Raw genomic sequence first — 57,671 nt, forward strand, 5'->3', positions numbered from 1 at the left:
TGAAAGCATTGCCCGCAAATGGGAAGCTGAGCCACTTTGGAAAGCTATTCCTGCCGTAAAAGCAAACCATGTTTACAGCGTTGACGCTGACATGTGGGCTCGCGGTCGTGGCTTAGAAGCGAGCAAAATTATGGCAAAACAAATTGAAGGTTTCGTGAAACAAAAATAATGATGAAGTCCACTTTCCGTTGGGGACTTCCCCTTATCATTCTGGCTTTCCTATTATGGGGAAGCCTGTTTTTGTATTATCCCATCGAAATTCGACCGCTTGCAGCGTTACAAGCGTTCCTCCCCGATGGCGATGAAATTGCCAAAATTACGGTAACCGATTTACGCCTACCGCGCGCATTAGTTGGCATGATTTTAGGTGCCAATCTTGCGGTGGCGGGGGCGTTGTTACAAACCATTACGCGCAACCCGCTTGCTTCACCTACGCTACTCAGCGTGAACTCTGGAGCTAGTCTTGCCATGGTAACCGCCAGTGCGTTTAGCCCCTTGATTCTTTCTGGTTATAGCATTGCCTTAGTGGCTAGTATCGGCGGCGGTCTGAGTTGGTTTGTGGTGATGCTGATCAGCAACGGATGGAAAGATAATAGTGGAGATCGTAGCCGAGTGATTTTAGCGGGGATTGCCGTATCACTACTTTGTGCCGCGCTCACGAAATTGGTGCTCATTATCGCGGAAGATCATGCCTTCGGTATTATGAGCTGGCTAGCTGGCGGCATTGCACATGCCCGTTGGAATGAATTATTGACGTTATTTCCGTTCTTTATTTTGACCGCACTTTTCTGCCTGCTTTTTGCCAGTCGTTTGAATTTACTCAATTTAAGTGATGAATCCGCTCGTTCGCTAGGTATCAATCTCTTCCGTTTACGTTGGTACGCTAACATCATGGCGTTATTGATTGTGGGCTCCAGCGTAAGTGTTGCCGGCCCTGTTGCGTTTATTGGCTTACTCGTGCCACATCTTGCCCGCTATTGGATTGGTTATGACTTGCGAAAATCACTCCCTATGGCGATGTTACTCGGCGCAATTTTAATGCTCTCTGCAGATACCATTGCCCGAGCGGTCAACTTCCCTAGCGAAGTGCCTGCTGGTGCGGTGCTTGCCTTAATCGGTGCCCCAGTCTTTGTATTATTTGCCAGAGGAAGACACTAATGCGAGCTTCTCATGTATCTTTTCGCGCTATCGGCTTTTATGTCGTCACGCTCAGTCTGATGGTACTACTCTTTGGATTGAGTATTCGACTTGGCACTTATACGCTTTCTTTTGAGGAAATTTGGGCGGCCTTTCAGCCTGACGATAAAAACTATTTTACCTTGATGGAATATCGCCTACCTCGTGCGGTATTAGCGATTTTATTAGGCGGAGCCTTAGCGATTTCCGGTGTGTTAGTGCAAAGCGTAGTACGCAATCCACTTGCCTCTCCCGATATTTTAGGGATTAACAATGCGGCAGGGTTAGTTGCTGTTTCGGTATTGATGTTCTTACCAAACTTAGCATTTTACTGGATGCCAATTTTTGCCTTTTTAGGTGGAGTGCTCTCTTTTGTCATTTTATGGATCGTGTGCGGTTTTAACTTCCGCCCTATCAAAATGGCAATCATTGGGGTCGCATTTTCCGCATTATGGGCAGCGATTAGCCATTATCTAATGCTTACTAATCCGGTCGAGATCAACACGGCAATGTTATGGCTCACAGGAAGCCTGTGGGGGCGCAGCTGGTCTTATTTGAATGTGGTATTACCATGGCTAGTGGTATTGCTGCCTTTACCATTTATTTTCTGTCGCGATCTCGACACCCTTGGTTTAGGTGAAAACAAAGCCTCCACCTTGGGCGTGACCGTAAATAAAGTGCAAATCAGCGTTTTAGTGCTAGCAGTCGCCCTTTCTACTACAGCCGTGGCAATTTGTGGTCCGATTGCCTTTTTAGGCTTAGTTGCTCCGCATCTCGCCCGTCGTTTAGTCGGCGGCAGACATCGCACCCTATTACCGGCAGCCTTAATTATTGGCGCCCTCTTATTACAACTTTCGGATATTTTGGCGCGGGTGATTGCCCCACCAACTGAACTACCAGCGGGTATTCTGACCGCGATTATCGGTGCGCCATATTTCTTCTACTTATTGATGAGAACTAAATAATGAGCATTGAAATCAATAATTTATCTTTAGGTTATCAAGATAAACTCGTAGTTAAAAATCTGTCACTAAAATTCCCGAAAAATAAAGTGATTGCGTTAATCGGCCCAAATGGTTGCTGTAAGTCCACCACATTAAAAGCGGTGGCTCGATTGCTTAAGCCAAAGCAAGGCTCAATCACCCATAAAGGCAAGAACATTTGGCAAAAAAGCCCTAAAGAATATGCCCAAGAATTGGCTTTTCTCCCGCAGCAACACTTGGTACCAGAAGGCATTAAAGTGCGCGAATTGATCACTTACGGGCGTTCGCCTTACTTAAACCTCTGGGGTAAACTCAGTCAAAAAGATGAAGAATTGGTGACTTGGGCGATGGCGCAAACCCAAACTGCAGAACTCGCTGAACAGCTGGTTTCCGATTTATCTGGTGGTCAACAACAACGGGTATTTTTAGCCATGACTCTTGCGCAAGATGCCGAATTAGTGCTACTCGATGAGCCTACCACTTATCTTGATTTAAACCGCCAAGCAGAACTCATGGGCATGATGCGACAAATGCAACAAAACGGTAAAACCGTGATTACGGTATTGCATGATCTCAACCAAGCCTGCCGCTATTGCGATTACTTAATCGTCATGAAAAAAGGTGCCGTAATGGCACAAGGCACACCTGATGAAGTGATGACCGAAGAGTTGCTGAAGGATGTGTTTGATTTGGATGTCATCATTCATCGTGATCCTATCAGCAACACACCGATGTTTATTTTGAAATAACTTTCAATCACTTCTCTAAATATCAAATAGGCGATTTATTTTACTAGAACGCCTATTTTTTATCCCCCCTCCATTTATACACAATTAATATTTTCCATCGCCTGCAAAGAGGTCGGACCTCTTTGCAAAACTTACACTTCTTTACACTGTCTGAAATAACGAAGCACTAGATAATTATTATTAAATATAGTGGAACTAAAAAATGAAATCTCTATCCCATGTCTTTAAGGCTGTGCTATTAGTAGGTGTCAGTACCTCAGTAGTACAGGTTGCCTATGCCCAAAATTCCTCTATTGATACCGAACGAGAAAATATCATCATTTTCTCTCGTCAAGGAGATACCCAATTAAATCAAGCTATTCCAAAACTTGAGGCCTTATTTAAGAGGACGCACGATGTGAAAGTGCGCGATGATTTAATTACACTCTATCTGAGGACGAATCAATCCGCTAAAGCACTTTCACTTTGCGAAAGCTGCGCACCCGCGCAATTTTCCCAAAATGAACTCGAAAATTTAGGCAAAGCCGCTCGAAATGAAAAACAATACGATCGTGCCATTGCATTCTATTCCCAATTGCAAAAGCAATACCCTGATAATCCAAATGGCTGGCTTGGTGGCGCATTAGCTTTCACAGAAACCAAAAACTACAATGCGGCAAAAAATGCACTGAGTGTTTATAAAAAACGTTTTGGACAAGATAACGCCTATCTTGATGCAGAAAGTTATTTACTTGATTTCACCGAACCCGACATGGCTAAACTTGGCCGTTGGCAACGTCAGTTAGAACAAAATCCGAAAAATATCACCTTAATGAGAGAGTTGTATCGTTTAGCATCGAAATACAACCTTCAACCATTACAAGAGAAACTACAAAAAGCCTATCCTGATCAATTCAATCAAAAAGACATGATGTGGTTTGAGCATGGTAAAACGATTACCTCTTCAAAAAATGCGACAACGCCTACACAACAAGAAAAATCATTTGAAGAATTGACCGCACTTTTGGCCAAAATTAATCCTGAGCATCCTCTGTATCAACAAGCATTGCAAGATCGTTTTGTGATGGGTGTTCGCTTGAATAAATTTGATGAAATAGAAGACGATTTCAATACATTACAGGCTCAATCTAATGTACCTGCGTATTTAGAAGAAGCCTTTGGTGATTATTGGGCAGCAAAAGGCTCACCACACAAAGCATTAGCAATTTATCAATCAATTGAACAACAAGCCTTAAACAATAAACTCGCTGTGAGCGATGGCTTACTTCATAAACTCTCTCTGACCGCAAGCGATGCAGGCAAATTTGAATTGGCGCAACAATATTTAGAGCGTATGAATTCAAATATTTATATCAATGACTATACCCGAACATCAAAAATTCTGAATCCAGGCTACGATTCTCGCTATTTTGGTTTAGCTCGTTTAGCGTTATGGCGTGGTAACAGCAAATTAGCTCAGCAACTTATTGATGATCGTCTATTTAACAAAACGCCTGGTGATCCATGGGTTATGTTGCAAAAAGCGGAACTTGAGCGAAATCGTGGCAACTATGATGATGCCAAATTATGGGCGGAAAAAGCCGGTTATTTTTTGAGTAAAAATGATCAGCAAGAAGCTCATAATAACCTGGCTGAAACTGCCTTAAGTCAAAATGATTTACCAACAGTTTCAAAAACGATTGATGCAATGAATGAAGAACAACGTCAGTCAGCACAATCCCTTATTAAGCATTATGAACAAGCGCGTTCTGGCAAAATTGTAGGGAGTGTCGGCTTACAGCATCGCACCTCACCAATCAGTTATAGCAATGAAAGTAGCCAAGATTATGCGATTTACACACCTAAAACAGCAAATGGGCACGATCTCTACGTTCATTACTTAGAAACTCGCTCCCCTTATGACAAAGAAAGTCTTATTTCTCGCCGAATTGGTGTAGGAACAGAGCTCAATTTCTATCCACTCCAAGTGAAAATGGAAGGCGGGAAAGGCATTAAGCTTAATGATAAAGCCTATTTCTCTACAGAGGCAAATTATACCCTCAACCAACATTGGTCATTTAATTTAGGCGCCAATATTAATGGTAGTGGCACCCCAGTTAAAGCCATCAATAAAGGGGTGTATACCAAAGATATTGGTTTCTCTACCACGTATTCCTATTCCGATATTTTCCAAGCTGGGCTAGGTGGTAGCGTCATGAAATTTGATGACGGCAACTTAAGAAAAGAAGCCAATTTCTGGTTGAATCTCAATACATTCAAACATGACCGTTGGGCGCTAACCAACAATTTCAGAGTCGATTACAGCAAAAATAAAACCATTGATTCTGCTGAATATTACAACCCATCAAAAGCGACAAGCTTGGAATTCGGTGCGGATTTAAGTTACTACCAACCACTTAATTATGGCTTAGTCTTAAATCATCACCTGAAAGCCAGTGTGGGTGCTTATAAACAGGCAGAACTCAGTCGAGAAAAAATGTGGTCGATTAGTTACGGACACCAATGGCGTGTTGGTAAAAAATTTGGCGTGTCTTATGAAATTGGTCGTAAAAAGAATATTTACGACGGCAGTGCTGAATTCAACAATTTCGGAAATTTAAACTTCTCTATTTATTATTAAATACTTAAGCGGTATAACTTTATGAGATCTCTAAAACATTTTGCAAAAATCATTATTTGCACGCTTTCCCTTTTTTCGGTTTTTGCCTTTGCGCAAGATCGTTATGGCGTATTAGCTTATCACTCTGTTGTAGATGAAAGTGCGGCTGAAAATCAAAAACATTATTTTCCTCAAACGATTTCAGCCCAAACCTTAATTAAACATTTTAATTGGCTAAAAGAAAACGGATACAACGTGATCAGTTGGCAGCAAGTTATCGATGCTGAAAATGGTAAAGGCACATTACCTGATAATGCGGTATTGCTAAGCTTCGATGATGGCTATGAAACCATGTATAACGTGGTCTTTCCTCTATTAAAGGCCTATAACTACCCTGCTGTTTTTGCGCCAGTGACAGGCTGGTTAGATACGCCGGCAGATCAAAAAATCGCTTATGCCGATAAAATGTTAGATCGTTCCGTTTTTGCCACTTGGTCGCAAGTCAAAGAAATGGAACAAAGTGGGCTCGTTGAAGTAGCCTCACATACTCATAATCTTCATAGCGGTATAAATGCCAACCCATCTGGTGGTCAATTACCCTCAGTGATTGCACCTGAATATAAAAACGGAAAATATGAAACTGAAGATGCCTACAAAAACAGATTGAAATCTGATTTCACTCGTTCTGTTCAAACGTTAGTCAATCATATCGGTAAGAAACCACGTGTCATGGTGTGGCCTTATGGACAATTTAATGATGTTGCTGTGCAACTTGCACGACAAGCAGGAATGCCACACTATTTCTCATTAGGTGAAAAAATCATCAATAAAGTGGGCGATAAACATATTGGACGCTTATTACTTAATGCAGAAACCGATCTAAATACCGTTAAAAACTATCTTGATGGCATTGATGAAAGCAAACAAATTCAACGTGTGCTACATGTTGATTTAGACTATGTCTACGATGCAAATAAAGCTCAACAAGCCAAAAACCTTGATAAATTAATCGAGCGTATCTATCGCTATGGTGTGACGACAGTTTATCTTCAAGCTTTCTCCGATCCTGATGGAGATGGTGTAGCGGATGCCTTGTATTTCCCTAATAAATATCTTCCTGTTCGCGATGATATTTTTGGTCGAATTGCATGGCAATTACAAACACGCGCAGGCGTACAAGTTTATGCTTGGATGCCTGTACTCGCCTTTGATTTACGTAAAAATGTAAAAGAGGCGGAATATGTCATTGATAGCCGCACGGGCAAACCTTCAACAAAGGCCTATTTACGTCTTTCACCTTATAACAAACAGAATGTTGAAATCATTAAATCCATTTATAACGATTTGTCATTCTACGCAAAATTTAATGGCATTTTATTCCATGATGACGCGTTCCTAACCGATTTTGAAGGTGCAGAAGGTAATCACGCTGAAGGTATGGTTAGCCCACAAGCAAAACAAAAAACACAAGATTTAATCCAATTAACCCATCAACTCACCGATGCGTTAAAACCTTATTTCTTGCGTGGTTCATATTCTCTTAAAACGGCTCGTAATCTTTATGCATCAGTGATCACGAATCCAAATGCTGAAGAATGGTTGGCACAAAACTTAAAAACACTCACTGACAATTACGATACCACTGCCATTATGGCGATGCCATACATGGAAAATGAACAGCCTATTTCACAAAAAGAAGCCTATCAATGGTTTGCTTCTCTCATTGAAAATGTGAAAGCCCAAGCGCCATTAGATAAAGTCTTATTTGAATTCCAAGCGGTGAATTGGCGAACTCAAAAACCAATTCCTGAATCCGAATTGATTGATTGGATGATGCTATTACAAAAAAATCATATTTATAGCTATGGCTACTATCCGGATAACTTTTTAACAAACCAACCGGATATGAACAAAATGAGACCGTATTTTTCCGTAAATACGAATGCAGGGAAAAAATAAGGATTGATCATGAACCAACAATTCTTAGAAGCAGTGAGTATCTTCGTATTCATGTATCCTGCCGGGATGGCAATATATTGGGTGACTGCAAGTCTGTGTTATTACCTGTTTATGGAAGGAAAACTCGGGCAACCAACTTTCCAACAAATGCCCAAAGAACGCGTTCCTATGGTCAGCATTATGGTGCCTTGTTATAACGAAGGCGACAACTTAGATGAAGCCATTCCTTACTTGCTTCAACTCAGATATCCAAACTATGAACTCATCTTTATCAATGATGGGAGTAAAGATAACACAGGTGAAATTATTGAACGTTGGGCAAAAGCTGACGAACGCATCGTGGCGCTTCACCAAGAAAACCAAGGTAAAGCCAGCGCATTAAATCATGGCTTGTTAGTTGCTAAAGGTGAATATGTGGCCTGTATTGATGGCGATGCCGTATTGGATTTCGATGCGCTCGATTACATGGTGCAATCCCTCGAATTAAACCGTGCTTATGGCGCCGTTACAGGAAACCCACGCGTACGTAACCGCAGTACTATCCTAGGTCGCTTACAAGTGTCTGAATTTAGCTCCATTATTGGTTTAATCAAACGCGCTCAAAGCCTAATGGGAACGATCTTCACGGTATCTGGAGTATGCTGCCTATTTAGAAAAGATGTAATGGAAGAAATTGGTGGCTGGAGTACCAATATGATCACCGAAGATATTGATGTCAGTTGGAAAATCCAAACAGCCGGTTACAACATTATGTATGAGCCTCGTGCCTTATGTTGGGTATTAATGCCTGAACGTCTTTATGGCTTATACAAACAGCGTTTACGCTGGGCACAAGGTGGCGCCGAAACCATTCTCAAATATTTTCCTCAGGTCTGGCGTTGGAGAAACCGCCGTCTATGGCCAATGTATGCCGAATATTTTGTTACCGCAACTTGGGCAATCTTATTGGTTGCACTGGTTGCGCTTGCACTATACCGCAAGATTACTTTGGGTATAGGCATTCAAAACATGGAGTTGTTTGAAACAAATATCTCGATCATGTTTTTTTCCTTCTTCTTACAGTGTCTCTTAAGCTTATACATAGATTCACGTTATGAAAAAGGATTGATCCAATATGGAATTTCCTGCATTTGGTATCCCTATGTTTATTGGTTACTCAATACGGTAACGTTACTCGTTGGAATCCCAAAAGCGATTTTTAGAAACAAGTCCAAGCTAGCTGTCTGGACAAGCCCTGACAGAGGAGTTTAAATAATGGCAACCGCCACTTTACAACAATTGATGGTTATTAATAAAGGTAGCAGCCTTCCCTTGCTGATTAAAGCCAAAAGCTTTGTACTAGATCTAGTTACCTGGGCTTTATGGGCTTATATCATCACTTTTGTCGCGAGATATGCGGAACGCATCTTCACTAAACCGATTCTGGAAAGTTTCTTTTTCGTTGATGTGGTCAGCATCATGTTTTCTGTCTCTGCGGTATTGGTTATATTGGCTTATATTTGGTCTATTCTCACCGTAGCAAAAGAATAACTCGCAAAAAACTTAATATAAAAAACCGCACTTTGGTTTACAAATCAAAGTGCGGTTATTTTTAGAAATGTTTAATTAGATACGATATTCTCTAATTAAGCTTTTGGACCTGCTGCGATAAGTGCTTTACCTTCTGCATTGGTCGCATATTTTTCGAAGTTTTTCACGAAACGTCCTGCAAGGTCTTTCGCTTTCGCTTCCCATTGTGCTTTATCTGCATAAGTATCACGTGGGTCTAAGATCGCAGAATCTACGCCAGGTAATGCTTTTGGAATCGCTAAATCAAAGATTGGTAACTCGCCCATTTCTGCTTTTTCAATAGAACCATCTAAGATGGCATCGATAATACCACGAGTATCTTTGATTGAGATACGTTTACCTGTACCGTTCCAACCAGTATTAACTAAGTAAGCTTCTGCACCAGCAGCTTGCATACGTTTAACTAACACTTGAGCATATTGTGTTGGGTGAAGAGTTAAGAACGCCGCACCGAAACATGCCGAGAAGGTTGGAGTTGGTTCAGTAATACCACGCTCTGTACCCGCTAATTTAGCGGTGAAACCAGATAAGAAGTAGTATTTGGTTTGCTCTGGTGTCAATTTAGACACAGGAGGTAATACACCGAATGCATCCGCAGTTAAGAAAATTACTTTCGTTGCGTGACCAGCACGAGATACTGGTTTAACAATATTATCAATGTGATAAATTGGGTAAGACACACGAGTATTTTCAGTTTTAGAACCATCATCGAAATCAACTGAACCATCAGCACGAACCACGACGTTTTCTAATAATGCATCACGACGGATTGCACGATAGATATCTGGCTCATTTTCTTCAGAAAGATGGATAGTTTTCGCGTAGCAACCACCTTCGAAGTTGAAGATACCTACATCATCCCAACCGTGCTCATCGTCACCGATTAATTCACGTTTTGGATCGGTGGAAAGGGTGGTTTTACCTGTACCTGATAAACCGAAGAAGATTGCTACATCACCGTCTTTACCTACGTTAGCAGAACAGTGCATTGCACCTACACCTTTAAGTGGTAGGAAGTAATTCATCATTGAGAACATACCTTTCTTCATTTCGCCGCCGTACCAAGTACCACCGATTAATTGGATACGCTCAGTTAAGTTGAATGCAACGAAGTTTTCAGAGTTCAAACCTTGTTCCTTCCAGTTCGGGTTGGTGCATTTAGAACCATTCATTACCACGAAATCAGGTTTAAAGGTTTTTAATTGTTCTTCTGTCGGACGAATGAACATATTTTTCACAAAGTGTGCTTGCCATGCTACTTCAGTCACAATACGTACTGCGATACGGTCTTGTTCACTTGCGCCACAGAAACCATCAACCACGAATAAACGTTTGCCAGAAAGTTGTTTAGTCACAAGACCTTTCAAGCTTGACCAAGTTTCTTGAGTCATTGGTTTGTTATCGTTTTTCGCCACATCAGAAGTCCACCACACAGTATCTTTTGTGGTATCATCTAAAACGATGTATTTGTCTTTCGGTGAACGACCGGTAAAGATCCCTGTATCAACAGCCACCGCACCCGTTGTGGTAAGTGTACCTTTTTCAAAGCCTTCTAAGCCTGGTTTTGTTTCTTCTTCAAAAAGTTGTTCATAACTTGGGTTATAAACCACTTCTTTAACATCATGAATACCAACGGCTTCAAGTTCTTTAATTACGTTTTTAACATCAGTCATAGTTCACCTCTTGATTAAAGTTTAAAAATTTTTCCTACGTTTATTGTATGGGAATTGTCAAAAAAAAAATGTTAACTAGATCTCATTTTTGAACATTCATCTGAAAATTCTACCCCTTTTTAGGTGGTTTAAGAGGCTAAGATACAACAAGGTTGATTTACCCATCATATTTTCGATATAGTGAGAACTATTATCAACTCAAGACTCAATAACTATGTTCTCATTTTTGCGTTTACTCTTTTTATTTTGTCTGCTGATATTTACGCAAATCACGCAAGCAGAACCCGACTTTAAGATTCCACCTATTCAAGAAAGCATGAAAAAAATGTACCAAATTCAACAAAAAGATTTTACTTTTGAAGGCAAGAATTATCGTTTGTTTATTGCTATTCCACCGAAAACGTCGAAAAAACTGACCGCACTTTATACGCTAGATGGTAACGCTCAATTTCCAATAGCAGTGAATGCTGTCAATCCTAACAAACCTCTCCCCCTTATTGTCGGTATTGGTTATGTATCTGATAAAGCTTACGTCATTGAGGAACGAATGAGAGATTACACTTTTCCAGTAGAAGGCGCTGAATTTGCCAAAGGAGGGAAAGCTGCTGATTTTCTACGTTTTATTCAAGAAGATGTAAAACCTTACATTGAGCAGCATTTCAATATTAATAAGGAAAAACAATATTTCTTTGGCCATTCTTTTGGTGGGTTGTTTGGATTATACGTGCTCTTCCATCAACCAGATTTATTTCAATATTACACCTTGGCAAGCCCTTCTCTTTGGTGGGGAAATGGCTCATTTTTACCTCAAAATGAGCGATGGATTAGCCAAAAACCATCACATATCCTGATTACATTAGGCTCTTACGAAGAACATCCTGAACAGGATCCGAATATGACTGAAGAACAATTACAGCGTATTAATCAACGGAAACAAATGCGAACAATCAATGCGCATCAATTGGCGAAAATATTGGAAAAACAAGGCAATTCCGTAGAGTTTATTTCCATTCCCAATAAAAATCATGGTGGCTCGATTCCTGATGCTATCAAACATTGCTTGGAACAAGTTCAACAATAAAAGCGCATAAAAAAATCCCCGTTATCATGAACGGGGATTTTTCTTATTGGGCTTGTTTGAGTTTATCAATCGCTTCTTTATTGAAGAAGTAATGTGTGCCACAACATTCACACTGCATATCAATGCTGCCTTTATGCTCCTCTAAGATTTCCTCAATTTCAGCTTCTGGAATCAGTAATAATGCTGCCCCTGAACGCTCCGGTGAGCAGCCACAGAAGAAAGAAACAGCTTGTGGTTCAAACACTTCCACTACTTCTTCATGATATAAACGATAAAGCAATTCTTCTGCGGACAATCCAAATAATTCCTCATCTTTTACGGTTGCCGCTAACGTAGTTAAATGCTCAAAATCCTCCGGCGTACCTTGACCATCGGGCATAATCTGTAGCAACATTCCAGCTGCAACGGCTTTACCGTCATATTCACCTGTGCGAATAATAAGTTGGGTTTGTAATTGTTCTGAACGAACAAAATAGTCTTCTAAACATTCCGTAATGGTTGGTTTATCTAAACCAATAACGCCTTGATAACGTTCACCTTCAGTTGGAGCAATCGTAATCACTAATACGCCTTTACCGATCATATCATGCAAGCTCATGCCGTCTTGAATATCACCTTGCACACGAGCTAATGCACGAATTTGTTGCTGATCATTACCATTTACTAAGGCTAATTTTAATGGACCATCACCTTGAATTTGGACCGTAATATTACCGTTAAATTTTAATGTTGCAGTCAATAAATTCGTTGCCACCATCATCTCACCTAATAAGTTTTGTACCGCTTTTGGATAATGGTGGGTATTCAATGTATCAGTAAAAGTTTGGTTTAATCGCACCCATTCACCACGCACTGCACGGTTTTGGAAAAGGTAGCGGTAAAGTTTGTCATTGTCTTGAGTGTAATTCATTATTTGTTCCTATTTATTCTTTGAGTAAAAAGTGCGGTCAATTTTGTGAATAAATCTTAAACGTTCAAAAAAGATGTCATTTTGTTACCGCACTTTGCGCCTGAGCAGTATTATGGGGGTGAAAATCAAAATTACAAGCCAAAAAGAAAAGCGGATAGCTTTCACTATCCGCTCGCTTTATAAAATTAAACTGATAAATTACCAGTATGCACGTAAACCGATAACAGTTTTGAAATCACGGCTACGATCTACCGCACTATTTTCGTATTTAGTACGAGTTGCTTGCCATTCTAAGAATGGTTTCACTTTTAAAGAACCTTGATTGTATACATAGTATTCAGTACCCACCATGAATTGACGAGTTCTGTCTGTATCACCAAATTGTTTATCTGTTTTATATGCGTACATTGCATATACGTTCCAATCTTCGTTTAACCCTTGACGAACAACTGCACGCACTTCATTTTTAGTACGTTTGTCACCTTGGTTTTTAGTTACTTGACGCTCTAAATCTAAACCATAAGTGGTATGAACGAAGTTATAGGCTAAACCTAATCCATAAGCATTACGGTAGTATGATGTATTGTTAGCATTTTCAGAAATTTCACGAGTAAAACCTGCTGCTACGGTCACATTTTGAATGCTATCAATTGCATGGTTAAAGATAAGACCTGTACCCCAAGCATTTTTACGTTTATTTGTCAAATCAAGGTTTTTAATGCTACGTTTGCTTGAACCACCATAGTACGCACCAAATTTAACTTTGTTATCACCATAGTTACCGTTGTACACGTATTGAGTTACACGACGTGCAGAACCATCTAATAAGCCATCAGACAAACTGTAAGTATTTGCTAAGTCAGTTTGTTTTACTTCATCAGTAATAGTTACCATATTACCGTAAGTTAATTCACCGAATTGTTTGTGGCCAAAACCAGCATAAAGTTGGTGAGTGTAAACATGGTCAAAATCATGTTGTGAAGGTGCTTCACCACGCATACGCCATTCAGCACGGCCTAAAGCGTAGAAATCGCCACCTAAGCTTTGTTTTAATTTGAAACCAAAACGTGAGCCGTTGTTATCAACTGCGTGGTTGATGTGCTCTTTAGTTACATCACCGTTTACATAGTTAGTTTTGTTAGAGGTACTTTCCCATTTAACACGTAAAGAACCATAGAAATCAACATCCGTACCAGTTTGGTCAACATGGAAGTTATAAGCTTGTGCAGAACTTGCTGCTAATGCAGCTACAGATAAAGCAAGAAGTGTTTTTTTCATAACGCTTTCCTTATGATTTAATGAAGTTAATAAAAAATTAAACTTTTTTAGTCTATACACCAGAACCAGAATGTGTCAATCTTAAATTTTTCCAACTATCAGAAAATAGGCAATTTTTTGACTAAAATCAATTCAGATAAATATATTTTTGATTATTTTATCGCCTATTTAATTAATAAATTTAGCATTGGAAACACTTGATCTGACTTAATATTTTCCATTGAACTGGCCGTTAAATAATGCTGATTTCTACCATAACAACCAATTAAGGTCGGATCAGTTGCGCCATATAGCGTAATATTCGGTTTATCCAATGCTGCCGTTAAATGTGCAAGCCCTGTATCCACCGATACCACCGCTTTTGCATTGGCAATTTGACGGGCTAATTCATTTAATGAAAGCTTAGGCAAAACGACTACATGAGATAAACCTACTGCTAATCGCTCTGCTCTTGCCTTTTCTTTTTCGTTTCCCCAAGGTAAACGAACTTGAACAGAAAGTACGGTCAGTTTTTCGATTAAATTTCGCCATTCATGTTCTGGCCAATGCTTTTCATCTCTTGTCGTAGAATGAAAAAAGATCACGTAAGGATCGATAGAATCTGCGGAAATAAAATGACGTGCAATGTCATAATCCCCTTTCTCTTTCGGTAATGGATAAGATAAGGCTTGTGCAAAAAGTTGACGAATACGTTCTACCGCATGTTGTTGATAAGAAATCGCGTATTTTTTATCGTAGAACAAGGAAGCTATCGGCTCACGGATACTCTTGCGATCATAGCCATGTTTGACGCCATTGGCTAAGCGTGTCGCAAAAAAAGCGCTCTTAAAAAGCCCTTGTGCATCAATCACGGCATCATATTGATTTGTTTGTAATAAAGTGCGGTAAGATTTCCATTCGGTCTTTGTTTGAGCTGAAAAAGGTGATTTTCGCCAACGTCTTAAGGCAAGTGGAATAATTTGATTCACTGCAGAATGCCAACGTGGAATTTCGGCAAAATTCTCTTCCACCACCCAATCAATAGAGAGATTAGGAATAGCACGCTGTGCATCAGTCAATGCCGGCAAAGTATGAATCACATCGCCCATAGAGGAAGTCTTAATCACACATACTTTCATTTAATTAACCTTCTTCCCCAGTGCATAATCCCAAGCCCAGATACGGCTAAAATGCCTCCAATAATTAAGGAGGAATCCACTTGTTCATTCAACCAAACGGCTGAGAATAAAATGCCTAAAATCGGCACAAGAATAATATAAGCTGAGGCATTACCTGCACCTAAGTATTTCACACCATCAAAATACCATGCGTAGGCTAATACCGTTGCACCAAATGCAAGACCGAGTAAACTTATCCACTCACCTTGCGATAAATTCAGTACTGTCAGCCAATCATCCGAGCTTTCCACGCATAGAGCACTAATAAACAACAATAAAAAACCAAAAATGGAAGATAATGTGGTTGCGGTAAGCGAATCAATGCCTGCGAGTACTTTTCTCGCCAATAAGGTATAAACGACCCAACAAATTAGCGCTCCAATTAATAATATTTGCCCAAAGCCAAAGGAATCCATCATCTGTAAAAAATTTCCTTTTGTGAGAGCTAATAACGACCCACTCATAGCAATAATCATTCCGAGTATTACCCAGCGATTCCATTTTTCTTTAAATAAAAAAATTGCCAAAAGTGTAGTAAACACTGGGTTTGTTGCCACAATAACGGCGGCTTGTCCCGCAGGAAGATATTTCAGACCCCAGATAAAAAATGTGGAATAGGCAAAAACACCAAAGAAAGCAGTGACAAACAAACCTATCCACTGATTCGTTCTTAGTTGTTTCGCATATTTGAAGCGATTTGCCGCATATAACCAAATCATGAGCGGAATAATCGCTAACAAAAATCGTAAACTTGAAGCCACAAACGTCGGCATAGCTTGGGCAACCACTCGCCCCCAAGGCCAAGAAGCGCCCCATAAAATGGCCATTCCGATTAATTGTAAGTGTATGCGTAGAGGGTTCATTTTGCTAATAATGCCTCTAATTTTTCTAATGCTATTTCTGGTGTAATATCAATTAAACTTTGATGATACCCTTCCGAACTATCTGTACTTTTACGCACCTTAATTAAATCGCCTTCAATTAAACGAATAATCACGGCTTTATCAGATAATGGTGGCGTATAAGTTGGGCTCGTTGGGCCATAAAGTGCAACTAATGGGCGGTCTGTCGCGGCGGCAATATGCATTAAGCCGCTGTCATTGCTCACCACTGCTGTGCAGTTAGCGATTAAATCCACGGCTTGATTCAAGTTAGTTTGTCCTGCCAAATTCAAACAGAATGGTTGTAATTCAACTGGCAAGGCATTACGAATTTGCTCCCCTGCTTCCACATCTTTTGGTGAACCAAATAATTCTACCGCATAGCCTTTTTCAATCAGCATTTCGGCCAATTTGGCATAATGATAATGCGGCCAACGTTTAGCTGGACCAAATTCTGCCCCTGGACAAAAACCAATAATCGGACGTTCGCCTAAAAGTGCGGTCTGTTTTTCAAAGTTTTTTAAGGTTTCTGCTTGTTGAGTGGAATCAACGGTTAAATAAGGTTTTAGAACAGGAATATCAGCTGCTTTCGGTACTGCATTTTGCTCAAAAGCTAACGCGACATAACGCTGCACCATCATCGGGTAATCACGTTTGTTATTGCGTAAATCGTTAAGCAAGAAATAACGGCTCTCCCCTTTCCAACCACGACGCACAGCAATTTTTGCAAAAGCGGGAATGAAAGCAGACTTCAAGGAGTTTGGTAACACAATCGCCATATCATATTGATTGCGTAATGCCTTACCTAAACGATAACGTTCACACAAGGCAAACTTGCCGTGTCCGAGCGGCATTTCAATGGCATGGCGCACTTCTGGCATACGGGCTAAAAGCGGTTTGCACCAATTCGGTGCCATCACATCAATTTGGCAATGGGGATATTGCAGTTTGAGTTGTTGATACAAACTGTGCGACATCATCATATCGCCGACCCAAGACGGGCCGATAATTAAAATATTCATGCTTGACCTTATAACAAAAGTGCGGCTAAAAATAAGATTAATTTTAACCGCACTTTATTCATTTTCTAGTATTGAACAACATTATTTGTTCAATATTTTTATTTATTTAACCACGCCATATACTCAGCCACACCTTCCGCTACGGTTTTAAATGGTTTGTCGTAGCCGGTTGCACGAAGTTTCTCAAGATTAGCTTGAGTATATTCTTGATAGCGAGATTTCAAATGCTCTGGGAATGGAATGGTTTCCACTGCGCCTTTGCCGTGGAATTTAATTACAGCTTTTGCTACCTCTGCAAAAGACTCTGCATTGCCGGTACCACAGTTGAAGATACCCGAAATGCCATTTTGCCAGCACCAAATGTTGACTTGCGCCACATCACCTACATAAACGAAATCACGGCGGAAGTGTTCACTGCCTGCAAATAATTTTGGATTTTCGCCTTTCAGGATTTGGTTATTTAAGTGGAATGCCACACTCGCCATTGAGCCTTTGTGTCCTTCACGCGGACCATAAACGTTAAAATAACGGAAACCACATACCGGTGATTGCGCTTCAGGTAAAATCGCACGCACATATTGGTCGAATAAGAATTTAGAATAACCGTACACATTTAATGGGCCTTCAAATTCACGCTCTTCACGGAATTCAGTTTTGTCGCCATAAGTTGCCGCACTTGATGCATACAAGAACGGAATTTGACGATCTAAGCAGTAATGCAATAACTCTTTTGAATATTCGTAGTTATTATGCATAATGTATTTGCCGTCCCATTCAGTGGTCGCTGAGCAAGCCCCTTCATGGAATACCGCATCGATATCACCTAAATCATCGCCTGCAATAATGGATGCAATGAAGTCTTCTTTATCGCAGTAATCTGCGATATCAAGATCCACTAAGTTAATGAATTTAGTCCCATCTTTTAAGTTATCCACCACTAAAATATCTTTGCGTCCCATATCGTTTAATGCTTTAACGATATTACTGCCGATAAAACCGGCGCCACCTGTTACGATAATCATAATTCTGTCCTCTTTAAAATAAGTCTGTGTATTGTAATAGATTTTGTACCGCTTAGCCAAAAAACTCTGTGAAAAACAACCGCACTTTTAAGCCCCAGTAACTCGTCCAGCCCGTTGTGGCCAAATCCATTTTTCCTTTATTTAAAATAATAATTGTTGGTGTCACATTCACCTGCCATTGATCCGCAATCTTGCCTTGAGGATCATTCACCGTCGTAAACTGATAGTGATGCGTTTGTAAATAATCCTCCACGTCCTTATTTGTCCCCGAACGCAGTGCGATAGAGACGACAGGATAGCCTTCTTCTGAAAGTGAATTAATTGCTGGTGAAGTATAACGACAATAACCACACCAACTTCCCCAGAAATAAATGATTGTCGGCTTAGTTTGATCTAATTGAGGCAAAAAGAAGGCATCCCCCTGTAAATCATAAAGTGCCGTCGCATTGATTTCAGGTGGAATATTGGGTTTACGAATAAAATCGAGAATACTGCTTACGACAATCAACATCAGTAGTAGCGAAATCGCATTTTTTAATAATGTTTTAAGTTTCACAATAAAATTTCATGATCTAGGATAAATGGATTGTAATCGATCAGAAAAGTGCGGTCAAAATTGCAGAGATTTTGTTATAAATACATTATCTAAACTTGGCATCACATAAAAAATGCTCCTATTATAAAAATAGGAGCATTATTTAATAACTATAAATTTTCAATTCCTGTAGTTACACTAAATGCTTTTGTTTCTTTAGGTTTTAGCATAATTAAACTTCCTGCTTTTTTAGCTGCTAAAAAACCTTCTGGCCTACAAGTTGCTGGTAATACAAATGCACCTACTTGTTGATCCTCATTAAACAAAATCCATCGTGTTGCATAATTAAAGTCTTTAGATGAGAATTTTGTTATATAACTATGCCCACTAGGTGATTTCATTTTATATTCTAAATTCTCTTGATATTTACTGAGATTATCCATAAAGAATACTATTTCAGGATCATACATCACATCATTATCTAATTTATCAAGATGGTATTCCCCTTTTTTAATTTTATCATTAAACTCAAGCCACTTTTCTGTTGGGCTAACGTGAGCTGGTATAGTTTCTCTCAAAACAATAGCCTCATCAGGAATATTCTGAGTTAACTCCGCTCCATGCTCATAACAATAATTCATGTGGCACATGTATTGCAATGGCATATCAACACTAGATAAATTAGTTACACTCATTTGAATATCAAATAAAGTACTATTTGAATAAAGTGTTACAGCTGGTCTTGCTGAATAATGATTTCCAAACCCTTTCACATATTCAACTTCTCCCGTAAGGGTTATTGAATTATTATCAATGATTAACCAGGCATTATTAATAATTGAACAGGGCATCTCTCCATGTAAAACATGATCATCTTCAGGGCTTGGACAGCCATTTCTGATTAACCCCGAATGAAAAGCAAAACATCCGTAAGTATCAACAATACTATTACCAAATTTCGGCTCAGAAAACATATTCTTCATTTTTAATGAATGTTTACCAAATTCAGCATCCCAAATAATTTGACCATAAAAAGGCAATACAATAATAAATCCTTTTTTATTACAAATTTTTATTGCTTCAATTCCTGACTCATACTTAAAGCCAAACACTGTAAAATCATTATTACTAAGCAATACTTTTTCATCTCTAGAAAATAACTCTTTGAATAAAAATAACTTCGTTTCCATTATTCCTCTCCTTTTTCTAATTTCATTTTATCCCAGAAGTAATATCCAACATAGATAAAGCAAAGCGTTGGTACAACAAAGGCCAATTGTAAAGATCCTAAAGTATCAGAAACATATCCATGAATAGCAGGGACAACCGCAGCTCCAATAATTGACATTACTACAACAGCTCCGGCTACTTCCCGATGTTCTTGTTTAACAGTTCCTAATACAGATGTATAAATTGTAGCCCAACATGGTCCAAACAATACACTTGCAAAAATTGCAGCATAAACAGCTGAAAAGTCATGAACAAAAGAAGTATAAGAGAGAGTAAATACACCAAGAATAGAATACACAAACAATACTGCATCTGATTTAAACTTAGTCATTAAAAAATTTGCTACAAATTTTCCGATGAAAAAACCAATAAAACTATATATCATGAAATTTGAAGCATCCCTCTCATTAATATTACTTAAATTTAAAGCTAAACGTATTGTAAACGACCATACTGCAACCTGCATGCCCACATATAAAAATTGAGCAATAATTCCTTTCTTAAATTGTTTATTCTTTGATAAATATTTCAATGTATCAATGAATTTCACATTAGTAGCTAAAACTTCATTTTCAGCTTTGCATCTAGGGAATTTTGTCAATAAGAACAACAAAGTAACAGCAATTAATACAAAAATAAGATATTTATAAGGTTGTAATGTATGCTCAAGCAATGATAATTTAAATTCATGAGCTTGATCTGGGGACATCGTAAGCAATTGTTCTTTCAAGCTAGCACCTTCTTGGAAGATTAAATATTTACCCAGTAAAATGCCAGAAATAGCACCAATCGGATAAAATGTTTGACTAATATTCAGTCTTAATGTCGCATAATCTCGATGGCCGAGCATAGAACTATAAGTATTTGCTGATGTTTCAAGGAAACTTAAACCGATAGCAATAGAAAATATAGCAGCTAAAAACATAGTATAAGTAGCCATGTGAGAAGCTGGATAAAACATTGAACAGCCTATAATATACAAGGTTAAACCAATCAAAATAGCAACTTTATAACTTGTTTTCTTTATTACTAGAGAAGCTGGAATTGCAATTAAGAAATATCCACCATAAAAGGCACTTTGAACTAATGCACTTGCAAAGTCACTTAATGTAAATACACTCTTAAATTGAGTAATAAGAATATCGTTTAAGCTCGCGGCAGCCCCCCACAATGGGAATAGGCAAGATAATAATATGAACTGAAATATAGGTGTTCGATTCAAATATCCATCAGGCATTTGCTGTATTCCTTTCATAACATACTCCTTATAATTTACCCAAAAAACACTCAAATTCTTTTTTATCTGGATATGATATTTGAGTTCCTTGACCAGTCACACTATAAGCTGAAAATGCAGAGGCCATGTTCAAAGATGCTAAAATATCATGCGTTTTAACAAGATAGTGTGCAAAACATCCTATAAATGCATCTCCAGCTCCACTAGTATCAATAGCATTAACCTTATGAGGAGCAATATGATGAATTACATTTCCATCTAGCCATATCGCACCTTTTTCCCCCAAAGTAACAACAAGATTTTTCAATCCTTTTGAAATCAATGAATTAGCTGCTATCAGAATCTCATCAATATTAGAAACTGGTAACCCTGTAAGAATTTCTAATTCAGTCTCATTAGGCATAAAAAAATCACACTTACACACATAATTAATATCTAAATTTGGATCAGCAGGAGCTGGATTTAATATTACAGGTATATTATTTTTAACTGCAAAATCAATTGAGTAATAAACAACAGATAATGGAACTTCTAATTGCAAAATAATAAGCTTACATTTTTTAAGTTCATTTTCTGCGTCATCTATATCTTTTGTTGATAAGTGACTATTTGCACCTTTAATAATAAGAATGCTATTTTGGGATGACTTATCTACAAATATCGGTGCGACACCACTGGAAACACCTTTTGCTACTGTTACATAATCAGTATTTATAGCATTCAGATGAAAGTTTTTTAGTGTGTTCTCAGCGAACAAGTCATCTCCAACTTTTGTTAACATCATCACATCCGATCCTAACTTAGCAGCAGCTACTGCTTGATTAGCACCTTTACCTCCACATCCTATCTTGAAGCTAGGAGCTTCGATTGTCTCACCCAACTTAGGCATCCGATCTATATATGTAATCAGATCAACCATATTTGAACCAATAACTGCAATATCCATACGACCTCCATTTCAATTGTTAATAAAGTAACATTTTATTTAAACCACAGTATAATCCCCAAAAAATGTTAAAAAAGTGACAAAGATCACAGTTCTAGAAAAAATTTTTATGATATTATTAGAAGCAATAAAACTATAACCACATATCACCATGGACAGAAAAAACAATTCAAGAATAAAAAGCTTAGAATTTATACTCAGAACAATGAGCTCTATAAAATTAAGAGATGCCGCCAATATACTAAGTGTATCTGAAATGACTTTAAGAAGAGATTTAAGTACTGAAGGATGCCCTTTAATTCTACTAGGTGGTCACATAGTCAAAGCCCCTCAAAACCATCATGAGGCTAACTATCTGATTTTTGAACAAGAAAATAAGAATTTAAAGGAGAAAATGACTATAGGTAAAGCGGCAGCAGAACTTGTTGAAAATGGGGATGTTATTTTTTTTGATTGTGGTTCAACAATCCCTTTTATTGCATCACAAATAAAATCAGATATAAAATTCACTGCACTTTGTTGTTCTCTAAATACATTTACAATTTTGCAAGAAAAAAGTAATTGTGAAGTAATACTAGCAGGTGGATCATACTCTAGTCATAACTCCTTTTTCACTCCAATTAATAACTCAGAAATAGAATCAATACTTACAACTAAAGCCTTTATTTCTGCGGCAGGTGTGAGCGATGAATATGGTGTTAGCTGCTTTGATTATAATGAAGCAAAAGTAAAAAAAATGGCAATGAAAAAAAGTAAAAAGAATATATTGGTATTTGATCATATGAAAATAGGACTAGTAAGAAAAGCATATATCAATGATTTAAATCAATTCGACTTATTAATATGTGATCAAGAATTACCTAAAAATTTCATAATGAAGAATAATCATCAATAATAACCGATGACTAAGTTAAGGAGAAAAAATATGGATAGTAAACAATTAGCACAATATATTGATCACACCGCGCTCACCGCAGAAAAAACAGAACAAGATATTCTTAAACTATGTGATGAAGCGATTCAGTACGGTTTTTATTCAGTCTGCATTAATTCAGGTTATATTCCTTTAGCCAAAGAAAAACTGGCAGGATCAAACGTCAAAATTTGTACGGTTGTTGGTTTCCCACTTGGTGCCAACTTATCCTCAGTCAAAGCGTTTGAAACCCAAGAAGCCATCAAAGCTGGTGCAGGTGAAATTGATATGGTAATTAATGTCGGCTTAATAAAATCAAATAAATGGGATGCCGTAAAAGACGACATTCAAGCTGTATTAACCGCTTGTCATGGTGTACCGCTTAAAGTGATTTTGGAAACATGCTTACTCACCAAAGAAGAAATCGTAAAAGCCTGTGAAATCTGTAAAGCGTTGGGTGTGGCATTCGTTAAAACCTCAACGGGTTTCAATAAAGGTGGAGCAACCGTAGAAAATGTGGCATTAATGAAGAAAACGGTAGGCAACATTGGCGTGAAAGCCTCTGGCGGTATTCGTGATACTCAAACCGCACTAGCGATGATTAAAGCGGGAGCTACTCGAATTGGCGCAAGCGCAGGCATTGCAATTGTAACGGGTGTTTCTGGTAATACCTCAAGCAATTACTAATCAATAATAAAAAAGGAGATTGAAGTGTATGCTTCAATCTCCTTTTTAATCATCAAAGACTCAATTAAGCATTAATTTGTCCTTTCAAGAAATCTAACAACTGATCTTTTGCAATCATTTGTTTTTCACCGGTACGACGATTTTTGTATTCAATTTCGCCGTTTGCGAGATTTTTCTCGCCAATCACCACCATATGTGGCACACCGATAAGTTCCATATCTGCAAACATCACACCTGGGCGTTCTTTACGATCATCAAAGATCACTTCTACACCTTGTGCTTGTAAAGTGCGGCACAATTCTTCGGCATATTCTTGAACGCTTTCAGATTTATGCATATTCATAGGCACGACAGCTACGGTGAATGGCGCAATTTCATCTGTTGGCCATACAATACCGCGATCATCAAAATGTTGTTCAATCGCCGCAGCCACCACACGCGTTACACCAATACCGTAACATCCCATGGTTACGACCATTGGACGACCATCTTCACCTTGAACAGTCGCATTCATCGCTTCTGAGTATTTTTTACCTAATTGGAAAATGTGGCCTACTTCGATACCACGTTTAATCAATAAGGTACCTTTACCATCTGGGCTTGGATCACCTTCAACCACGTTACGAATATCCGCCACTTTTGGTAAAGCTACATCACGTTCCCAGTTGATATTGAAGTAATGTTTACCATCAATGTTTGCACCTGCACTGAAATCAGACACTAATGCTACTGAACGGTCAATAATCACTGGAATATTGAGATTAACAGGGCCTAATGAACCAACACCTGCACCAATTTTTGCTTTGATAACAGCTTCGTCTGCAAACTCAAATGGTGAAGCCACTTCAGGTAATTTTTCCGCTTTAATTTCATTTAATTCATGGTCACCACGAATGACTAATGCCACTAACGGTTGTTCTTCGCTTGCCCCTTTTACGATTAAGGTTTTAACCGTTTTCTCAATAGGCAAATTGAATTGTTCCACCAACTCAGCAATCGTTTTTGCATTTGGCGTATCAACTAATTCCATGGCTTTTGTTGGCGCTGCGCGCTCACCAATTGCCACCGCTTCCGCTAATTCAATGTTTGCAGCGTAGTCAGATTCAGTAGAGAAAATCACATCATCTTCGCCACTGTTTGCTAGCACTTGGAATTCATGTGATGCACTACCACCGATAGAACCGGTATCCGCTTGTACCGCACGGAAGTCTAAACCTAAGCGATTGAAAATATTGCTATAAGTTTGGTACATCACATCATAAGTTTGTTGCAAGCTCGCATGATCCGCATGGAAAGAATACGCATCTTTCATGATAAATTCACGCGAACGCATGACACCGAAACGAGGACGCACTTCATCACGGAATTTGGTTTGAATTTGGTATAAGTTAATCGGAAGTTGTTTGTATGATGACACTTCACGACGAACTAAATCCGTAATCACTTCTTCATGTGTTGGACCTAATACAAAGTTACGGTTTCCTCGATCCACAAAACGTAGTAATTCTGGGCCATATTGTTCCCAACGACCTGACTCTTCCCATAATTCTGCTGGTTGCACGACTGGCATTTTGATTTCAAGTGCGCCACTTTTATCCATTTCTTCACGAATGATTTTTTCTACTTTACGAAGCACACGCCAGCCAGTTGGCATCCAGTTATAAAGACCTGAAGCAAGAGGACGAATCATCCCCGCACGAAGCATTAATTGATGGCTCACAATGGCCGCTTCAGCTGGGGTTTCTTTTAATGTTGAGAATAAATATTGACTTGTACGCATTGAATTAACCTTAGATTCTAAGCATTGAGAAAAAATTGGTGAGAGTATAACAAAAAGTGCGGTCATTTTTAACCGCACTTTTTTCAGAGAAAAGATTATCTTCTCGGTAAGTATCTAACTGGATCGACAGATTTACCTTTATAACGGATCTCGAAGTGAAGTTTCACAGCATTGGTTCCTGTGCTACCTATTTTCGCAATTTCTTGACCCGCTTTCACTTCTTGTTGATCGCTCACAAGGATTTTGTCGTTGTGTGCATAAGCACTTAAGAAATCATCATTATGTTTGATGATGATTAAGTTTCCGTAGCCACGTAATGCGTTACCCGCATAAACAACACGACCGCTCGCTGCAGCTTTAACCGCTTGTCCACGAGAACCACTGATATCAATCCCTTTGTTACCACCATCAGAGTTAGAGAAACCTTGGATCACGTTGCCTTGTGTTGGCCATTGCCATGCCACATTCGATGCCACTGGTGCTACAACGTTTGCATTAACTGGAGTATTGTTTGTGGTTTCCACTTGAGTTGTCGTTGTCACCGGTGTGCTAGGTGTATTGTTGGTAAACGCTGGTGTTGATGCGCCACCTGTTGCCACACCTGATTTAATTGGACCAATTACCGTACCATCAGAACCAATTTGAGTACCGTTTGCACCTGGTGTATAAGTCACTTCTGGTTCAGCAGGGACTGCCGGTGCAGCTGGTGCGGTAGTTTTCACTGGTACAGTCGTGGTAACCGTTTTAGTTGAACAATTTGAAATTTTTAACGTTTGGCCCACACTTAAGCTATAAGGCTCTTTCATATTATTCATGCTTGCCAAATCTTTCACGTCCATACCCGTCAAGTAAGCGATTAGGAACATGGTATCGCCTTTGTTTACTTTATAGGTATTTCCTTTGTATGAACCTTTTTGAATTTGGCTGTAATCCGGTGCATTAGTATTTGGATTACGCGGCACGTTGATTGCGCCAGAGCTGGTGCAATCAGAAACCGTTTTAGTTACCGTTTTAGTTTGCGGTTGAACTGGTGCCGGAGCAGGCGTTGGTTTAGGTTGTGCTGCAGCAGGTTGTTGAACCGGTTGATAAGTCGGTTGGAAACTTGGTTGTGGTGTTTGAGTTCCCGTTGGCACGCTATTGCCCATGGTATTTGGCATCGTATTTTGTTGAATTTCTGGCTGCCATGTACCGCTCGAATTATTATCAACAGGTTGCATTACCCCCGGAGAAAGTGTGCCATCTACATTTTCAATTGGCGCAGGGCTATTTGAACTACAAGCCGTTAAAATAGCGATACTCACAGGGAGCAATAAAAACGATTTTTTCATTTATTCTTCCTTTAACATTAAATTTATTTCATTTGATTTGGCATCGAATTTTTTTCAATTTCCGGCATAAAGCTACCACCGGCAACAGCTCCCGTTCCTTCTACGGGTTGCATAATACCATTAGGTAATGCATCGGGATCTTGTTTTTGTGGTTCTCCTGTACAAGCTGAGATCAGCAATGCACTCGAAATAATTAAGAGTAATTTATTCATAAAAAAGGTCATCCTGTTATTTTAAAATAAGATAAGCAATCACAGCCAGAGCAACGACACTCCAACCAATGATTTCAATGGATTTACGTAATTTCGCGGCGAATTTTTCTCCGCCCCATGCAGCGAGTTTTGCCACTAAAATAAAACGAGCAAAACGCGACACAAATGCAGTAATCACAAAGGGGATAAACGCCATTTGCATCACGCCCGCGCAAATGGTGAAAACTTTGTAAGGAATCGGGCTAAAACCAGCGACAAATACCACTAAAATGCCCCATTCTTTAAACCACGCCATAGCCTGTTCCCAAGCAGCTTGGTAGCCCCATTGTTGAATATAACCTTGAACCCAATCAAAGGCATAATAGCCGATAGCATAACCAATCATTCCCCCCACTACAGAAGCGACCGCTGTATAAAGCGCAAAACGAAACGCACTTTTCGGTTTTGACATTGACATTGGAATCAACATCACATCGGGTGGAATTGGAAAGAAAATGGCCTCAATAAAACTCACAAAGGATAGCCAAAACACGGCAAAGCGATGTTTTGACCATTGCATCGTTTTATCGTACATCGCACCAAAAATATTCATTCACTTATCCTTTATTGCTTCAATGGGGAAAATTCGTTTCAAAATGGCACATTATTCACTTTCCAGCCAATCTTGTAAAGCAGCAATTGACTGATGAGCCGTAAGATCAGCTTGAATTGGTGTAATGGAAACATAACCATTTTTTACTGCATGGAAATCGGTGCCTTCACCATCATATTCAGGCAAGCCTGACGGACCAATCCAATAGATATTTTCGCCTCGAGGATCTTCTTGTTTAATCACTTCGGCCGCAGATGTGCGATAGCCTAAATGACAGACTTTAATGCCTTTAAGTTCTTCGTAAGGTAAATCTGGTACATTGATATTGATCACTTCGCGTTTATTCAATAATTGAGGATGTAATTTGGGAATCAAATCACACACCACGCGAGCCGCTGTTTCATAATGCAGACGACCATCTAAAGATACCGCAATAGCTGGTAACCCTAAATGACGCCCTTCCAATGCAGCCGCCAAGGTGCCTGAATATAAGGTATCATCACCCATGTTACAACCTGCATTAATACCAGATACTACGAGATCGACTTGTCCAGATAAAAAACCGTTTAATGCCAAATGCACACAATCAGCCGGCGTGCCATTTACGCAATAATCACCACTATCTAAATGACGCGGGCGAAGTGGCTCAACAAGCGTTAATGAGCTTGATGCCGCGCTACGATTACGATCGGGTGCAACAATTACCACATCGGCAATTTTTCGTAATTCTTTTGCTAAAACTTGAATCCCTTCGGCGTGAAAACCGTCATCATTGCTGACTAAAATTCGCATTATTCTTCTTCCTTAATATTCACTAACTCTCGCACCAATGCAGTGGCATAACTCCCTGCTGGCAAATAAAATGAGAGCTTCAATCCCTCTTCAACAAACGTCCAATGGAAATCTTTTGCCTGCATTAATAAAGGGCGGCGAGCGGCTTTCATTCGTTCTTGTTTCATTAATTCTTGGAAAACCTGATGTTCTAAAACCACCTGATTTTCGACCGCACTTGCAGATAAATTTTCTTCGCCAATTAAAGGCGCGGTCAGCAAAATATCTTGTTCGTTCAAACGTTGCTGTAAAACCGCTAAATCTTCATTTTCATCAGCCTTAAACCAACTATGCGATCCGTTTAATTGCACAATATCGTCTCTTAGAACCTGATCTGCCACATTTTGTTCAATTCGTTCTGCTACAACTAAATTAAAAATTTCGCTACGAGCCGCTGAAAGGTAAAAACTGCGTTTTTTACGATCTTTAACCTTAATCTCCCCTTTCGCCCAACGAATCGCTTGAGTCAGATTATGGCCATCACGCCCAAAACGTTGTTCGGTAAAGTAGTTAGGGAAACCGTATTTCGCCACAAAATTTAAGCGCTCATTTAATTCATCACTTTCTTTTGCGCCACGCAATAAAATCTCAAAAGCATTTCCTTGAAGACTGCCCGTGCGAATTTTACGATTGTGGCGAGTCACTTCTAAAATCTCGACACCTTCCAATTGAAATTGGCTAAAATCTGGCGTTTCTTTACCTGGCATTTGCAAACAAAACCATTGTTCTGTAATACCATGGCGATCTTTCAAACCGGCATACCCCATATTTCGATCAGAGATACCCGCAAACTTCGCGAGTTTTTCGCCCACAAACAACGTATTACAATCTGTTTTACGGATTTTTACCGCCACAAATTCGCCTTCGCCTGACATTTCATAGCCCAGATCTTCTTTCACAATAAAATCAGCGAACTCTTGCTTTAAAAGTGCGGTTGTTTTTGGCGGTGTTTTTAAGGTGAAATAAGGGAGATGTTTGACCATTTTTTTCGTTCTAAAATAAGAAAGCCCAACTTTTTTCGCTGCAATAAATAGCGTGATCAGCTGGGCATGTTAAGCACAATTTATTCGCGCAGAATTTTAACCTTTCCGCCCCTTCAAGGCAAACTGAAATGAGAATAAATTTTTAGCGACATTTTCATCTTTATCCCCTACAATGACCGCACTTTTTCTGACAAAAGGAATGCCTTATGACGAACTTTAACGAACTTCAAGAAGAAACCCGTGAAATCATTACGGACTTATTAAATGATGGCAGCGATCCGGATGCCCTTTATATTATCGAACATCACATCGCCCATTATGATTTTGATACCTTAGAAAAAATTGCCGTGGATGCTTTCAAAGCGGGCTATGAAGTGTCAGAAGCAGAAGAATTTGAAGATGAAAATGGCAAGGTCATTTTCTGTTTTGACATCATCAGTGAAGTGGAATTAAAACCTGAAATTATCGATGCACAACAAAAAGAAATTTTACCATTAGTCGAAAAATATAAAGGCATTTATGATGGCTGGGGCACGTATTTTGAAGATCCAAATGCCGAGGACGATGAATACGGTGATGACGGCGAATTTTTTGACGATGAAGATGTCGAAGACGACAACGAACGTTTACATTAATAATAACAAAGGGCGTGTTAAACCGCCCTTAATTTTTATCTTACCCAAATAGGAATGAAACAATGAAACTCAAAGCGCTTTCTTTAGCATTACTTGCCTTGCCTATCGCTTCTTTTGCTGCAGACCCCATATCTCATCAACCAACGGATATCAGCTTTAGTGTTGAAGCAGAAAAAGAAGTAGAACGTGATTTATTGCAAGTCTCCCTTTTTTACCAAGCGGAAGGCAATGATTTATCCGCGCTCAATAAAACCATGGCGGAAAAAATGAATAAAGCCATTGAGTTGGCAAAAGCACAAAGTGCGGTTGAAATTAAGGACAATTCTCGTAATACCTGGATTCGCTATGACAATAAAGGCAAACAGCAAGGTTGGATTGCGCGTGCAGAATTAACTTTGGAAAGTAAAGATTCTCAAGCGTTATCAACCTTAGTACATGAATTAGATGGCGTATTAGCCATTGATCGCGTAAGTGCGTCTGTTTCACGTGAGAAATTAAATAGCTTAGAAAAAGAATTAACCAAAGAAGCTTTAGCGAAAGTTAAAGATAAAGCCCTATTAATTCAAGAATCTTTGCAGATGAAAGGTTATCACACACAAAGCCTTGACGTGTCTTCTGCCAATGATTCAGCGAATGATTTCCGCCCTTATGCCGCAGGGGCAATGATGGCAAAAAGTTTCTCTTACTCGGATGAAAAAGATGAAACTTACACTCAAAGTGGCAAAGAGAAAATTAAAGTCAGTGTGAATGCGCGAATTGCATTGCTTAAAGAATAATTTTCTATACAATGAACGACGATTTTTTTAATAAGGAAAACAATATGAAAGTAGCAAAAAATACGGTTGTGAGTATTGCTTACCAAGTACGTACTCAAGACGGTGTATTAGTTGATGAAGCACCAGCAAATCAACCATTAGAATATTTACAAGGCCACAATAACTTAATCATTGGGCTTGAAAATGCCTTAGAAGGTAAAGAAGTTGGCGACAAATTTGAAGTGCGTGTTCAACCTGAAGAAGGCTACGGCGAATACAATGAAAACATGGTTCAACGTGTACCAAAAGAAGTATTCCAAGGCGTTGATGAAGTAGTGGTTGGTATGCGTTTCTTAGCAGATACAGATATCGGCCCTGTTCCAGTTGTGATCACGGAAGTGGATGGCGATGAAGTAGTGGTTGATGGTAACCATATGTTAGCGGGTCAAGAACTACACTTCACTGTTGAAGTTGTTGGTACTCGTGAAGCAACATTAGAAGAAATTGCTCACGGTCACGTGCATGGTGAACACGATCATCACCATCATCACGATGATGAAGGTGGCCACGGCTGCGGTTGTGGCGGTCATGGTCATCATCACCATGATCACGATCATGGACACGGCGGTTGCTGTGGCGGTGGTCATAAACACGATCATGATCACGGACACGGTCATGGCGGCTGTGGTTGCGGTGGTCACTAATCTTAATCTAGAAATAAAACTAGAGACAAAAAAAGTGCGGTTAAAAATAACCGCACTTTTTCTTTATCTAAACTTTCATTACAGAATAAATCGACTTAAATCTTCATTCTCAATCACTTCGCCTAAAGCATCAATCACATAAGCGGCATCGATATTCACGGTTTGACCATCCATTTCACTCGCATCAAATGAGATTTTATCCATTAAACGTTCCATAACGGTATGTAAACGTCTTGCACCGATATTCTCCGTTTTCTCATTCACACGGAAAGCGGCTTCGGCAATTTTCTTGATTGCATCTTGTGTAAACTCAATGCTCACGCCTTCTGTCGCCATAAGCGCTTTATATTGCTCTGTTAAAGACGCATTTGGCTCAGTTAGAATACGCTCAAAGTCTTCTGCCGTTAATGCAGACAATTCAACACGAATCGGCAAACGACCTTGCAATTCAGGGATTAAATCTGATGGACGCGCCACTTGGAATGCCCCTGAAGCAATAAAGAGAATATGATCAGTTTTCACCATACCGTGTTTAGTATTAACCGTCGAACCTTCCACTAATGGCAATAAGTCTCGTTGCACGCCTTCACGAGAGACATCGGCACCACTGTATTCGCCTTTTTTACAGATCTTATCGATCTCATCAATAAACACGATACCGTTTTGCTCAACTGCATCGATAGCTTTTTGTTTCAATTCCTCTGGATTGATCAATTTGGCTGCTTCATCATCAATTAAGGTTTTTAACGCATCCTTAATTTTCATTTTGCGTTTTTTGGTTTTATCCGAACCTAAACTTTGGAACATGGATTGCAACTGATTGGTCATTTCTTCCATACCTGGAGGCGCCATGATTTCTACGCCCATTGACACGCCCGCAGACACATCAATTTCGATTTCTTTATCGTCTAATTGACCTTCACGTAATTTTTTACGGAACGCTTGGCGAGTACTGCTATTAGTATCGTGGTTTTCCACTTCACCCCATTGATTTTTTGGTGGTGGTAGTAATGCATCTAAAATACGATCTTCCGCCGCATCTTCTGCTTTCGCACGATTTTTCGCAATTTCTTGTTGGCGAACTAATTTCATCGCACTGTCCGTTAAATCACGGATAATGGAATCTACTTCTTTCCCCACATAGCCCACTTCGGTGAACTTGGTTGCTTCCACTTTAATGAAAGGTGCATTGGCTAATTTTGCAAGACGACGCGCAATCTCGGTTTTACCCACACCTGTTGGTCCAATCATTAAAATATTTTTAGGGGTAACTTCATGGCGAAGTGGCTCTTGCAACTGCATTCTTCTCCAACGGTTACGCAACGCGATCGCAACCGCTCTTTTCGCCTCTTTTTGGCCGATAATATGTTGATCTAATTCGGAAACAATTTCACGAGGGGTCATTTCAGACATAATTTTTCCTTATTTATTCGGTAATTCTTCGATAGTGAAATTCGTATTGGTGAACACGCAAATATCACCCGCAATTTTTAAAGATTTTTCTACAATTTCACGAGCTGATAAATCGGTATTTTCTACCAACGCACGGGCTGCCGATAATGCATAATTACCGCCTGAACCAATGGCTAAAATCTGATCGGCTTCTGGCTGCACCACATCACCAATACCGGTAATGATTAAACTTTCTTTTTCATCCGCCACAATCAGCATCGCTTCTAACTTGCGTAACGCACGATCGGTTCGCCAATCTTTGGCTAATTCCACCGCAGCTTTTAACAAATGTCCTTGATGCATTTCTAATTTACGCTCAAATAATTCAAATAAGGTGAACGCATCGGCTGTACCACCTGCGAAACCGGCTAAAACTTTGCCATTATATAAACGGCGCACTTTACGGGCATTCCCTTTCATCACTGTGTTGCCTAATGAAACCTGTCCATCGCCCCCAACAACCACTTGGCCATTACGACGTACGCTTACAATTGTTGTCATTCTTTTAATCCTTCTTTTAAGAAAAGTTACTCGTTATATGGCGATCGATTCCACCAAATTCAAGGGAAAATTTTTCTTTGATGCTTTATTAGACAATCAGTTTTAAAAAATGTGACAAAGATCACTTTTTTAAATAGCAAACGATTGCTATTATTTCACACCTTTATTTTAAAGGAATATGATTTGTTACAAATAAAACAAACTACTTAATGAGGAAAACATGAAAAATTTACTTAAACTTTCTGCCATTGCAATTTTAGCGGCAAGCGCAGCCTCTACTTTTGCATCAAACAAAGAACCTTACACTGAACAAGGTACGAATGCTCGTGAAATGACAGAGCAAAAACCGATTCACTGGATCTCTGTTGAGCAGTTGAAAAAAGAATTAGAAGGCAAAGCACCAATTAATGTGAGCTTCGACATTGATGATACTGTACTTTTCAGTAGCCCTTGTTTCTACCACGGCCAAGAAAAATACTCACCAGGTAAAAATGATTACTTAAAAAATCAAGATTTCTGGAATGAAGTGAATGCGGGTTGTGACCAATATTCCATTCCAAAACAAATTGCGGTGGATTTAATTAATATGCACCAAGCACGTGGTGACCAAATTTATTTCATCACAGGTCGTACAGCGGGCGATAAAGATGGTGTGACACCTGTGCTACAAAAAGCCTTTAATATTAAAGATATGCACCCTGTAGAATTCATGGGCGGTCGCAAACTTCCAACTAAATATAACAAAACACCGGGTATTATTGACCACAAAGTGAGTATTCACTATGGAGACAGCGATGACGATATACTCGCAGCAAAAGAAGCAGGTGTTCGTGGTATTCGTTTAATGCGTGCAGCAAACTCTACTTACCAACCAATGCCAACCCTTGGTGGCTACGGTGAAGAAGTATTGATTAACTCAAATTACTAATCTTCCTAAAAAGTGCGGTTATTTTGACCGCACTTTTCTTATCTAATTAACCATCTTAATTTTTAAAAAGTTTCTGGGAATATGCTAAAATTTTTCTGTTTTCAGGAGCCTATTTATGTCAGAACTCACGTCTAATCAATATTTAATCATCATTGCCGTGCTGGTTTTTATCAGTATTGTGATGCTTTTTCTATTAAGCCGCAGCAAACGAGATACGCAAGAATTACAACAAGATCTCAATAAAACTATCGAAGATTACAATCAATTAGCGGAGCGTTTTGATTCTTTAAGTGCGGTCAAAAATCAATTAGAACAACAAGCCGTTAAAGCGCAAACTCATGCAGAAGGTTTGCAAACTCGCCTTAATGAACGTGATGAAAAAATCCAATATTTAGAAAAAGAATTAGATGAAGAGCAACTCCGTCACGATCAAATTGGCGGGCAAATCACCGCATTAAAAGAACGTTTTGGGATAGCATCTGCACAAGCCGAAAGCTTGCAAGGTCAATTACAACAAGCTCAGGAAAATCTACTTAGAAAAGAACAAGAGCAGCAAAAAACGCAGGAAAAATTGACCGCACTTTCACAGGAATTAACAGAGCTCAAAACCACGCTTTCCGAAAAAGAAAAGCATTTTGCTGAACAGCAACAGCATATTGAACAATCCAAACAACAGCTTGGCGTAGAGTTCCAAAATCTGGCCAACCGCATTTTGGAAGAAAAAAGCCAATCCTTTAATCAAACCAATCAGACGGCATTGGAAACCTTGTTGAAGCCCTTCCGTGAACAAATCGAAGGCTTTCAAAAACGAGTCAATGAAATCCATTCGGAATCAGTAAAAGGCAATGCGGGTTTAGAAGCGGAAATCAAAAAGGTGTTGGAAATTGGCTTAAACATGTCGAAAGAAGCCAATAATTTAACCTCTGCACTAAAAGGTGAAAAGAAAACCTTAGGCAACTGGGGAGAAGTACAACTTGAGCGCGCACTTCAGTTGGCTGGTTTAATTGAGAACTTGCATTACAGTGCACAGGCCCATTTTAAAGATGAGCAAGGCGGACGAAACTATCCTGATTTTGTACTGAATCTGCCCGATGAGAAAAATATCATCATTGATAGCAAAATGTCATTAAATGCTTACGAAAGTGCGGTCAATTCTGAGGATGAATTTGAACGTGAGCGTTTACTAAGGGAGCATATTAAAGCGTTGAAAAATCACATTGATGACTTGCACCGCAAGGATTACAGCAATTTGATTGGCATGCGTAGCCCTAATTTTGTCTTGATGTTCATCGCTGTGGAACCCGCTTATATTGAAGCCTTAAAATTAGACCCAAGTCTGTTTAACTATGGCTACGAGAAAAATGTCATTATGGTGTCGCACACGACCTTAATGCCAATTTTACGCACGGTGGCAAATTTATGGCGTATCGAACGAGGTAATGCTGAGGCTAAAGAAATCGCAGAAAAAGCAGGCGAAATTTACAACCAGATTTGCTTGGTAGCAGAACGCTTGAGCAAACTGGGCAATACCCTTTCCACCGTGAGCAATCAATATAACAGTACTGTTACCGCTCTTGTGGGGCAACAGGGTTTAGTGGGGAAAGTCGAGCGATTTAAAGACTTGTCAGCGAAGGCTAACAAGAGCATGCCAAACGTTGAATTGCTCAATAATGACGTGGATTTAACGCGCCTATCCCTTATCACTACCGAGAACGGGGTAAAATAAAACATACCTGTTGAATTTTTCTTTAAAAGCGGCTATTTTCTTGCCGCTTTTTTATTTGAATTTTTTATTTGTGGGGAATTTTATGACAACGGAACAAAAAGAAATCACGGATCCATGTGCAAAATATAACGAACAAACCAGTTTTCTAAGCAAAACAATTTTTGCAAGCCGTTGGTTACAAGTGCCTATTTACTTAGGTTTAATTGTCGTGCAAGGCATCTATGCCTACAAGTTTATGAAAAACTTGTGGTATCTCATCACCAATGTTAATGAAATGGATGCAGACACCATTATGCTCGCCGTCCTCAATCTCATTGATGTGGTGATGATTGCGAACTTATTGGTGATGGTGACATTAGGCGGATACGAGATTTTTGTTTCAAAACTACGCACGAAAAACCATCCGGATCAACCTGAATGGATGAGCCATGTGAATGCAACAGTGCTGAAAGTGAAACTTTCTATGTCAATTATCAGCATTTCGTCTATTCACTTATTGCAAACCTTTGTGAATGCCTCAAAAATTTCTGAAAAAACGATTATGTGGGAAGTGATTATTCATTTTTCTTTCTTGATTTCAGCGATTGCAATGGCTTATACCGACAAAATTCTCTACAGTACAAGCCACAAAAACCATTAATACACAAAGTGCGGTCAAAATTGACCGCACTTTTGTTTTCTAAAACTCATCTTGATGTTTAAATTTCAATAAATCTCGACGTTCTTTTTTATTTGGACGACGATCAGGATGTGGCATCGAAAGGGCATTATTTTTTCTTGCCCACGCCATTTCTTCCCGTTTTTTCACACTCTGTGCTGTTTCTTGGTAAAGCAGTTGAGCCTCAGGTGCACCACGACGTTGATCGCTCAACGCAATCACTTCAATTTCTTTTTCATCGTTGCCTTGGCGAAGTTTAATCATCGCTCCGATTTCTACATTTTTACTTACTTTGGCACGCTGACCGTTGTAATGGACTTTGCCCCCTTCAATCATCGCTTTCGCAATGCTACGGGTTTTATAAAAACGTGCTGCCCAGAGCCATTTATCTAATCGTACTTCGTTATTTTCAACCATAACTCTTCCTATTTCTCTCACTTTGCGTATGATGAGCCAATGACAAGATAATAGGGCTAATATCATGAAAAAACAACTTCCACACATTCTCTCCCTTTCCACCGTGGCAAAATCCCGTTTATTTGAAATTCAAGCTGTCGAACTCAAATTCTCTAATGGAATTGACCGCACTTATGAACGTTTTCGCCCTTTCAATCGAGATTCCGTGATGGTGATTGCGATTGACGGCGAAGATTTACTTCTTGTTCGTGAATATGCGGTAGGAACAGAACAATATGAGTTAGGCTTTGTAAAAGGTGGAATGGATGTGGGGGAAACGCCCGAACAAAGTGCCAATCGAGAACTACAGGAAGAAATTGGCTTCGGCGCAAAAAAATGGACATTTTTACGTACCATGAAAATCAATCCACAAATTATGGGGCATAAAATGCACGTTTTATTAGGCGAAGATCTGTATCCAAATCAACTAGAAGGCGATGAGCCTGAACCATTAGAAATGGTGCGTTATCCGTTATCGCAACTTGATGCACTTTTGGTCAGTGATGAATTTAATGAGGCCAGAAATCTTGCTGCACTTTATTCTTTGCGAGATTTTTTGAAAAAACGTAAATAAATCGAATAAATTTAGATAAATTCTAATCGCAAGCGATTAACTTTAAAGAAAACTTGCATAAATATTCTTTTTTTGAGAATGTATCGCCATTTTTTGAAAAATATATATAGGAAAATCTATGTCTCATAATAATTTAAAAGAATTGACCTTCCGGGGGATGTTCCTTGGGGCGTTAATTACAGTGATCTTCACTGCATCTAACGTTTATTTGGGTCTTAAAGTGGGGATGACGTTTGCGTCCTCTATTCCTGCTGCCGTTATCTCTATGGCTGTTTTAAAATTCTTCAAGGATTCCAGTATTTTAGAAAATAACATGGTACAAACCCAAGCTTCATCAGCGGGGACGTTATCTTCTGTTATTTTCGTGCTTCCTGGCCTATTAATGATGGGTTACTGGCAAGAATTCCCATTCTGGCAAACAGTGCTTATTTGTGCCGCTGGTGGTACCTTAGGCGTACTATTTACCATTCCATTACGTCGTGCAATGGTGGTAAACAGTGACTTACCTTACCCTGAAGGCGTGGCTGCCGCTGAAATCTTAAAAGCGGGTAATAATGACGAAAGCGACAGTGGTGTAAAAGATATTGCTTACGGCGGTATTTTTGCAGGAACCGTTGCATTCTTAACCAACGCATTACGTGTCATGTCTGATAGCGCGAGCGCATGGTTCTCTAACGGCAAAGCGATTTTCCAATTACCAATGGGTTTCTCACTTGCCTTAGTGGGTGCAGGTTACTTAATTGGTATCGTGGGCGGTCTTGCTATGTTATTCGGGACATTCCTTGCTTGGGGTGTCGCGGTACCTTATTTCACTGCAACAGGCGATATGCCAACGGATGCCTCTATTGTTAGTTATGCCATGGCTGAATGGAAAACGAAAGTTCGCTTTATCGGTGTAGGTACTATCGGTATTGCGGCGATTTGGACATTATTAATCCTTTTCAAACCAATGATCGAAGGGATGGTTCATTCTTTCCGTATGCTAAAAGGCTCACAAGCTGAATCAGAACATCGTATTGATATCGACTTATCACCAAAAACCATCATTTACATTTTATTGGCGACTGTCGTGTTAATCGTGATTTCCTTATATCACTTTGTGGCAGCAGCGCCTATTTCTGCTGAACTTGCCGTATTATTAGTGGTGGTTTGTACGCTACTCGCAGTATTAATTGGCTTCTTCGTTGCAGCAGCGTCTGGTTATATGGCTGGACTTGTAGGCTCATCTTCTAGCCCTATTTCTGGTATCGGGATCATTTCTGTTATCGTGATTTCACTTGTTTTAGTGACCATTGGTAAAAGCAGTGGTTTATTTGAAACAGCTGACGGTCAAAAATTCTTAACCGCATTGACCTTATTCACGGCATCTATCGTTTTAACCACCGCGACTATTTCAAACGATAACTTACAAGACTTAAAAACCGGTCTTTTAGTGGAAGCGACCCCTTGGAGACAGCAGGTTGCATTGATTATCGGTTGTTTCGTTGGTGCATTAGTCATTGCACCGGTATTAGAAATTCTATACCACGCTTATGGTTTTACTGGCGCATTACCACGTCCAGACATGGATCCTGCACAAGCGCTTTCAGCACCACAAGCAACCCTTATGACTACCATTTCACAAGGTATTTTCACCAACCATTTAGAATGGACTTACATTTTAACTGGTGTAGGTTTAGGTATTGTGTTGATTATTTTGGATGCATTCATGCGTAAAACCAGTGACAGCCGCTTTGCCTTACCGGTATTAGCGGTGGGGATTGGTATCTACCTTCCACCATCAATCAATATGCCAGTTGTAGTCGGTGCAGTAATGGCATGGTTTATCACTCGTCACATTAAAAACTATGCAAAACGCACTAACGATACTGAAGTGGAGAAAAAAGCAGAACGTTTCGGCACACTTTTCGCTGCGGGTTTAATTGTGGGTGAAAGCTTGATGGGCGTAATCTTAGCCTTCATTATTGCGGCGTCTGTTACATCAGGTGGTTCTGAAGATCCATTAGCCTTAGGATTAGAAAATTGGGATAATATTGGCGAATTACTTGGTCTTGCCGTATTTATCTTTGGTATCTTTATTTTCGTTTCTCGTGTATTACGTGCGAAGAAATCGAAATAATGGATTAAAATAGGCTGTCCTCGGATAGCCTATTTTTCTAGGAGCTTAAGGTGTCAACGCAATCCCCTTATCTAAAGGCAATTATCATCTTCCCATTGGTTACGCAACTAATAGGTAGCGCCATTGCTTATGTCGTTTTCGGAATGGACTACTGCAAAGAAGGTAACTTCGATGCTGCATTATTTGGATTCTTTCTAACATTCTGGCCACTCACCGTGCCGGCAATCATCAACGCTTACTTTGCTAAATACCGCGGCTATCTACGTCATCAGTGGAATAAAATTCTCATTTTTTCATTCATCATTCTTTTTTGTTATTGGAGTATCGGCAATCTTCTCATCGCACAAAATACCCAATATCTGACAGACCGTATCTTATTCGTCTTAGAGGGTTCTGTTATCCTGGCAATCTATACGGCAATCTTCCTCTCCTTGTTATTACCGAAATCAAAGTAGGAAATAAACATGCAATTATCTCAATCTCTTCTCGATCAAGTCCAAACGCTCGCTAATGAAGCGGGAAAACATTTAGCTCATTTTTACCAACAGGACGTGACAATACAAACCAAATCGGATAACACCCCTGTCACGGAAGCAGATTTATTTGTCAGCCAATTTTTAATCGAAAAACTGACCGCACTTTTCCCTGATATTCCTGTTCTTTCAGAGGAAAACTGCAATATCTCCTTTGAGCAACGCCAAACTTGGCAAACTTATTGGTTAATCGATCCCCTTGATGGTACGCAGCAATTTATTGATCGCACAGATCAATTCTCCGTATTGATTACACTCGTGCAAAACCACCAACCTGTACTGGGTGTGATTCACTTCCCTATTTTGAATATCACCTATTACGCCATGAAAGGTTTTGGGGCATTCAAACAGAGTGATAAAGAGATAACACGCTTACAGCCAAGAAAAATTGATCTTACAAAACCATTAAAAATTGCCGTAGGCGCCACCACCTCACAAGAAAAAGTGCGGTCAATTTTAACGAAGAATTTGCCATGTGAATTTACGGTGGTGGGTTCGAGTAGTTTAAAAAGCGGTTTGGTTGCTGAAGGAGCTGTTGATTGCTATGTTCGCCTCGGTAAAACCGGCGAATGGGATACGGCAGGTGCTGAAATTTTATTAGCTGAAATCAATGGAATGATTTTCGATCCGCAGTATCAGCCGCTCACCTATAATCAGCGTGAAAGTTTAATTAATCCACCCTTTGTGATGGTGGCAGATAATACACAAAATTGGGCATCTGTCTTTCAATTTAATTGATTGGTTCGATTGGTAAAGTGCAGTAATATATTGCATTATTTAAAAATACTACTCGGAACAATAAGGAATAATATGCAAACTAATAATAACTGTATCGTGATTTTTGGTGCTTCCGGTGATTTGACTCACCGTAAACTCATTCCAGCACTTTATAATCTCTTCAAATTTGGGCGTTTAAACAAATTTTCTGTATTAGGTGTCGCGCGTTCAGAATTAAACGATGAGACTTTCCGTGAAAAAATGCGTGAAGCGTTACTTGAAACAGAAGAAACCACACCTGAAACGCTAGACGCTTTTTGTAGTCATCTCTATTATCAAGCGGTAAACACATCAGATGCAGCCGATTACGGTAAATTAGTCCCACGTTTAGAAGAATTACATACTAAATATCAAACGAATGGCAACACCCTTTATTATATGTCCACCCCACCAAGCTTATATGGTGTGATTCCAGAATGCCTCGCTGCTCATGGTTTAAACGAAGAAAAAGACGGTTGGAAACGTATTATTGTCGAAAAACCTTTTGGTTACGATGAAAAAACAGCACAAGAACTTGACGTTCAAATTCATCGTTTCTTTGAAGAGCATCAGATCTATCGTATCGACCATTATCTTGGTAAAGAAACTGTACAAAACTTGCTTGTTTTGCGCTTCTCAAATGGTTTATTCGAACCGCTTTGGAACCGTAATTACATTGATTATGTCGAAATTACGGGTGCCGAAGCCATTGGCGTAGAAGAACGTGGTGGCTATTATGATGGCTCCGGTGCAATGCGTGATATGTTCCAAAACCACTTATTACAAGTTTTAGCCATGGTTGCCATGGAACCACCGGCAATCATCAATGCGAACTCAATGCGTGATGAAGTGGCCAAAGTCATGCATTCTTTACGTCCATTGACGCAAGATGACGTTGAGCACAACTTAGTGCTTGGTCAATATACTGCAGCGGAAATTGATGGCAAAGAAGTTAAAGGCTATTTACAGGAAAAAGGCGTTCCAGCTAACTCTCGCACTGAAACCTTCATGGCGTTACGTTGCGAAATCGAAAACTGGCGTTGGGCGGGCGTACCTTTCTATGTGCGTACAGGTAAACGCTTACCGGCACGTGTGACTGAAATTGTGATTCATTTCAAAACTACGCCACATCCGGTATTCAGTCAAAATGCGCCTGAGAATAAATTAATCATCCGTATTCAACCAGATGAGGCCATTTCAATGCGCTTCGGTTTGAAAAAACCAGGTGCAGGCTTTGAAGCCAAAGAAGTATCAATGGATTTCCGTTATGCCGATTTAGCCGATGAGCAAGTGCTAACAGCTTATGAACGCTTATTGCTTGATGCGATGAAAGGCGATGCGACACTCTTTGCGCGTACTGACGCGGTACACGCCGCATGGAAATTCGTTCAACCGATTTTAGACTACAAAGAAGCGGGCGGCCGAGTTCATGAATATGAAGCCGGCACTTGGGGACCAGTTGCCGCTGAAAAACTCATTGCGAAAAGTGGTCGCGTATGGCGTAAACCAAGCGGTAAAATGAAGAAAAAGGTTTAGTCATCAATATCTCGCCTTCTTCAATGAATAGAAGAAGGCTTATCACCGAATAGAGAGAAACAAACATGAATACCATTACCTTCCCAACAGCTCAACATGCTGTTGAAAAGATTGCCCAAGAATTTGTGATTTATAGCCAATTAAATCACCCTGTGCATATTTCTCTTTCTGGCGGTTCAACGCCTAAGCTGTTATTCAAAACTTTAGCCAAAGCGCCTTATACCGAACAAATCAACTGGAAGAATCTGCATTTTTGGTGGGGTGATGATCGCATGGTTCCACCAACAGATTCAGAAAGCAACTACGGTGAAGTGCAAAAACTCTTATTCGATCATATTCAAATTCCCGCAGACAATATCCACCGAATTCGTGGCGAAAATGAACCGCACTTTGAGTTAAAACGTTTCGAAGAAGAATTAAGTGCGGTCATTCCAAACGGTGTTTTTGATTGGATCATTTTAGGTATGGGAACTGACGGTCATACTGCTTCTCTCTTCCCACATCAAACTAATTTTGATGATGAAAACCTAGCTATCATTGCAAAACACCCTGAAAGTGGTCAAATTCGCATTTCGAAAACAGCCAAACTCATTGAACAAGCGAAACGCATTACCTATTTAGTCACTGGCGAAAGCAAAGCAGACATTTTAAAAGAAATCCAAACGACTCCTGCAGAGAATCTGCCTTATCCTGCAGCCAAAATTCAGGCGAAAAACGGCGTGACGGAATGGTATTTGGATAAAGCGGCGGCTAAATTGCTATAACAAGTTGAGTATCAAATATCATAGGTTTGCAAAATGATAGACTACAAAGTGAATGAACCAATTTCAGTTAAACAATTTATTGAATTGTTAAATAAAACGACGCTCGGGGCACGCCGTCCATTAGAGGATGAAAAGCGTGTCGCGGCAATGTTACACCATGCAGATTTATTAGTGACCGCTTGGGATGGTAAACGATTAGTGGGTGTGGCACGTTCCGTGACAGATTTTGCCTACTGCTGTTATTTATCTGATTTAGCGGTTGATGAACAATATCAAAAACAAGGTATCGGCTTGCAGTTAATTGAACACACTAAACAAGCCTTACATCCACAAGCCAAAATTGTGCTTTTATCCGCTCCACAAGCAGTGGATTATTATCCGCATATCGGATTTACTCAACATATGAGTGCATGGACGAAGAGTTAATTTATTAGAATGATATGGTGACAAAAATGAAAAAACTGTTTGTACTACTTACTTCAACTTTGTTATTTGCTTGTTCATCTGGTCCATCTTTAGATCAGTTAGCGGCACAAATGCCAAAAGATAATCGCTCAGTAATGCTTCAAGTTCCGGAAGCAGGAAACCCAGTTTCAAATGGAATGCTAGTAGCAACGATTAGAACCGCAGGTGGTACTTCAGGAAAACGACTTGTATCTCTTTTAGCTACAGATAATTTACACATTGGAATTGCAGGAAACAGTCAATCTGTGAATAAAGCAGTTGCTATGTATGGACTAAATAATGCAGAAAAGGTCGGCAAGGATGTATCTTTATACCTTGTTGGAGATAGTCAAAGTGATAAAACAGATCTAGAAAAAGCCGCAAAAGCGAAAAATGTAGAAATGCATTACATTATGCAAAAATAAGATATAGATACATCAGATGCAGAGTGACTTTAATGTTGAATTTAGATAATAAAAAATTTATTGCTGTTGAAAACACCGAAAATGGTGAGGTGAGTAGCCAAACAGAATTTCATTACCATCAACAAGGTAAAATGATTTGGGCCGAATATTGTGGTGGTGAAATTTTAAAAGGCTTTTTAATTGGGAAGTGGATTAACGATACTCAAATTGAATTTACGTATCAACATTTAAATCAATCTCTAGAAAATCGTTTGGGACGTTGCTGTACAACATTTTCTTTAGAAGAAAGCAAACTCATCGGTCATGAAAAATGGCAGTGGCTAGACACGTTAGAGCAAGGCAGCTCTTTAATTAAAGAAATTTAAAAGAAGTTTTGCTATAGAATATCAGAAACAAGGTATCATCTTGCAGTTGATTGAACACACTAAACAAGTCTTACATCCATAAGCCAAGATTGTACTTTTATCTGCTCCACAAGCAATAGATTATTATCCGCATATTGGAGTTACTCAACATATGAGTGCGTAGGCTAAGAGTTAAAAAACGCTTGGAAAAGTGACCACACTTTTGCGTAGCAAGAAGATGGATTACTGATAGCGCACGCTTCATAGCGTGTGCTTGTAGATAAAGGCACACGTTGGGAAACGTGCGCCATCGTAGGGTTTCATCAGGGAATAACATAAAATGAAACTTAAAAAAATTGATTATTGCGAACTAAATCCCAAACAAAAAGAAATTTATAATTTCCAAAAACTAGCGGGAATATTGGCTGATTATGGCTTTAATTGTATTAAATTATCTGATGACTGGAATGGTGCTGATTTTCTTGCATATCATAAAGATCACAATGAAACTTTAAGGATTCAATTAAAAGGTAGATTAACTATTGCTAAAAAATATCTTAACAAAGGTTTGCACATCGCTTTTCCGATAAAACAGCAATGGTGTTTAATTGAACATGACATACTCGTAGAACTTGTCAAAACTCACACTGAATGGAAATGGGAAGATGAAGGTATTCGTCATCCACCAACAGTTCCACAAAAATTACTATCTTTATTAGAAGAATACATGATTTCTTAAAAAACAGGAGCAAAAAATGTCAGTAAAAGGCGACATCGGCGTTATCGGCTTAGCCGTAATGGGGCAAAACCTCATTTTAAATATGAATGATCATGGCTTTAAAGTGGTGGCTTATAACCGTACCACTTCAAAAGTGGATGAATTTTTACAAGGTGCGGCAAAAGGCACCAATATTATCGGTGCATACTCGTTAGAAGATTTGGCTTCTAAATTAGAAAAACCACGCAAAGTAATGTTAATGGTTCGAGCGGGTGATGTAGTAGATCAATTCATTGAGGCATTACTACCACATTTAGAAGAAGGCGACATCATTATTGATGGCGGTAACTCAAACTATCCAGATACAAATCGTCGTGTAAAAGCATTGGCTGAAAAAGGCATTCGTTTTATCGGTTCGGGGGTTTCGGGCGGTGAAGAAGGTGCGCGTCATGGACCATCTATCATGCCAGGTGGTAATCACGAAGCATGGCCATATGTTAAACCTATCTTCCAAGCAATCTCTGCTAAAACCGAACAAGGTGAGCCTTGCTGTGACTGGGTTGGCGGTGAAGGTGCTGGCCACTTTGTGAAAATGGTTCACAATGGTATCGAATATGGCGATATGCAATTAATCTGTGAAGCGTACCAATTCTTAAAAGAAGGTTTAGGCTTAAGCTATGAAGAAATGCAAGCGATCTTCGCAGAATGGAAAAAAACTGAACTTGATAGCTATTTAATCGATATCACCACCGATATTCTTGGTTATAAAGATGCTGATGGAGAACCATTAGTTGAAAAAATCTTAGATACAGCTGGCCAAAAAGGGACTGGTAAATGGACAGGTATCAATGCATTAGATTTTGGTATTCCATTAACCTTAATCACTGAATCTGTCTTTGCTCGTTGCGTATCTTCATTTAAAGATCAACGTGTTGCCGCTAACCAATTATTCGGCAAAACAATTCAACCAGTTGAAGGTGATAAAAAAGTGTGGATTGAAGCAGTACGCAAAGCCTTATTGGCGTCTAAAATTATTTCTTACGCACAAGGCTTTATGCTGATTCGTGAAGCCTCTGAACAATTTGGCTGGAACATCAACTACGGCGCAACGGCATTATTATGGCGTGAAGGTTGTATTATCCGTAGCCGTTTCTTAGGCAACATTCGGGATGCATATGAAGCAAATCCAGATTTAATCTTCTTGGGTTCAGATAGCTACTTCAAAGGCATTTTAGAAAACGCATTAAGTGACTGGCGTAAAGTGGTGGCAAAATCTATCGAAGTGGGTATCCCAATGCCTTGTATGGCATCAGCTATTACCTTCTTAGATGGCTACACTTCAGCACGTTTACCGGCAAACTTATTGCAAGCACAACGTGACTACTTCGGCGCACATACTTATGAGCGTACTGATAAACCACGTGGTGAATTCTTCCACACCAACTGGACAGGTCGCGGTGGTAACACAGCATCTACCACTTATGATGTGTAAATCTAAAAACGCATGATAAACTCACCGCACTTTGTTCGCATAAAGTGCGGTTTATTTTTACCTTATTTTGGAGAAACTTATGTTACCTCAATCACGCTTAGATAAAATTTCAGAAATGGAAAACCTTCTCAATGAAGCAGAGAGTTTCTTAGCTGACGCAGAACAATTTCTTGAAAAATGGCAGGCCTTCTTACCAAAAATGAAAACCTTAGAACACTATTATTTTGATGGTGACTGGCGAGCTGACTATCGGGCTTATGAAGAAGGTGAAATTCCTGAAAATATGCCTTGTGGTGTATTAAGTGAAGATTTAGTATTTAATGCAAGTACAGGACACCATGGATTGGCTATTGAATATTTGAAAGTGGTTGCGAAAGTATTAGATCAAGCGAAAGATTAACATTCAATATATTTCATTGTTCAGAAAAACATCGAAAAACGCATATTTTTGAACTTTCATTCATCTCTGTTTGTCTTATGGAGTACTATCAATATGGATAGTTTTATATGTTAAACACGGAGAGATCCTATGAAATTAATTGGAAAATCACTTGTTATCGCGATGACTGTTATTTCTCTTGCAGCATGTGGAAATATGAGTCGTACTCAAAAAAATACAACAGCTGGCGCGGCTATCGGCGGCGCAGCAGGCTATATGATTGGCGGTAATGCCGCAACCACATTAGGTGGTGCCGCATTAGGTGGCTTAATTGGCAGCCAAGTTCATAAATAGTCAAAAAAATAACCGCACTTAATGAGTGCGGCTATTTTTTTATTGTTTCTCTGCAGCTTTTTCTGTGCTTGGTTTACGGCGTTTACCTATATTTTTCGTATCTTTATGACGAAGTTTGGCTTTTTTCTTCACCTCTGATTTTTTCTTTTCTTCACGCTTTTCTTTAATACGCGCTTTTTGCTTTTTAGACATAGATTTTACTTCCCCATCTTTCGGTGGTTTAGTACGAGGTTCTAGCCCTTCTAAAATACGCGCTTTCAAAAGCTCTTCTGTATAACGCTTAATTTTACCAAGCAATTTGTAATCATGGGCTTCCACAAAAGAAACTGCTGTGCCTTTTTTCCCTGCACGAGCCGTACGACCAATACGATGTAAATACGTATCGGCACTATAAGGTAAATCAAAGTTCATGACGTGTGTCACATCATCAATATCAATCCCGCGAGCAGCCACATCAGTAGCCACTAACACAGTAACAACACCTGATTTTAATTTATCAATGGCGTTATTACGTTGTGTTTGCGCCATATCGCCTTCTAAATAAGTAGAACGAATGCCACGTTTACGCAAGGTTTCAGACAGCTCACGTACATCTTCGCGACGACGAACAAACACAATACCACGGCTCACTTTCTCAGTTTCGATAAAACGTGCAAGCAACTTGACTTTATGCTCATTGCTATCGGCGTGATAATACCATTGGTTGATTTTCTTACGCTCACGACGACTTGGTTCGGCATCGATTTTTACCGGATCATTCAATAAACGTTCTGCAAAATCAACTAATAACTCCCCTTCTAATGTCGCTGAGAAAAGGAGGGTTTGTTTACGCCAACGAGTTTCAGCGGCAATTTTCTCCGCATCTTGGCCAAAGCCCATTTGCAACATACGATCCGCTTCATCAAAAATCAGCATTTCCACCGCGCGACAATCAAAGTTCTCTTCTTTGATGTATTGCAATAAACGCCCCGGTGTTGCCACCACGATATCCTGATTTGAATTAAACACTTCCCCATGATTTTGATATGCCACACCGCCAGTAATGGTTGCAATCTTCAAATGTGTGAATTGCGCCAACTCTTCCGCTTGCTCTGCAACCTGCATTGCTAACTCACGGGTTGGTGTTAAAATTAAAATGCGAGGCGCGCCTGGCTTACGACGCGGATAATCTAATAAATGCTGAATTGCTGGCAATAAAAATGCAGCCGTTTTACCTGTGCCTGTTGGTGCAGAACCAAGCACATCACGTTCTTCCATTGCAGCGGGGATCGCTTCTAATTGAATTGCAGTTGGACGGGTGTAGCCTTTCTTTTCTAAGGCTTTTAATAATTCGGGGGAAAGATCGAATTCTTCAAATGGGGATAAATTCATTATTTTGCGTTAATTTGTTAAAATTGGGGCTGATTATACCTGAAAGTGCGGTCATTTTCCGCAAGATTTTATGAGCAGCTTTACCTTCAAACAATTCCATATTAATCAACAACATTGTGCAATGAAAGTCGGCACTGACGGCATTTTACTTGGTGCTTGGGCGGATGTGTCTGATTGTCAGCGTATTCTTGATATGGGGACTGGCACAGGCTTGGTTGCATTAATGCTCGCCCAACGAAGTCATAAGCATTGCCAAATTGAAGCCGTTGAACTCGATCCCCTCGCCGCTCAACAAGCGCAAGAAAACTTTAAGGCTTCGCCATGGCACAATCGTCTTCATTTAACACACCAAGATGTGCAAACCTATTGTCAACAAACAGCACATCCATTTGATTTAATTGTGACTAATCCGCCTTATTTTGCGCAAGGTGTGGAATGTAAAAATGATGAGCGTGCTCTTGCCCGTTATGTTCAACAAGGCCATTTAGATTGGTTAAATTGGGCAGCAAGTTGTTTATCCGAAAAAGGAAAGATCAGTTTTGTCTTGCCTTATGAAGCGGGAAAAACATTGATAAATTCAACCGCACTTTATTGCATCAAGCAGACTGATATCATTACAAAAACAGGGAAAGCTCCACAACGGATGTTACTCACGTTTAGCCAAGAGCATTTACCACAGGTAAAAGATAGCCTGGTAATTTATGACGAAAATAATCAGTACACCGAAGCATTTATTGCGTTAACGAAGGCATTTTATTTGAAAATGTAAGGGCATATTACTATGCCCTTTTTTATTGATGTGATTAGTGGCTTTCCGATTTGACGAGTTTCGTCCAGTTGTAATAACCATATAATGAGTTAAGTAAGTAAGCACTATACATTAAGTACATCGCTGGCTGTTCTGCCCAAAGCAAAATAGAAAGCACATTTAAGACAATCCATAATAACCATTGCTCACGATAACGCAAAATCATCAATAATTGTGCTGCTACGGTGATAATCGTGGTTAAGCCATCTAATCCCGTAGAACTCCCGCCTGCTGCCTTTAAAGCCTGTACAAAGCAGAATGTACCAATTCCCACACTCACGAGTAAAATAGCCCAACCTTTTGGTGTTAAGGCTTTTGCAATCACACTTTCACCGCCATTATCGTTTTGCATGTGTTGTTTCCACATAAAATAACCGATAAATTGTGATGGAATATACACATAGAGCACCGTATTCATTTCACCTAGGAAATTGTTTCCCCATGCGACATAAAAATAGGTGTAAGCAAAAATAAGCCCAAAGAAATAGTTACTAATTTTCCCTTTACTCACCAATACCACACAGAGAATACCTGCAATCCCCGAAATCATGCCTAATGGACTATCCGGTGAAAGAACATAAGCAATAATTTGTGCGGCAAGGAAAATAACTACCCATGCCACTTCAAAAGGCTTCCAACCGGATAAAAATTCTTCTTTAAGTCGTTCTGTCCAATTCATGGAACACTCCTGTTTTATAAAAAGTACACCATTTTTACACCGCACTTTTTTAAAAGTAAAGCATAGCGGGTATTTAATTTGATTATTGTGAGATAAATCACACTTTATTTTTCATACTTTTAGATGTGCATACCTTGCTTTCCCTTATAATCAGACTACAATATCGCCCCATTTTAATAGATTCATTAAGAGGAAGATGATGTCATTTGCAATCGGTCAACGTTGGATTAGCGAAACAGAAAATAGCCTCGGATTAGGGATGATTACCGCCTTAGATTTCCGCTCTATTACCCTTCACTTTCCTGCCACAGATGAAACCCGAATTTATGCAGTGGCACAAGCACCATTAACCCGAATTGAATTGAATAAAGGGGAACAACTTCATCACCAAGCAGGTTGGCAAGGTGAAGTTCTTGATGTTCAGGAAATGAATGGTCTCTTATTTTATTTAGTCAAAAATGAACAAGGTGAAGATATTATCATCAATGAAAAAGAACTTTCTCCGATAATTTCTTTTAGCCAAGCAAAAGATCGTCTCTTTTCATCACAAATTGACCGTAGTGAACATTTTGCGTTGCGCTATCAAACCCTTCTGCATCAACAAGCTCAATTTCAATCGCCTTTGCGAGGCTTACGAGGCAATCGTGCGGGTTTAATTCCTCATCAACTTCATATTGCGCAAGAGGTAGGAAATCGTGTCAATCCTCGTGTGCTCTTAGCGGATGAAGTGGGGTTAGGTAAAACCATTGAAGCGGGGATGATTTTGCAAAACCAGCTTTTTGCTGAAAAAGTACAACGTGTGTTAATTATTGTACCGGAAACCTTGCAACATCAATGGCTTGTCGAAATGCTTCGTCGTTTTAATCTACATTTTTCATTATTTGATGAAGAACGTTGTGAAGATTTTGCCGAACAAGCGATCAATCCATTTAGCACGGAAAGTTTAATTATTTGTGCATTAGATTGGTTGAAAGCACATCCTCATCGCGTACAACAAGCTATTGAAGCTGAATTTGACTGTTTAATTGTCGATGAAGCACATCATTTGGCTTGGTCTGAAAATGCGCCGAGTGCAGCTTATTTATTGGTGGAACAATTAGCGAACGCTATTCCGTCTGTTTTATTACTTACCGCAACGCCTGAACAACTGGGTTTGGAAAGCCATTTTGCACGATTACGCTTGCTTGATCCTGAGCGTTTTTATGATTACCAAGCCTTCTTAAAAGAGCAGGAAAATTACCAACCTGTGGCCGATGCGGTGCAATCTTTACTCTCAGAGAAGCCGCTAAGTGCGGTCGAAAAAAATCATATTTCTGATTTACTCAATGAGCAGGATGTCGAACCATTATTCAAAGCTTTAGCCTGTCATAATGATGAGGAGAAACAAGCTGCGCGACAAGAACTCATTCAAAATCTCATCGACAGACATGGCACAAGCCGTATTTTATTTCGCAATACACGCCAAGGTGTAAAAGGTTTTCCACATCGGTTTTATCACCAAGTAACGATTGATGCGACTGAGACTGATGAAAAAATTCATTGGTTAATTGATTTCCTAAAATCACACCGAAATGAAAAAATCTTAGTCATTTGTAAAACAGCACAAACGGCAATTCAACTTGAGCAAATTTTACGAGAAAAAGAAGCCATTCGCAGTGCTGTTTTCCATGAAAGGATGTCAATCATTGAACGAGATCGTGCAGCGGCTTATTTTTCTGATAGCGAAAATGGTGCTCAAGTTTTACTGAGTTCTAGCATTGGTTCTGAAGGCAGAAATTTCCAATTTGCTTGTCATCTCGTACTCTTCGATTTACCAGAAAATCCTGACTTACTTGAGCAATGTATTGGCCGTTTAGATCGCATCGGGCAAACGCGAGATGTACAAATTTATGTACCCTGCCTATCAGGTTCTGCACAGCAAGATTTAGCACGTTGGTATCATGAAGGATTAAATGCTTTTGAACAAACTTGCCCTATTGGTATGGCATTGTTTGAACAATATGAAACTTTATTAAAAGTGCGGTCAGAAAATAAAGCAGATTTTGAGCAACTCATTCTCCAAACGCAAAAACAAGCAAAAGCATTGCGTTTAGCCTTGGAAAAAGGTCGTGATCGTTTGTTAGAATTAAATTCTAATGGTGGTGAAAAGGCACAACGACTTGCGGGAGAAATTGCTCAAACAGACAATTCGCCACAATTAGTCAATTTTGCACTGAATTTATTTGATATTATTGGTGTAGAACAAGATGATTTAGGTGAAAACAGCATTGTCATCACGCCAACAGGCACCATGCTTGTTCCTGATTTTCCAGGACTAAAAGAAGAAGGTGTCACAGTAACTTTTGACCGACAACTAGCCCTTGCTCGTGAGGAATTAGAATTTCTTACCTGGGATCATCCAATGATACGTCAAGGCATTGATTTAATCGCTTCTGGTGACATCGGCAAAGCATCGATGGCATTATTAGTTAATAAACAGCTACCTGCAGGCACTCTTTTGGTTGAATTGATTTATATGATTGAAAGCCAATCACCAAAAGGTTTACAACTGAATCGTTTTCTTCCGCCTACGCCTGTTCGCTTATTGCTGGATAGCAAAGGAAACGATCTAGCCGGACAAGTTAATTTTAATACATTGCAAAATAAACTTAAGCCGCTAGGTAAAGATATTGCAAATAAAATGGTTAAAATGGCTCGTCCAAATATTGAGCAATTAATTAAACTAGGCGATCACAAAATAACTGAAATCGCACAGGCTAAAATTCAAGAAGCTAGTAAAGTAGCAGATCAAACATTGAGCAATGAGCTCAATCGACTTATTGCCTTGAAAGCAGTAAATAAAAATATCCGACAGGCGGAAATTGACGTATTAGAACAACAACGTTTAGTTTCTTTGGAAGAGTTAAGTAAAGCAAGCTGGCGACTAGATAGCCTTCGGGTAATAGTGACAAACAAGGAATAATATGGCACTTATTGAATACCATCCCCCTTTAGAACCTTATTTAGATATTATCTACCAAGATAATTATATCTGCGTGGTAAACAAGCCAAGTGGTTTACTTTCAGTTCCTGGCAATCAACCAGAATACTATGACAGTGCAATGAGTCGGGTAAAAGAGAAATTTGGATTTTGTGAACCTGCACACCGTTTAGATATGGCCACAAGTGGTATTATTCTGTTTGCATTAAGTAAAGCGGCGGATAAAGAGTTGAAACGTCAATTCCGTGAACGTGAGCCAAAGAAATATTATCACGCTTTAGTATGGGGACACTTAGAACAAGATAGTGGAAAAATTAATCTTCCAATGATTTGTGATTGGGAAAATCGCCCCCGTCAACGCATTGATTTTGTATTTGGCAAAAGAGCGGTCACGTTTTATGAAGTTTTAGAACGATTACCTACTAACTGCACTCGAGTTAAACTGACTCCAATCACAGGACGTTCACATCAACTTCGTTTACATACTCTCGCACTTGGACATCCCATTTTAGGGGATAAGTTTTATTCTCACCCACAAGCTAAATCAATGTCACCTCGCTTATGCTTACATGCAGAAGAACTTACGATTACGCACCCTATCACAGGTGAAAAAATGACATTCAGAGCTGAAGCTGAATTCTAGAAACGAAATATAAAAAAGGCTCACATCAGTGAGCCTTTTTATTTTATAACAAATTATTATTCCGCTGCCGCTTCTGCAACTTCTGGACGATCAACTAACTCAATGTATGCCATTGGAGCGTTGTCACCTGCACGGAAACCACATTTTAAGATACGGGTGTAACCACCTGCACGTTGAGCAAAACGTGGACCTAATTCATTGAATAATTTCGCAACAGTTTCGATGTTACGAGTACGAGCGAATGCTAAACGACGGTTTGCAACGCTATCTTCTTTTGCTAATGTAATTAACGGTTCAACTACACGACGTAATTCTTTAGCTTTTGGTAAAGTAGTCTTGATGATTTCATGACTAACTAAAGCACTTGCTAAGTTACGGAACATCGCTTGGCGATGGCTGCTATTACGGTTTAGTTGACGACCACTCTTACGATGGCGCATGATCTTATCCTTCTCAGAAAAATCTTAACCTATGACCAAACTAGTCTTCAGCAATACTTGCTGGTGGCCAATTCTCAAGGCGCATACCAAGTGACAAGCCACGTGAAGCGAGAACGTCTTTAATTTCAGTAAGAGATTTCTTACCAAGATTAGGCGTTTTTAATAACTCAACTTCTGTACGTTGTACTAAGTCACCGATATAGTGAATTGTTTCTGCTTTCAAACAGTTAGCAGAACGAACTGTCAACTCTAAGTCATCAACAGGACGTAATAAAATCGGATCAAATTCCGGTTTTTCTTCCTTGACTTCAGGTTGACGAACATCACGCAAATCAACGAATGCATCGAGTTGCTCTGCTAAAATTGTTGCTGCACGACGAATTGCTTCTTCCGGATCAATAGTCCCGTTAGTTTCTAACTCGATAACTAGTTTATCTAAGTCAGTACGTTGTTCAACACGTGCTGCTTCAACATTGTAAGCAATACGGTCAACTGGACTATAACAAGCGTCTACTAATAAACGACCAATTGGACGATCTTCATTTTGTGAATGAGTACGAGCAGATGCAGGTACATAACCTCTACCACGTTGAACACGAATACGCATATTAATAGATGCGTTTTCGTCTGTTAAGTGACAGATTACATGTGATGGATTAACAATCTCAACATCACCATCGTGGGTGATATCTGCTGCAACAACAGGGCCAATTCCAGATTTATTTAATGTCAGAATAACATCATCTTTATTCTGTACTTTAACCGCTAGACCTTTAAGGTTTAAAAGAACTTCAAGAATATCTTCCTGAACACCTTCTTTACTACTATATTCGTGCAGTACGCCATCAATTTCTACTTCAGTTACAGCACAACCTGGCATTGAAGACAGAAGGATACGACGTAATGCATTCCCTAGAGTATGACCAAAGCCACGCTCTAACGGTTCTAAGATCACCTTAGCATGAGTAGAGCTAATTTGCTCGATATCTACTAAGCGTGGCTTTAAAAATTCTGTAACAGAACCCTGCATTTTATCCTCTCTTTGCTTTTAAGCTTAACTATTATTTAGAGTAAAGCTCAACGATCAGATGTTCGTTAATGTCTGCTGATAAATCAGAACGTTCAGGAACACGTTTGAACACACCTTCCATTTTTGCAGAATCAACTTCTAACCAAGTTGGTTTTTCTCTTTGTTCTGCTAATTCTAATGATGCTTTAATACGTGCTTGTTTTTTAGATTTCTCACGAACAGCAACTACATCATTTACAGAAACTTGGAAAGATGGGATATTTACAACACGACCATTTACGACAATCGCTTTGTGGCTCACTAATTGACGAGCTTCTGCGCGAGTTGCAGCAAATCCCATGCGATAAACAACGTTATCCAATCTACCTTCTAATAATACTAGTAAGTTTTCACCAGTATTACCTTTTAAACGGTTTGCTTCTTTATAGTAGTTACGGAATTGACGTTCTAAAATACCATAGATACGACGAACTTTTTGTTTTTCACGTAATTGACTACCATAGTCAGACAAACGCGGTTTACGAGCACCGTGTTGACCTGGTGCTGTATCAATTTTACATTTTGAATCAATCGCACGCACACCTGATTTAAGGAATAAATCAGTGCCTTCACGACGGCTGAGCTTGAGTTTAGGGCCCAAATATCTTGCCATTTTCTTTCTCCAACTATCCTATTACGCCATTAAACACGACGTTTTTTCGGTGGACGACAACCGTTATGAGGAATCGGAGTCACATCAGTGATGTTCGTGATACGGAAACCCGCTGCATTTAATGCACGGATTGTTGATTCACGACCCGGACCCGGACCTTTAACCATAACTTCCAAGTTCTTTAAGCCGAATTCTTTAACGATTTCAGCACAACGTTCTGCAGCAACTTGTGCAGCGAACGGGGTAGATTTACGAGAACCACGGAAACCTGAACCACCTGCTGTAGCCCAAGCTAAAGCATTACCTTGACGGTCAGTAATGGTAACGATTGTATTATTGAAAGATGCGTGAATGTGTGCTACGCCATCTACAACTTGTTTTTTTACACGTTTACGTGCACGAACTGGTGTTTTAGCCATTCTTTATTTACCCCGACTATTTTTTGATCGGCTTACGTGGACCCTTACGGGTACGCGCATTAGTTTTAGTACGTTGACCACGTACCGGTAAACTACGACGATGACGTAAACCACGGTAACAACCTAAGTCTAAAAGACGTTTGATGTTTAGTGTTACTTCACGACGTAAGTCACCTTCAACGGTAAATTTACCAACTTCGTCACGCAGTTTGTCAATCTGCTCTTCAGACAATTCGCTGATCTTAACATCTTCAGCAATACCCGCTGCAGCACAAATGCTTTTAGAACGAGTTTTACCGATACCGTAAATTGCAGTTAAAGCGATTACAGCGTGTTTGTGATCAGGAATGTTAATGCCTGCAATACGGGCCACTATGCACTCCTATTATTTTAACTAATTTGGTATTCTGATCTTGAAAAGCCCGTTTTCAGGATACTCAAACAGAATACCAAGGACATAAATGAGTTGAGTAGTATAACTACTCAACCGGTTCTTTGCAAGAAGAAATGTTAATTAACCTTGACGTTGTTTATGTTTAGGGTCGCTGCATAATACGCGAACAACACCTTCACGTTTAACAATTTTACAGTTACGACACATCTTCTTAACGGAAGCACGAACTTTCATTGCTTATCCTTTTTACTTAAATGAACAATTACTGTCCAAAACCTTTAAGGTTTGCTTTTTTTAACGCAGATTCATATTGAGACGACATTAAGTGACTCTGAACTTGCACGATAAAATCCATAATTACAACAACAACGATTAATAAGGAAGTACCACCGAAGTAGAATTTAACATCCCATGCTGATGTCATAATGTAAGGGACTAAACATACGAACGTTACATAAAGACCGCCAATTAATGTTAAGCGAGTCATTACTTTATCAATATAACGTGATGTTTGTTCACCTGGTCTAATTCCTGGGATAAATGCACCAGATTTTTTTAGATTATCTGCTGTATCACGTGGATTATATTGCATTGCAGTATAGAAGAAACTGAAGAAAATAATCGCTACCGCATAAACAAGAAGATATAAAGGCTGTCCAGGATTCAACA

At 39.4% G+C, this 57,671-nt stretch carries 62 protein-coding genes and 1 pseudogene (2 of these 63 cut by a window edge); 34 read left to right on the forward strand and 29 right to left on the reverse strand.

Annotated features, from left to right (window positions below; all coding sequences use genetic code 11):
* The 8 genes from INP93_RS01680 to INP93_RS01715 form a co-directional block, all read left to right on the forward strand.
* Positions 1 to 169: the final stretch of a Fe(3+) dicitrate ABC transporter substrate-binding protein gene (locus tag INP93_RS01680; RefSeq protein WP_197544976.1), read on the forward strand. Its footprint begins 722 nt before the window's first position; only the last 169 of its 891 coding nucleotides appear in the window; the start codon falls outside the window, past its left edge; the stop codon is at positions 167 to 169.
* Positions 169 to 1,158, forward strand: coding sequence for an iron-dicitrate ABC transporter permease FecC (gene fecC / locus INP93_RS01685; RefSeq protein WP_197544977.1), 990 nt, complete (start codon positions 169 to 171; stop codon positions 1,156 to 1,158). The genes INP93_RS01680 and fecC overlap by 1 nt, the downstream gene beginning before the upstream one ends.
* Entirely contained in the window at positions 1,158 to 2,141 is a 984-nt protein-coding gene (gene fecD, locus INP93_RS01690) for a Fe(3+) dicitrate ABC transporter permease subunit FecD (RefSeq protein ID WP_197544978.1), read from the forward strand. The genes fecC and fecD overlap by 1 nt, the downstream gene beginning before the upstream one ends.
* Positions 2,141 to 2,908: a Fe(3+) dicitrate ABC transporter ATP-binding protein FecE gene (gene fecE / locus INP93_RS01695; protein WP_070776235.1), complete on the forward strand. Its 768-nt coding sequence runs from the start codon at positions 2,141 to 2,143 to the stop codon at positions 2,906 to 2,908. The genes fecD and fecE overlap by 1 nt, the downstream gene beginning before the upstream one ends.
* Before the next feature lie 202 nt (positions 2,909 to 3,110).
* Positions 3,111 to 5,528 carry a poly-beta-1,6 N-acetyl-D-glucosamine export porin PgaA gene (gene pgaA, locus INP93_RS01700; RefSeq protein ID WP_197544979.1) on the forward strand — a complete coding sequence of 806 codons (2,418 nt, stop codon included), beginning with the start codon at positions 3,111 to 3,113 and terminating at the stop codon, positions 5,526 to 5,528.
* A gap of 21 nt (positions 5,529 to 5,549) precedes the next feature.
* On the forward strand, positions 5,550 to 7,466 hold the full coding sequence (pgaB, locus tag INP93_RS01705) for a poly-beta-1,6-N-acetyl-D-glucosamine N-deacetylase PgaB (RefSeq protein ID WP_197544980.1): 1,917 nt from the start codon (positions 5,550 to 5,552) through the stop codon (positions 7,464 to 7,466).
* A gap of 9 nt (positions 7,467 to 7,475) precedes the next feature.
* Complete coding sequence (gene pgaC / locus INP93_RS01710) at positions 7,476 to 8,717, forward strand: poly-beta-1,6-N-acetyl-D-glucosamine synthase (RefSeq protein WP_197544981.1); 1,242 nt, start codon at positions 7,476 to 7,478, stop codon at positions 8,715 to 8,717.
* Positions 8,718 to 8,720: 3 nt separating this feature from the next.
* The gene (locus INP93_RS01715) at positions 8,721 to 8,996 is read left to right on the forward strand and encodes an HmsD (RefSeq protein WP_065420546.1); all 276 of its coding nucleotides are present in this window, start codon (positions 8,721 to 8,723) and stop codon (positions 8,994 to 8,996) included.
* Positions 8,997 to 9,091: 95 nt separating this feature from the next.
* Here the strand turns inward: INP93_RS01715 and pckA are convergent, their stop codons facing one another.
* Positions 9,092 to 10,708 carry a phosphoenolpyruvate carboxykinase (ATP) gene (gene pckA / locus INP93_RS01720; protein WP_111327557.1) on the reverse strand — a complete coding sequence of 539 codons (1,617 nt, stop codon included), beginning with the start codon at positions 10,706 to 10,708 and terminating at the stop codon, positions 9,092 to 9,094.
* 214 nt (positions 10,709 to 10,922) lie between these two features.
* Between pckA and INP93_RS01725 the strand changes: the two genes are divergently transcribed.
* Entirely contained in the window at positions 10,923 to 11,789 is an 867-nt protein-coding gene (locus INP93_RS01725; RefSeq protein ID WP_420026359.1) for an alpha/beta hydrolase, read from the forward strand.
* A gap of 43 nt (positions 11,790 to 11,832) precedes the next feature.
* On the opposite strand, the gene hslO is transcribed toward INP93_RS01725, so the two are convergent.
* From hslO to rbsK, 10 genes are all read right to left on the reverse strand, one after another.
* Entirely contained in the window at positions 11,833 to 12,699 is an 867-nt protein-coding gene (gene hslO / locus INP93_RS01730; RefSeq protein WP_197544982.1) for an Hsp33 family molecular chaperone HslO, read from the reverse strand.
* A 198-nt stretch (positions 12,700 to 12,897) separates the two neighbouring features.
* Entirely contained in the window at positions 12,898 to 13,977 is a 1,080-nt protein-coding gene (locus INP93_RS01735; protein ID WP_197544983.1) for a porin, read from the reverse strand.
* Between the two features lie 164 nt (positions 13,978 to 14,141).
* Positions 14,142 to 15,095: a lipopolysaccharide heptosyltransferase RfaC gene (gene rfaC / locus INP93_RS01740; protein ID WP_197544984.1), complete on the reverse strand. Its 954-nt coding sequence runs from the start codon at positions 15,093 to 15,095 to the stop codon at positions 14,142 to 14,144.
* On the reverse strand, positions 15,092 to 15,997 hold the full coding sequence (locus tag INP93_RS01745; RefSeq protein ID WP_197544985.1) for a DMT family transporter: 906 nt from the start codon (positions 15,995 to 15,997) through the stop codon (positions 15,092 to 15,094). The genes rfaC and INP93_RS01745 overlap by 4 nt, the downstream gene beginning before the upstream one ends.
* Complete coding sequence (gene waaF, locus INP93_RS01750) at positions 15,994 to 17,037, reverse strand: lipopolysaccharide heptosyltransferase II (protein ID WP_197544986.1); 1,044 nt, start codon at positions 17,035 to 17,037, stop codon at positions 15,994 to 15,996. The genes INP93_RS01745 and waaF overlap by 4 nt, the downstream gene beginning before the upstream one ends.
* 98 nt (positions 17,038 to 17,135) lie before the next feature.
* A complete protein-coding gene (gene rfaD, locus INP93_RS01755; RefSeq protein ID WP_049373042.1) occupies positions 17,136 to 18,059 on the reverse strand; it encodes an ADP-glyceromanno-heptose 6-epimerase in 924 nt (307 codons plus the stop codon).
* A gap of 52 nt (positions 18,060 to 18,111) precedes the next feature.
* Entirely contained in the window at positions 18,112 to 18,615 is a 504-nt protein-coding gene (locus tag INP93_RS01760) for a protein disulfide oxidoreductase (RefSeq protein WP_193451574.1), read from the reverse strand.
* A 149-nt stretch (positions 18,616 to 18,764) separates the two neighbouring features.
* On the reverse strand, positions 18,765 to 19,784 hold the full coding sequence (locus INP93_RS01765) for an aldose 1-epimerase family protein (protein ID WP_193451573.1): 1,020 nt from the start codon (positions 19,782 to 19,784) through the stop codon (positions 18,765 to 18,767).
* Entirely contained in the window at positions 19,784 to 21,079 is a 1,296-nt protein-coding gene (gene fucP, locus INP93_RS01770) for an L-fucose:H+ symporter permease (protein WP_070592681.1), read from the reverse strand. Before fucP ends, INP93_RS01765 begins: the two co-directional genes overlap by 1 nt.
* Before the next feature lie 10 nt (positions 21,080 to 21,089).
* Positions 21,090 to 22,007, reverse strand: a complete 918-nt coding sequence (rbsK, locus tag INP93_RS01775) for a ribokinase (RefSeq protein ID WP_111387108.1) — start codon at positions 22,005 to 22,007, stop codon at positions 21,090 to 21,092.
* A 151-nt stretch (positions 22,008 to 22,158) separates the two neighbouring features.
* Here rbsK and deoR point away from each other — a divergent pair, with 151 nt between their 5' ends.
* Together deoR and deoC are read left to right on the forward strand one after the other, a co-directional pair.
* Positions 22,159 to 22,902: a DNA-binding transcriptional repressor DeoR gene (deoR, locus tag INP93_RS01780; protein ID WP_193451572.1), complete on the forward strand. Its 744-nt coding sequence runs from the start codon at positions 22,159 to 22,161 to the stop codon at positions 22,900 to 22,902.
* 30 nt (positions 22,903 to 22,932) lie between these two features.
* Complete coding sequence (deoC, locus tag INP93_RS01785; RefSeq protein ID WP_193451571.1) at positions 22,933 to 23,607, forward strand: deoxyribose-phosphate aldolase; 675 nt, start codon at positions 22,933 to 22,935, stop codon at positions 23,605 to 23,607.
* Positions 23,608 to 23,671: 64 nt separating this feature from the next.
* Here the strand turns inward: deoC and proS are convergent, their stop codons facing one another.
* The 6 genes from proS to truD form a co-directional block, all read right to left on the reverse strand.
* The gene (proS, locus tag INP93_RS01790; RefSeq protein WP_197544987.1) at positions 23,672 to 25,387 is read right to left on the reverse strand and encodes a proline--tRNA ligase; all 1,716 of its coding nucleotides are present in this window, start codon (positions 25,385 to 25,387) and stop codon (positions 23,672 to 23,674) included.
* Positions 25,388 to 25,482: 95 nt separating this feature from the next.
* Complete coding sequence (gene nlpD / locus INP93_RS01795) at positions 25,483 to 26,715, reverse strand: murein hydrolase activator NlpD (protein WP_197544988.1); 1,233 nt, start codon at positions 26,713 to 26,715, stop codon at positions 25,483 to 25,485.
* 23 nt (positions 26,716 to 26,738) lie between these two features.
* Complete coding sequence (locus tag INP93_RS01800) at positions 26,739 to 26,927, reverse strand: hypothetical protein (RefSeq protein ID WP_049363974.1); 189 nt, start codon at positions 26,925 to 26,927, stop codon at positions 26,739 to 26,741.
* A gap of 16 nt (positions 26,928 to 26,943) precedes the next feature.
* Positions 26,944 to 27,519: a YqaA family protein gene (locus tag INP93_RS01805; RefSeq protein ID WP_070592694.1), complete on the reverse strand. Its 576-nt coding sequence runs from the start codon at positions 27,517 to 27,519 to the stop codon at positions 26,944 to 26,946.
* Between the two features lie 51 nt (positions 27,520 to 27,570).
* Entirely contained in the window at positions 27,571 to 28,311 is a 741-nt protein-coding gene (gene surE, locus INP93_RS01810; protein ID WP_193451568.1) for a 5'/3'-nucleotidase SurE, read from the reverse strand.
* Positions 28,311 to 29,333: a tRNA pseudouridine(13) synthase TruD gene (truD, locus tag INP93_RS01815; RefSeq protein WP_111327572.1), complete on the reverse strand. Its 1,023-nt coding sequence runs from the start codon at positions 29,331 to 29,333 to the stop codon at positions 28,311 to 28,313. The genes surE and truD overlap by 1 nt, the downstream gene beginning before the upstream one ends.
* A 206-nt stretch (positions 29,334 to 29,539) precedes the next feature.
* Here truD and rraB point away from each other — a divergent pair, with 206 nt between their 5' ends.
* From rraB to slyD, 3 genes are all read left to right on the forward strand, one after another.
* Positions 29,540 to 29,968, forward strand: a complete 429-nt coding sequence (rraB, locus tag INP93_RS01820; protein ID WP_049363970.1) for a ribonuclease E inhibitor RraB — start codon at positions 29,540 to 29,542, stop codon at positions 29,966 to 29,968.
* Between the two features lie 62 nt (positions 29,969 to 30,030).
* Positions 30,031 to 30,744, forward strand: a complete 714-nt coding sequence (locus INP93_RS01825; protein ID WP_193451567.1) for an SIMPL domain-containing protein — start codon at positions 30,031 to 30,033, stop codon at positions 30,742 to 30,744.
* Positions 30,745 to 30,788: 44 nt separating this feature from the next.
* A complete protein-coding gene (slyD, locus tag INP93_RS01830; protein WP_054418495.1) occupies positions 30,789 to 31,427 on the forward strand; it encodes a peptidylprolyl isomerase in 639 nt (212 codons plus the stop codon).
* A gap of 78 nt (positions 31,428 to 31,505) precedes the next feature.
* Here slyD and hslU read toward each other — a convergent pair whose 3' ends face one another.
* Positions 31,506 to 32,840 (reverse strand): ATP-dependent protease ATPase subunit HslU, encoded by a 1,335-nt coding sequence (gene hslU / locus INP93_RS01835; RefSeq protein ID WP_049356794.1) that lies wholly within the window; start codon positions 32,838 to 32,840, stop codon positions 31,506 to 31,508.
* Positions 32,841 to 32,849: 9 nt separating this feature from the next.
* Positions 32,850 to 33,380, reverse strand: coding sequence for an ATP-dependent protease subunit HslV (hslV, locus tag INP93_RS01840; RefSeq protein WP_005695137.1), 531 nt, complete (start codon positions 33,378 to 33,380; stop codon positions 32,850 to 32,852).
* A gap of 220 nt (positions 33,381 to 33,600) precedes the next feature.
* Here hslV and aphA point away from each other — a divergent pair, with 220 nt between their 5' ends.
* From aphA to INP93_RS01855, 3 genes are all read left to right on the forward strand, one after another.
* Entirely contained in the window at positions 33,601 to 34,308 is a 708-nt protein-coding gene (aphA, locus tag INP93_RS01845; RefSeq protein ID WP_111327791.1) for an acid phosphatase AphA, read from the forward strand.
* Positions 34,309 to 34,423: 115 nt separating this feature from the next.
* The gene (locus INP93_RS01850; protein ID WP_049373062.1) at positions 34,424 to 36,034 is read left to right on the forward strand and encodes a DNA recombination protein RmuC; all 1,611 of its coding nucleotides are present in this window, start codon (positions 34,424 to 34,426) and stop codon (positions 36,032 to 36,034) included.
* Positions 36,035 to 36,116: 82 nt separating this feature from the next.
* Positions 36,117 to 36,674 (forward strand): TIGR00645 family protein, encoded by a 558-nt coding sequence (locus INP93_RS01855; RefSeq protein ID WP_049369894.1) that lies wholly within the window; start codon positions 36,117 to 36,119, stop codon positions 36,672 to 36,674.
* Positions 36,675 to 36,713: 39 nt separating this feature from the next.
* Here the strand turns inward: INP93_RS01855 and hslR are convergent, their stop codons facing one another.
* Positions 36,714 to 37,109 (reverse strand): ribosome-associated heat shock protein Hsp15, encoded by a 396-nt coding sequence (gene hslR, locus INP93_RS01860; protein WP_193451564.1) that lies wholly within the window; start codon positions 37,107 to 37,109, stop codon positions 36,714 to 36,716.
* 64 nt (positions 37,110 to 37,173) lie between these two features.
* Between hslR and nudE the strand changes: the two genes are divergently transcribed.
* The 14 genes and pseudogenes from nudE (at position 37,174) to INP93_RS01925 (ending at position 47,586) form a co-directional block, all read left to right on the forward strand.
* Positions 37,174 to 37,722, forward strand: a complete 549-nt coding sequence (nudE, locus tag INP93_RS01865; RefSeq protein WP_197544989.1) for an ADP compounds hydrolase NudE — start codon at positions 37,174 to 37,176, stop codon at positions 37,720 to 37,722.
* A gap of 118 nt (positions 37,723 to 37,840) precedes the next feature.
* Complete coding sequence (locus INP93_RS01870; RefSeq protein ID WP_111387086.1) at positions 37,841 to 39,841, forward strand: OPT family oligopeptide transporter; 2,001 nt, start codon at positions 37,841 to 37,843, stop codon at positions 39,839 to 39,841.
* Between the two features lie 50 nt (positions 39,842 to 39,891).
* Positions 39,892 to 40,296 carry an HI_0559 family membrane protein gene (locus INP93_RS01875; protein WP_197544990.1) on the forward strand — a complete coding sequence of 135 codons (405 nt, stop codon included), beginning with the start codon at positions 39,892 to 39,894 and terminating at the stop codon, positions 40,294 to 40,296.
* Positions 40,297 to 40,305: 9 nt separating this feature from the next.
* Positions 40,306 to 41,112, forward strand: coding sequence for a 3'(2'),5'-bisphosphate nucleotidase CysQ (cysQ, locus tag INP93_RS01880; protein ID WP_197544991.1), 807 nt, complete (start codon positions 40,306 to 40,308; stop codon positions 41,110 to 41,112).
* Positions 41,113 to 41,184: 72 nt separating this feature from the next.
* On the forward strand, positions 41,185 to 42,666 hold the full coding sequence (zwf, locus tag INP93_RS01885; protein ID WP_049384638.1) for a glucose-6-phosphate dehydrogenase: 1,482 nt from the start codon (positions 41,185 to 41,187) through the stop codon (positions 42,664 to 42,666).
* Between the two features lie 65 nt (positions 42,667 to 42,731).
* Positions 42,732 to 43,430, forward strand: a complete 699-nt coding sequence (gene pgl / locus INP93_RS01890; RefSeq protein ID WP_197544992.1) for a 6-phosphogluconolactonase — start codon at positions 42,732 to 42,734, stop codon at positions 43,428 to 43,430.
* 33 nt (positions 43,431 to 43,463) lie between these two features.
* On the forward strand, positions 43,464 to 43,856 hold the full coding sequence (locus INP93_RS01895) for a GNAT family N-acetyltransferase (RefSeq protein ID WP_197544993.1): 393 nt from the start codon (positions 43,464 to 43,466) through the stop codon (positions 43,854 to 43,856).
* 26 nt (positions 43,857 to 43,882) lie between these two features.
* Positions 43,883 to 44,299, forward strand: coding sequence for a hypothetical protein (locus INP93_RS01900; RefSeq protein ID WP_232086146.1), 417 nt, complete (start codon positions 43,883 to 43,885; stop codon positions 44,297 to 44,299).
* Positions 44,300 to 44,331: 32 nt separating this feature from the next.
* Complete coding sequence (locus tag INP93_RS01905; RefSeq protein WP_197544995.1) at positions 44,332 to 44,664, forward strand: avidin-fold protein; 333 nt, start codon at positions 44,332 to 44,334, stop codon at positions 44,662 to 44,664.
* Between the two features lie 16 nt (positions 44,665 to 44,680).
* Positions 44,681 to 44,827, forward strand: a pseudogene (locus tag INP93_RS09675) (GNAT family N-acetyltransferase); the annotation flags it as partial.
* Positions 44,828 to 44,983: 156 nt separating this feature from the next.
* Positions 44,984 to 45,382, forward strand: a complete 399-nt coding sequence (locus tag INP93_RS01910; RefSeq protein WP_197544996.1) for a hypothetical protein — start codon at positions 44,984 to 44,986, stop codon at positions 45,380 to 45,382.
* Positions 45,383 to 45,398: 16 nt separating this feature from the next.
* Positions 45,399 to 46,853 (forward strand): decarboxylating NADP(+)-dependent phosphogluconate dehydrogenase, encoded by a 1,455-nt coding sequence (gene gnd, locus INP93_RS01915; RefSeq protein WP_049374836.1) that lies wholly within the window; start codon positions 45,399 to 45,401, stop codon positions 46,851 to 46,853.
* A gap of 79 nt (positions 46,854 to 46,932) precedes the next feature.
* Complete coding sequence (locus tag INP93_RS01920) at positions 46,933 to 47,253, forward strand: DUF4298 domain-containing protein (RefSeq protein WP_065244068.1); 321 nt, start codon at positions 46,933 to 46,935, stop codon at positions 47,251 to 47,253.
* A gap of 129 nt (positions 47,254 to 47,382) precedes the next feature.
* Entirely contained in the window at positions 47,383 to 47,586 is a 204-nt protein-coding gene (locus INP93_RS01925; RefSeq protein ID WP_005695111.1) for a YMGG-like glycine zipper-containing protein, read from the forward strand.
* Between the two features lie 39 nt (positions 47,587 to 47,625).
* On the opposite strand, the gene srmB is transcribed toward INP93_RS01925, so the two are convergent.
* Positions 47,626 to 48,957 carry an ATP-dependent RNA helicase SrmB gene (gene srmB, locus INP93_RS01930; RefSeq protein ID WP_197544997.1) on the reverse strand — a complete coding sequence of 444 codons (1,332 nt, stop codon included), beginning with the start codon at positions 48,955 to 48,957 and terminating at the stop codon, positions 47,626 to 47,628.
* A gap of 70 nt (positions 48,958 to 49,027) precedes the next feature.
* Here srmB and INP93_RS01935 point away from each other — a divergent pair, with 70 nt between their 5' ends.
* Positions 49,028 to 49,726: a tRNA1(Val) (adenine(37)-N6)-methyltransferase gene (locus tag INP93_RS01935; RefSeq protein ID WP_197544998.1), complete on the forward strand. Its 699-nt coding sequence runs from the start codon at positions 49,028 to 49,030 to the stop codon at positions 49,724 to 49,726.
* Between the two features lie 34 nt (positions 49,727 to 49,760).
* On the opposite strand, the gene pnuC is transcribed toward INP93_RS01935, so the two are convergent.
* A complete protein-coding gene (pnuC, locus tag INP93_RS01940) occupies positions 49,761 to 50,444 on the reverse strand; it encodes a nicotinamide riboside transporter PnuC (protein WP_197544999.1) in 684 nt (227 codons plus the stop codon).
* A gap of 199 nt (positions 50,445 to 50,643) precedes the next feature.
* On the opposite strand from pnuC, the gene rapA reads away from it, so the two are divergent.
* Both rapA and rluA read left to right on the forward strand, forming a co-directional pair.
* Positions 50,644 to 53,406: an RNA polymerase-associated protein RapA gene (gene rapA / locus INP93_RS01945; RefSeq protein ID WP_197545311.1), complete on the forward strand. Its 2,763-nt coding sequence runs from the start codon at positions 50,644 to 50,646 to the stop codon at positions 53,404 to 53,406.
* Between the two features lies 1 nt (position 53,407).
* A complete protein-coding gene (gene rluA / locus INP93_RS01950; protein WP_197545000.1) occupies positions 53,408 to 54,067 on the forward strand; it encodes a bifunctional tRNA pseudouridine(32) synthase/23S rRNA pseudouridine(746) synthase RluA in 660 nt (219 codons plus the stop codon).
* 56 nt (positions 54,068 to 54,123) lie between these two features.
* On the opposite strand, the gene rplQ is transcribed toward rluA, so the two are convergent.
* The 7 genes from rplQ to secY form a co-directional block, all read right to left on the reverse strand.
* Positions 54,124 to 54,507, reverse strand: coding sequence for a 50S ribosomal protein L17 (rplQ, locus tag INP93_RS01955; protein WP_005695104.1), 384 nt, complete (start codon positions 54,505 to 54,507; stop codon positions 54,124 to 54,126).
* 40 nt (positions 54,508 to 54,547) lie between these two features.
* The gene (locus INP93_RS01960) at positions 54,548 to 55,537 is read right to left on the reverse strand and encodes a DNA-directed RNA polymerase subunit alpha (protein ID WP_005695102.1); all 990 of its coding nucleotides are present in this window, start codon (positions 55,535 to 55,537) and stop codon (positions 54,548 to 54,550) included.
* 31 nt (positions 55,538 to 55,568) lie between these two features.
* Complete coding sequence (gene rpsD, locus INP93_RS01965) at positions 55,569 to 56,189, reverse strand: 30S ribosomal protein S4 (protein WP_005625866.1); 621 nt, start codon at positions 56,187 to 56,189, stop codon at positions 55,569 to 55,571.
* 29 nt (positions 56,190 to 56,218) lie between these two features.
* The gene (rpsK, locus tag INP93_RS01970; RefSeq protein WP_005543603.1) at positions 56,219 to 56,608 is read right to left on the reverse strand and encodes a 30S ribosomal protein S11; all 390 of its coding nucleotides are present in this window, start codon (positions 56,606 to 56,608) and stop codon (positions 56,219 to 56,221) included.
* Between the two features lie 16 nt (positions 56,609 to 56,624).
* Positions 56,625 to 56,981 carry a 30S ribosomal protein S13 gene (gene rpsM, locus INP93_RS01975; protein WP_005548758.1) on the reverse strand — a complete coding sequence of 119 codons (357 nt, stop codon included), beginning with the start codon at positions 56,979 to 56,981 and terminating at the stop codon, positions 56,625 to 56,627.
* Positions 56,982 to 57,122: 141 nt separating this feature from the next.
* Positions 57,123 to 57,236 (reverse strand): 50S ribosomal protein L36, encoded by a 114-nt coding sequence (gene rpmJ, locus INP93_RS01980; RefSeq protein WP_005625868.1) that lies wholly within the window; start codon positions 57,234 to 57,236, stop codon positions 57,123 to 57,125.
* A 28-nt stretch (positions 57,237 to 57,264) separates the two neighbouring features.
* A protein-coding gene (gene secY, locus INP93_RS01985) for a preprotein translocase subunit SecY (protein WP_005695101.1) crosses the window boundary here: on the reverse strand, positions 57,265 to 57,671 show its 3' portion. The gene runs 919 nt beyond the window's last position; the window shows 407 of its 1,326 coding nt (coding positions 920-1,326); its start codon lies beyond the right edge, outside the window — the gene reads right to left on this strand; the stop codon is at positions 57,265 to 57,267.

The organism is Haemophilus parainfluenzae (genome assembly GCF_014931415.1).
Classification (GTDB): domain Bacteria; phylum Pseudomonadota; class Gammaproteobacteria; order Enterobacterales; family Pasteurellaceae; genus Haemophilus_D; species Haemophilus_D parainfluenzae_AF.

Bases quoted from the DNA above. Each gene is read 5' to 3' on its own strand.
- deoC (WP_193451571.1), top strand. From the start codon at position 22,933: ATGGATAGTAAACAATTAGCACAATATATTGATCACACCGCGCTCACC.
- INP93_RS01725 (WP_420026359.1), top strand. From the start codon at position 10,923: ATGTTCTCATTTTTGCGTTTACTCTTTTTATTTTGTCTGCTGATATTT.
- rraB (WP_049363970.1), top strand. From the start codon at position 29,540: ATGACGAACTTTAACGAACTTCAAGAAGAAACCCGTGAAATCATTACG.
- rpsK (WP_005543603.1), bottom strand. From the start codon at position 56,608: ATGGCTAAAACACCAGTTCGTGCACGTAAACGTGTAAAAAAACAAGTT.
- hslV (WP_005695137.1), bottom strand. From the start codon at position 33,380: ATGACAACAATTGTAAGCGTACGTCGTAATGGCCAAGTGGTTGTTGGG.
- waaF (WP_197544986.1), bottom strand. From the start codon at position 17,037: ATGAATATTTTAATTATCGGCCCGTCTTGGGTCGGCGATATGATGATG.
- INP93_RS01805 (WP_070592694.1), bottom strand. From the start codon at position 27,519: ATGAATATTTTTGGTGCGATGTACGATAAAACGATGCAATGGTCAAAA.
- pgl (WP_197544992.1), top strand. From the start codon at position 42,732: ATGAATACCATTACCTTCCCAACAGCTCAACATGCTGTTGAAAAGATT.
- INP93_RS01765 (WP_193451573.1), bottom strand. From the start codon at position 19,784: ATGGAAACGAAGTTATTTTTATTCAAAGAGTTATTTTCTAGAGATGAA.
- INP93_RS01905 (WP_197544995.1), top strand. From the start codon at position 44,332: ATGTTGAATTTAGATAATAAAAAATTTATTGCTGTTGAAAACACCGAA.
- nudE (WP_197544989.1), top strand. From the start codon at position 37,174: ATGAAAAAACAACTTCCACACATTCTCTCCCTTTCCACCGTGGCAAAA.
- pckA (WP_111327557.1), bottom strand. From the start codon at position 10,708: ATGACTGATGTTAAAAACGTAATTAAAGAACTTGAAGCCGTTGGTATT.
- INP93_RS01800 (WP_049363974.1), bottom strand. From the start codon at position 26,927: ATGAATAAATTACTCTTAATTATTTCGAGTGCATTGCTGATCTCAGCT.
- INP93_RS01910 (WP_197544996.1), top strand. From the start codon at position 44,984: ATGAAACTTAAAAAAATTGATTATTGCGAACTAAATCCCAAACAAAAA.
- truD (WP_111327572.1), bottom strand. From the start codon at position 29,333: ATGGTCAAACATCTCCCTTATTTCACCTTAAAAACACCGCCAAAAACA.
- fecE (WP_070776235.1), top strand. From the start codon at position 2,141: ATGAGCATTGAAATCAATAATTTATCTTTAGGTTATCAAGATAAACTC.
- INP93_RS01745 (WP_197544985.1), bottom strand. From the start codon at position 15,997: ATGAACCCTCTACGCATACACTTACAATTAATCGGAATGGCCATTTTA.
- INP93_RS01900 (WP_232086146.1), top strand. From the start codon at position 43,883: ATGAAAAAACTGTTTGTACTACTTACTTCAACTTTGTTATTTGCTTGT.
- nlpD (WP_197544988.1), bottom strand. From the start codon at position 26,715: ATGAAAAAATCGTTTTTATTGCTCCCTGTGAGTATCGCTATTTTAACG.
- hslO (WP_197544982.1), bottom strand. From the start codon at position 12,699: ATGAATTACACTCAAGACAATGACAAACTTTACCGCTACCTTTTCCAA.
- rpsD (WP_005625866.1), bottom strand. From the start codon at position 56,189: ATGGCAAGATATTTGGGCCCTAAACTCAAGCTCAGCCGTCGTGAAGGC.
- cysQ (WP_197544991.1), top strand. From the start codon at position 40,306: ATGCAATTATCTCAATCTCTTCTCGATCAAGTCCAAACGCTCGCTAAT.
- INP93_RS01895 (WP_197544993.1), top strand. From the start codon at position 43,464: ATGATAGACTACAAAGTGAATGAACCAATTTCAGTTAAACAATTTATT.
- fecC (WP_197544977.1), top strand. From the start codon at position 169: ATGATGAAGTCCACTTTCCGTTGGGGACTTCCCCTTATCATTCTGGCT.
- slyD (WP_054418495.1), top strand. From the start codon at position 30,789: ATGAAAGTAGCAAAAAATACGGTTGTGAGTATTGCTTACCAAGTACGT.
- surE (WP_193451568.1), bottom strand. From the start codon at position 28,311: ATGCGAATTTTAGTCAGCAATGATGACGGTTTTCACGCCGAAGGGATT.
- aphA (WP_111327791.1), top strand. From the start codon at position 33,601: ATGAAAAATTTACTTAAACTTTCTGCCATTGCAATTTTAGCGGCAAGC.
- hslR (WP_193451564.1), bottom strand. From the start codon at position 37,109: ATGGTTGAAAATAACGAAGTACGATTAGATAAATGGCTCTGGGCAGCA.
- rfaC (WP_197544984.1), bottom strand. From the start codon at position 15,095: ATGAAAGTATGTGTGATTAAGACTTCCTCTATGGGCGATGTGATTCAT.
- INP93_RS01870 (WP_111387086.1), top strand. From the start codon at position 37,841: ATGTCTCATAATAATTTAAAAGAATTGACCTTCCGGGGGATGTTCCTT.
- fucP (WP_070592681.1), bottom strand. From the start codon at position 21,079: ATGAAAGGAATACAGCAAATGCCTGATGGATATTTGAATCGAACACCT.
- pgaB (WP_197544980.1), top strand. From the start codon at position 5,550: ATGAGATCTCTAAAACATTTTGCAAAAATCATTATTTGCACGCTTTCC.
- fecD (WP_197544978.1), top strand. From the start codon at position 1,158: ATGCGAGCTTCTCATGTATCTTTTCGCGCTATCGGCTTTTATGTCGTC.
- INP93_RS01825 (WP_193451567.1), top strand. From the start codon at position 30,031: ATGAAACTCAAAGCGCTTTCTTTAGCATTACTTGCCTTGCCTATCGCT.
- INP93_RS01850 (WP_049373062.1), top strand. From the start codon at position 34,424: ATGTCAGAACTCACGTCTAATCAATATTTAATCATCATTGCCGTGCTG.
- pnuC (WP_197544999.1), bottom strand. From the start codon at position 50,444: ATGAATTGGACAGAACGACTTAAAGAAGAATTTTTATCCGGTTGGAAG.
- rapA (WP_197545311.1), top strand. From the start codon at position 50,644: ATGTCATTTGCAATCGGTCAACGTTGGATTAGCGAAACAGAAAATAGC.
- INP93_RS01960 (WP_005695102.1), bottom strand. From the start codon at position 55,537: ATGCAGGGTTCTGTTACAGAATTTTTAAAGCCACGCTTAGTAGATATC.
- hslU (WP_049356794.1), bottom strand. From the start codon at position 32,840: ATGTCTGAAATGACCCCTCGTGAAATTGTTTCCGAATTAGATCAACAT.
- INP93_RS01925 (WP_005695111.1), top strand. From the start codon at position 47,383: ATGAAATTAATTGGAAAATCACTTGTTATCGCGATGACTGTTATTTCT.
- pgaA (WP_197544979.1), top strand. From the start codon at position 3,111: ATGAAATCTCTATCCCATGTCTTTAAGGCTGTGCTATTAGTAGGTGTC.
- deoR (WP_193451572.1), top strand. From the start codon at position 22,159: ATGGACAGAAAAAACAATTCAAGAATAAAAAGCTTAGAATTTATACTC.
- srmB (WP_197544997.1), bottom strand. From the start codon at position 48,957: ATGAATTTATCCCCATTTGAAGAATTCGATCTTTCCCCCGAATTATTA.
- INP93_RS01855 (WP_049369894.1), top strand. From the start codon at position 36,117: ATGACAACGGAACAAAAAGAAATCACGGATCCATGTGCAAAATATAAC.
- rluA (WP_197545000.1), top strand. From the start codon at position 53,408: ATGGCACTTATTGAATACCATCCCCCTTTAGAACCTTATTTAGATATT.
- INP93_RS01935 (WP_197544998.1), top strand. From the start codon at position 49,028: ATGAGCAGCTTTACCTTCAAACAATTCCATATTAATCAACAACATTGT.
- pgaC (WP_197544981.1), top strand. From the start codon at position 7,476: ATGAACCAACAATTCTTAGAAGCAGTGAGTATCTTCGTATTCATGTAT.
- rplQ (WP_005695104.1), bottom strand. From the start codon at position 54,507: ATGCGCCATCGTAAGAGTGGTCGTCAACTAAACCGTAATAGCAGCCAT.
- INP93_RS01715 (WP_065420546.1), top strand. From the start codon at position 8,721: ATGGCAACCGCCACTTTACAACAATTGATGGTTATTAATAAAGGTAGC.
- zwf (WP_049384638.1), top strand. From the start codon at position 41,185: ATGCAAACTAATAATAACTGTATCGTGATTTTTGGTGCTTCCGGTGAT.
- rbsK (WP_111387108.1), bottom strand. From the start codon at position 22,007: ATGGATATTGCAGTTATTGGTTCAAATATGGTTGATCTGATTACATAT.
- INP93_RS01735 (WP_197544983.1), bottom strand. From the start codon at position 13,977: ATGAAAAAAACACTTCTTGCTTTATCTGTAGCTGCATTAGCAGCAAGT.
- proS (WP_197544987.1), bottom strand. From the start codon at position 25,387: ATGCGTACAAGTCAATATTTATTCTCAACATTAAAAGAAACCCCAGCT.
- gnd (WP_049374836.1), top strand. From the start codon at position 45,399: ATGTCAGTAAAAGGCGACATCGGCGTTATCGGCTTAGCCGTAATGGGG.
- rpmJ (WP_005625868.1), bottom strand. From the start codon at position 57,236: ATGAAAGTTCGTGCTTCCGTTAAGAAGATGTGTCGTAACTGTAAAATT.
- rfaD (WP_049373042.1), bottom strand. From the start codon at position 18,059: ATGATTATCGTAACAGGTGGCGCCGGTTTTATCGGCAGTAATATCGTT.
- INP93_RS01920 (WP_065244068.1), top strand. From the start codon at position 46,933: ATGTTACCTCAATCACGCTTAGATAAAATTTCAGAAATGGAAAACCTT.